This window comes from Cronobacter sp. 153480017-3 (genome assembly GCF_053627815.1).
The window spans coordinates 57672-109251 of sequence record NZ_JBSEYN010000010.1; the positions used below are offsets into that span (position 1 = coordinate 57672).

Annotated in this window: 42 protein-coding genes, 1 rRNA gene and 1 riboswitch; of the genes, 25 read left to right on the forward strand and 18 right to left on the reverse strand. The window is 57.3% G+C overall.

Features of this window, described 5'->3' with window-relative positions:
• The first annotated feature begins 368 nt into the window (after positions 1 to 368).
• On the forward strand, positions 369 to 989 hold the full coding sequence (gene sodA / locus ACUW6V_RS18430) for a superoxide dismutase [Mn] (protein WP_015387089.1): 621 nt from the start codon (positions 369 to 371) through the stop codon (positions 987 to 989).
• 70 nt (positions 990 to 1059) lie between these two features.
• Positions 1060 to 1737: a 6-hydroxyaminopurine reductase gene (yiiM, locus tag ACUW6V_RS18435; protein WP_007853667.1), complete on the forward strand. Its 678-nt coding sequence runs from the start codon at positions 1060 to 1062 to the stop codon at positions 1735 to 1737.
• A 162-nt stretch (positions 1738 to 1899) separates the two neighbouring features.
• Here yiiM and lldD read toward each other — a convergent pair whose 3' ends face one another.
• The 3 genes from lldD to lldP are packed head-to-tail and all read right to left on the reverse strand — an operon-like array spanning position 1900 to position 5542.
• Positions 1900 to 3105, reverse strand: coding sequence for an FMN-dependent L-lactate dehydrogenase LldD (gene lldD / locus ACUW6V_RS18440; protein WP_454038753.1), 1206 nt, complete (start codon positions 3103 to 3105; stop codon positions 1900 to 1902).
• Positions 3102 to 3890 carry a transcriptional regulator LldR gene (lldR, locus tag ACUW6V_RS18445; protein ID WP_063265834.1) on the reverse strand — a complete coding sequence of 263 codons (789 nt, stop codon included), beginning with the start codon at positions 3888 to 3890 and terminating at the stop codon, positions 3102 to 3104. The genes lldD and lldR overlap by 4 nt, the downstream gene beginning before the upstream one ends.
• Positions 3887 to 5542, reverse strand: coding sequence for an L-lactate permease (lldP, locus tag ACUW6V_RS18450; protein WP_015387088.1), 1656 nt, complete (start codon positions 5540 to 5542; stop codon positions 3887 to 3889). The genes lldR and lldP overlap by 4 nt, the downstream gene beginning before the upstream one ends.
• A gap of 403 nt (positions 5543 to 5945) precedes the next feature.
• Between lldP and ACUW6V_RS18455 the strand changes: the two genes are divergently transcribed.
• Positions 5946 to 6266, forward strand: a complete 321-nt coding sequence (locus ACUW6V_RS18455; protein ID WP_454038754.1) for a type II toxin-antitoxin system RelE/ParE family toxin — start codon at positions 5946 to 5948, stop codon at positions 6264 to 6266.
• Positions 6256 to 6540: a helix-turn-helix domain-containing protein gene (locus tag ACUW6V_RS18460; RefSeq protein WP_007853687.1), complete on the forward strand. Its 285-nt coding sequence runs from the start codon at positions 6256 to 6258 to the stop codon at positions 6538 to 6540. The genes ACUW6V_RS18455 and ACUW6V_RS18460 overlap by 11 nt, the downstream gene beginning before the upstream one ends.
• A 28-nt stretch (positions 6541 to 6568) precedes the next feature.
• Here ACUW6V_RS18460 and ACUW6V_RS18465 read toward each other — a convergent pair whose 3' ends face one another.
• The 3 genes from ACUW6V_RS18465 to ACUW6V_RS18475 form a co-directional block, all read right to left on the reverse strand.
• The gene (locus ACUW6V_RS18465; protein ID WP_004385739.1) at positions 6569 to 6931 is read right to left on the reverse strand and encodes a YibL family ribosome-associated protein; all 363 of its coding nucleotides are present in this window, start codon (positions 6929 to 6931) and stop codon (positions 6569 to 6571) included.
• Positions 6932 to 7060: 129 nt separating this feature from the next.
• On the reverse strand, positions 7061 to 8578 hold the full coding sequence (gene glpK / locus ACUW6V_RS18470; protein ID WP_454038755.1) for a glycerol kinase GlpK: 1518 nt from the start codon (positions 8576 to 8578) through the stop codon (positions 7061 to 7063).
• An 18-nt stretch (positions 8579 to 8596) separates the two neighbouring features.
• Positions 8597 to 9445: an MIP/aquaporin family protein gene (locus tag ACUW6V_RS18475; RefSeq protein WP_004385737.1), complete on the reverse strand. Its 849-nt coding sequence runs from the start codon at positions 9443 to 9445 to the stop codon at positions 8597 to 8599.
• Positions 9446 to 9880: 435 nt separating this feature from the next.
• On the opposite strand from ACUW6V_RS18475, the gene zapB reads away from it, so the two are divergent.
• Entirely contained in the window at positions 9881 to 10120 is a 240-nt protein-coding gene (gene zapB / locus ACUW6V_RS18480; RefSeq protein WP_007779254.1) for a septal ring assembly protein ZapB, read from the forward strand.
• A gap of 50 nt (positions 10121 to 10170) precedes the next feature.
• Here the strand turns inward: zapB and rraA are convergent, their stop codons facing one another.
• From rraA to priA, 7 genes are all read right to left on the reverse strand, one after another.
• Positions 10171 to 10656: a ribonuclease E activity regulator RraA gene (gene rraA / locus ACUW6V_RS18485; protein WP_004385735.1), complete on the reverse strand. Its 486-nt coding sequence runs from the start codon at positions 10654 to 10656 to the stop codon at positions 10171 to 10173.
• Between the two features lie 92 nt (positions 10657 to 10748).
• Positions 10749 to 11681 (reverse strand): 1,4-dihydroxy-2-naphthoate polyprenyltransferase, encoded by a 933-nt coding sequence (gene menA, locus ACUW6V_RS18490; protein ID WP_454038756.1) that lies wholly within the window; start codon positions 11679 to 11681, stop codon positions 10749 to 10751.
• 173 nt (positions 11682 to 11854) lie between these two features.
• Complete coding sequence (gene hslU, locus ACUW6V_RS18495) at positions 11855 to 13186, reverse strand: HslU--HslV peptidase ATPase subunit (protein ID WP_004385733.1); 1332 nt, start codon at positions 13184 to 13186, stop codon at positions 11855 to 11857.
• Between the two features lie 9 nt (positions 13187 to 13195).
• On the reverse strand, positions 13196 to 13726 hold the full coding sequence (gene hslV, locus ACUW6V_RS18500; protein ID WP_004385732.1) for an ATP-dependent protease subunit HslV: 531 nt from the start codon (positions 13724 to 13726) through the stop codon (positions 13196 to 13198).
• A 91-nt stretch (positions 13727 to 13817) separates the two neighbouring features.
• A complete protein-coding gene (ftsN, locus tag ACUW6V_RS18505; RefSeq protein WP_032988603.1) occupies positions 13818 to 14855 on the reverse strand; it encodes a cell division protein FtsN in 1038 nt (345 codons plus the stop codon).
• Between the two features lie 86 nt (positions 14856 to 14941).
• Positions 14942 to 15976, reverse strand: coding sequence for a DNA-binding transcriptional regulator CytR (cytR, locus tag ACUW6V_RS18510; RefSeq protein ID WP_069682305.1), 1035 nt, complete (start codon positions 15974 to 15976; stop codon positions 14942 to 14944).
• 157 nt (positions 15977 to 16133) lie between these two features.
• The gene (gene priA / locus ACUW6V_RS18515; protein WP_004385729.1) at positions 16134 to 18329 is read right to left on the reverse strand and encodes a primosomal protein N'; all 2196 of its coding nucleotides are present in this window, start codon (positions 18327 to 18329) and stop codon (positions 16134 to 16136) included.
• A gap of 203 nt (positions 18330 to 18532) precedes the next feature.
• Here priA and rpmE point away from each other — a divergent pair, with 203 nt between their 5' ends.
• Positions 18533 to 18745, forward strand: a complete 213-nt coding sequence (gene rpmE, locus ACUW6V_RS18520) for a 50S ribosomal protein L31 (RefSeq protein ID WP_004385728.1) — start codon at positions 18533 to 18535, stop codon at positions 18743 to 18745.
• 92 nt (positions 18746 to 18837) lie between these two features.
• Here rpmE and metJ read toward each other — a convergent pair whose 3' ends face one another.
• A complete protein-coding gene (metJ, locus tag ACUW6V_RS18525; protein WP_004385727.1) occupies positions 18838 to 19155 on the reverse strand; it encodes a met regulon transcriptional regulator MetJ in 318 nt (105 codons plus the stop codon).
• A gap of 280 nt (positions 19156 to 19435) precedes the next feature.
• Between metJ and metB the strand changes: the two genes are divergently transcribed.
• The 9 genes from metB (at position 19436) to ACUW6V_RS18570 (ending at position 33715) form a co-directional block, all read left to right on the forward strand.
• Positions 19436 to 20590 (forward strand): cystathionine gamma-synthase, encoded by a 1155-nt coding sequence (gene metB, locus ACUW6V_RS18530; RefSeq protein WP_007892472.1) that lies wholly within the window; start codon positions 19436 to 19438, stop codon positions 20588 to 20590.
• Between the two features lie 9 nt (positions 20591 to 20599).
• Positions 20600 to 23032, forward strand: coding sequence for a bifunctional aspartate kinase/homoserine dehydrogenase II (locus tag ACUW6V_RS18535; protein ID WP_105622757.1), 2433 nt, complete (start codon positions 20600 to 20602; stop codon positions 23030 to 23032).
• Positions 23033 to 23393: 361 nt separating this feature from the next.
• Positions 23394 to 24299 (forward strand): methylenetetrahydrofolate reductase, encoded by a 906-nt coding sequence (gene metF / locus ACUW6V_RS18540; protein WP_029039317.1) that lies wholly within the window; start codon positions 23394 to 23396, stop codon positions 24297 to 24299.
• A gap of 346 nt (positions 24300 to 24645) precedes the next feature.
• Positions 24646 to 25935 carry a methyl-accepting chemotaxis protein gene (locus ACUW6V_RS18545; RefSeq protein ID WP_029039318.1) on the forward strand — a complete coding sequence of 430 codons (1290 nt, stop codon included), beginning with the start codon at positions 24646 to 24648 and terminating at the stop codon, positions 25933 to 25935.
• A gap of 273 nt (positions 25936 to 26208) precedes the next feature.
• The gene (mqo, locus tag ACUW6V_RS18550) at positions 26209 to 27867 is read left to right on the forward strand and encodes a malate dehydrogenase (quinone) (protein ID WP_454038757.1); all 1659 of its coding nucleotides are present in this window, start codon (positions 26209 to 26211) and stop codon (positions 27865 to 27867) included.
• Between the two features lie 625 nt (positions 27868 to 28492).
• Complete coding sequence (locus ACUW6V_RS18555; RefSeq protein WP_007853740.1) at positions 28493 to 29050, forward strand: fimbrial protein; 558 nt, start codon at positions 28493 to 28495, stop codon at positions 29048 to 29050.
• Positions 29051 to 29104: 54 nt separating this feature from the next.
• Positions 29105 to 29800: a fimbrial biogenesis chaperone gene (locus tag ACUW6V_RS18560; RefSeq protein ID WP_014729834.1), complete on the forward strand. Its 696-nt coding sequence runs from the start codon at positions 29105 to 29107 to the stop codon at positions 29798 to 29800.
• A gap of 45 nt (positions 29801 to 29845) precedes the next feature.
• Positions 29846 to 32515, forward strand: a complete 2670-nt coding sequence (locus ACUW6V_RS18565) for a fimbria/pilus outer membrane usher protein (RefSeq protein ID WP_104671507.1) — start codon at positions 29846 to 29848, stop codon at positions 32513 to 32515.
• Between the two features lie 108 nt (positions 32516 to 32623).
• Positions 32624 to 33715: a fimbrial protein gene (locus tag ACUW6V_RS18570; protein ID WP_007892490.1), complete on the forward strand. Its 1092-nt coding sequence runs from the start codon at positions 32624 to 32626 to the stop codon at positions 33713 to 33715.
• Between the two features lie 67 nt (positions 33716 to 33782).
• On the opposite strand, the gene ppc is transcribed toward ACUW6V_RS18570, so the two are convergent.
• Both ppc and argE read right to left on the reverse strand, forming a co-directional pair.
• Positions 33783 to 36434 (reverse strand): phosphoenolpyruvate carboxylase, encoded by a 2652-nt coding sequence (gene ppc, locus ACUW6V_RS18575; RefSeq protein WP_454038758.1) that lies wholly within the window; start codon positions 36432 to 36434, stop codon positions 33783 to 33785.
• 567 nt (positions 36435 to 37001) lie between these two features.
• Positions 37002 to 38153, reverse strand: coding sequence for an acetylornithine deacetylase (gene argE / locus ACUW6V_RS18580; RefSeq protein WP_004386943.1), 1152 nt, complete (start codon positions 38151 to 38153; stop codon positions 37002 to 37004).
• A 180-nt stretch (positions 38154 to 38333) separates the two neighbouring features.
• On the opposite strand from argE, the gene argC reads away from it, so the two are divergent.
• From argC to oxyR, 5 genes are all read left to right on the forward strand, one after another.
• Entirely contained in the window at positions 38334 to 39338 is a 1005-nt protein-coding gene (argC, locus tag ACUW6V_RS18585) for an N-acetyl-gamma-glutamyl-phosphate reductase (RefSeq protein WP_014729831.1), read from the forward strand.
• Between the two features lie 14 nt (positions 39339 to 39352).
• A complete protein-coding gene (argB, locus tag ACUW6V_RS18590; protein WP_105580326.1) occupies positions 39353 to 40129 on the forward strand; it encodes an acetylglutamate kinase in 777 nt (258 codons plus the stop codon).
• Positions 40130 to 40156: 27 nt separating this feature from the next.
• Positions 40157 to 41374 carry an argininosuccinate synthase gene (locus tag ACUW6V_RS18595; RefSeq protein ID WP_004386940.1) on the forward strand — a complete coding sequence of 406 codons (1218 nt, stop codon included), beginning with the start codon at positions 40157 to 40159 and terminating at the stop codon, positions 41372 to 41374.
• Between the two features lie 251 nt (positions 41375 to 41625).
• Positions 41626 to 42999 carry an argininosuccinate lyase gene (gene argH, locus ACUW6V_RS18600; protein ID WP_007892504.1) on the forward strand — a complete coding sequence of 458 codons (1374 nt, stop codon included), beginning with the start codon at positions 41626 to 41628 and terminating at the stop codon, positions 42997 to 42999.
• 280 nt (positions 43000 to 43279) lie between these two features.
• A complete protein-coding gene (oxyR, locus tag ACUW6V_RS18605) occupies positions 43280 to 44197 on the forward strand; it encodes a DNA-binding transcriptional regulator OxyR (protein WP_004386937.1) in 918 nt (305 codons plus the stop codon).
• On the opposite strand, the gene sthA is transcribed toward oxyR, so the two are convergent.
• Positions 44180 to 45580, reverse strand: a complete 1401-nt coding sequence (sthA, locus tag ACUW6V_RS18610) for a Si-specific NAD(P)(+) transhydrogenase (protein ID WP_007779293.1) — start codon at positions 45578 to 45580, stop codon at positions 44180 to 44182. The two genes, oxyR and sthA, sit on opposite strands and share 18 nt — an antisense overlap.
• A gap of 193 nt (positions 45581 to 45773) precedes the next feature.
• Between sthA and fabR the strand changes: the two genes are divergently transcribed.
• Together fabR and ACUW6V_RS18620 are read left to right on the forward strand one after the other, a co-directional pair.
• Positions 45774 to 46412, forward strand: a complete 639-nt coding sequence (gene fabR, locus ACUW6V_RS18615; protein WP_007779290.1) for an HTH-type transcriptional repressor FabR — start codon at positions 45774 to 45776, stop codon at positions 46410 to 46412.
• Positions 46413 to 46422: 10 nt separating this feature from the next.
• Entirely contained in the window at positions 46423 to 46782 is a 360-nt protein-coding gene (locus tag ACUW6V_RS18620; protein WP_454038759.1) for a YijD family membrane protein, read from the forward strand.
• Between the two features lie 27 nt (positions 46783 to 46809).
• Here ACUW6V_RS18620 and trmA read toward each other — a convergent pair whose 3' ends face one another.
• Positions 46810 to 47910 (reverse strand): tRNA (uridine(54)-C5)-methyltransferase TrmA, encoded by a 1101-nt coding sequence (trmA, locus tag ACUW6V_RS18625; protein ID WP_032973505.1) that lies wholly within the window; start codon positions 47908 to 47910, stop codon positions 46810 to 46812.
• A 119-nt stretch (positions 47911 to 48029) separates the two neighbouring features.
• Positions 48030 to 48214: riboswitch (cobalamin riboswitch) on the forward strand.
• A gap of 70 nt (positions 48215 to 48284) precedes the next feature.
• Here trmA and btuB point away from each other — a divergent pair.
• From btuB to ACUW6V_RS18640, 3 genes are all read left to right on the forward strand, one after another.
• Positions 48285 to 50135, forward strand: a complete 1851-nt coding sequence (gene btuB, locus ACUW6V_RS18630) for a TonB-dependent vitamin B12 receptor BtuB (protein ID WP_041460752.1) — start codon at positions 48285 to 48287, stop codon at positions 50133 to 50135.
• Entirely contained in the window at positions 50080 to 50931 is an 852-nt protein-coding gene (murI, locus tag ACUW6V_RS18635; RefSeq protein WP_041460629.1) for a glutamate racemase, read from the forward strand. The genes btuB and murI overlap by 56 nt, the downstream gene beginning before the upstream one ends.
• Before the next feature lie 366 nt (positions 50932 to 51297).
• Positions 51298 to 51580 (forward strand): 16S ribosomal RNA (locus ACUW6V_RS18640); the annotation flags it as partial.

Consider the following 51580-nt stretch of genomic DNA (forward strand, 5'->3'; position numbering starts at 1 on the left):
TCGTCCTCGTTTCCGTCATAGCACCAGACAGGAGCGAAAGCCGCCCCCTAACCGAATCGAGTCTATTGAGGCGCTCACGCTTTCACCTTCGGGGCGCTGCCGCGAAGCGTTAACGGGTGGCAAAAAACAGCGAGTAAGCCGAACGGGGATCACACTTTATGGTGAATTCAGACGATGCCTAAGCGTTGGAAATATGTGCGAAAAACGGCGCAGGGTGCCCATTTTTGGCTAATATTGCGTTAAGTTATAACCATATAAAAACTGCGGCATTGATAAACATTTTCAATATCATTTAATTAACTATAATGAACCCACTGCTTACGCGGCGTTAACACCTATGCCGCCCGACAATAATGGAGATGATGAATATGAGTTACACACTGCCATCCCTGCCGTACGCATACGACGCCCTGGAACCGCATTTCGACAAGCAGACGATGGAAATCCATCACACCAAACACCACCAGACCTACGTCAATAACGCTAACGCGGCGCTGGAAAGCCTGCCGGAGCTGGCGAATCTGCCGGTTGAAGAGCTGATCACCAAACTGGATCAGGTTCCGGCGGACAAGAAAACCGTTCTGCGTAACAACGCGGGCGGCCACGCGAACCACAGCCTGTTCTGGAAAGGCCTGAAAAAAGGCACTACCCTGCAGGGCGACCTGAAAGCGGCTATCGAGCGCGATTTCGGCTCCGTTGAGAAATTCAAAGAAGAGTTCGAGAAAGCAGCAGCGACCCGTTTCGGCTCTGGCTGGGCGTGGCTGGTGCTGAAAGGCGACAAACTGGCTGTCGTTTCCACCGCAAACCAGGATTCCCCGCTGATGGGCGAAGCTATCTCCGGCGCTTCCGGCTACCCGATCCTGGGCCTGGACGTGTGGGAGCACGCGTACTACCTGAAATTCCAGAACCGTCGTCCGGACTACATCAAAGAGTTCTGGAACGTGGTGAACTGGGACGAAGCTGCAGCGCGTTTCGCTTCTCAGAAATAAGGTTGCAACCTGACCTGTAAAAAGCGAGCCTGATGGCTCGCTTTTTTTATATCCGCAAAAGGAGGCGCGTATGTATTTCCCGGTGCAGGTGTATCTCGGCAAAATCCGCGACTATGAAGGCAGCAGGCCCAGCGCCATCGGCAAAGTGCAGGTGGAGGGCGAGTTGTCACTTACCAGCCGCGGGCTGGTTGGCGATCAGCAGGCGGAGAAGAAAATTCACGGCGGGGCGGACCGCGCGCTGTGCCACTACCCGCGCGAGCATTACGCCGTCTGGGCGCGTGAATACCCGGAACAGGCGGAGTGGTTCGCGCCGCCCGCGTTTGGCGAGAATCTCTCAACGCTGGGGCTGACGGAAGAGAATGCGTTTATCGGCGATATCTTTCGCTGGGGCGAGGCGCTGATACAGATCACCCAGCCGCGTTCGCCGTGCTTTAAGGTTAATTTTCACTCGGGGATTAGCGAGCTTTCCGGGCGGATGCAGGATACCGCGCGCTGCGGCTGGCTCTACCGGGTGATCGGCGAAGGGAAGGTGTTTAGCGACGCGCCGCTGGAGTTGGTGTCGCGGGTGAGCGCCATTTCCGTGCGCGAGGCCGCTGCGATTGCGTGGCATACGCCGTTTGATGACGAGCAGTATCACCGGCTTCTGAGCGCAGGCGGGCTTTCCGCCAGTTGGGCGAAAACGCTGCAAAACCGGCGTCTTAGCGGGAAGATCGAGAGTTTTTCGCGCAGGTTGTGGGGTAGAGGGTAGTAGGCGGGTTATCCGAAAATCGTTGGTGGGTGCGCTTCGCTTACCCCCCCTACAGGAAACACTTCTCTATGGGGGGAGCGTGGTAGGGCGGGTAAGCGCAGCGCACCCGCCGCCGCCACTTACCCGTCACGACTTACCCCGCTATCCTCGCATCATCAACATTTACGCCGCGTCATCCTGCTTAGGTTTCGCGCTGGCGGCGGGCAGATCCGCTAAAACGGACGTAAATTCCGGCGACGGCACCAGCGATTCACGGGTGATCTCCTTAATCGACTTCGCGCCGGTCAGCGTCATCGCCACCCGCATTTCTTTCTCAATCAAATTCAGCAGGTTCGCCACGCCTTTCTCGCCGTGGGTCGCGAGCGCGTAAAGGTACGCGCGGCCCAGCAGCACGCTGTCGGCACCGAGCGCAATCATACGCACCACATCCAGCCCGTTGCGGATGCCGCTGTCGGCGAGGATGGTGATGTCACCCTTCACCGCATCGGCAATGGCGGGCAGTGCGCGGGCCGACGAGAGCACGCCGTCAAGCTGGCGGCCGCCGTGGTTGGAGACCACAATCCCGTCGGCGCCGAAGCGCACCGCGTCGCGGGCATCGTCCGGGTCGAGGATCCCTTTGATAACCATCGGGCCGTCCCAGAATTCGCGGATCCACTCCAGGTCTTTCCACGAGATAGACGGGTCGAAATTGTTCGCCAGCCAGCCGATGTAATCTTCAAGCCCGGTCGGCTTGCCAAGATACGCGGAAATATTGCCGAGATCGTGCGGACGGCCATTCAGGCCCACGTCCCACGCCCACTGCGGGTGCGTCACCGCCTGCCAGTAGCGGCGCATGGCGGCATTGGTGCCGCTCATACCGGAATGGGCGTCGCGGTAACGCGCGCCGGGTGTGGGCATATCAACGGTAAACACCAGCGTCGAGCAGCCCGCCGCTTTGGCGCGCTCCAGCGCGTTACGCATAAACCCGCGGTCGCGCAGCACGTAGAGCTGAAACCACATCGGGCGGTTCATCACTGGCGCGACTTCTTCGATCGGGCAGACGGACACCGTCGAGAGCGTAAACGGAATGCCTTTCGCCGAGGCCGCGCGCGCCGCCTGAACTTCGCCGCGACGCGCGTACATGCCGCACAGCCCGACCGGCCCCAGCGCGACGGGCATCGAGAGCGTTTCGTTAAACAGCGTCGTCTCAAGGCTCAAATCCGACATATTTTTCAGCACGCGCTGGCGCAGCGCCACCTGCGAGAGATCGTCCACGTTGCGCTTAAGGGTATATTCCGCGTAGGCCCCGCCGTCGATATAGTGAAACAGAAACGGCGGCAGGATACGCTGCGCCGCTGCGCGATAGTCGCTGGCTGCGGAAATAATCATTCTTTATTCTCCCTGGAAGGTTGCATTACGTCGTCGGGCAGGCGGGTGACACGCGCCTGGCGGGCGACATCTTCATCAAGCTGTTTAATCGTGGAATGGACAAAGCCGAGGTGGCGCAGCGTCGCGTTGCGCGCCCGCTCGGCATCGCCGGTTTCAATCGCCTCCAGCATCTCGCGGTGCTGGCCGGTGAGCTGCGCGAAAATCGGCTGTTGCAGATACATCCGCTGACGGCTCTCCATCACCGACGATTGCAGCAGATCGAAAAAGCCGCGCATGGTCTGGAGTAACACCACGTTGTGCGACGCCTCGGCAATCGCCAGGTGAAAGCGTACGTCGGCCTGCGAGGCGAGATCCGGGTCGTCGCGCTCGGTAAACTGCAACATCGCGTCGAAGCAGTAGCGCAGCTTTTCTTTATCCTGCGCGGTGGCGCGCAGCGCCGCATACCACGCGGTGCTGGCCTCAATGGCGTGGCGCGCTTCTAAAATGTCGTAGCGATAACCCGGATCGTCCGCCATCAGGTTCCGAATGGGCTGGACGATGCGCTGTTCCGACCACGGCTCCAGTTGATAGCGCACAAAGGTGCCGCCGCCGCGACGGCTTATCAGCAGCCCGTCGCGAATCAAAATCTGTAACGCTTCGCGCAGTGAATTACGCGAGACGCCAAGCTCCTGCGCGAGCTGTCGCTCAGAGGGCAGGCGCATTCCGGCTTCCAGCCCGCGCTCGGTGATGAGCGCACGAATGCGCTCCACCAGATGGTCGGCCAGTCGCCGGGTCATCAATGTCATGGGATCATCCAGGTAAAGTAATAAGCCTGAAGCAGCGTGATAAGCCCCACCATGCAGGTGAACGCCAGGCTGTGCTTCACGGTAAAGCGGAAAAGATCGGACTCTTTGCCCACCAGCCCCACCGCCGCGCAGGCGATAGCAATGGACTGCGGCGAAATCATCTTGCCGGTCACGCCACCGGTGGTGTTCGCCGCCACCATCAGAATATCTGAGACGCCGGTCTGCTGCGCCGCCGTGGCCTGGAGCGCCGCAAAGAGCGCGTTCGACGAGGTATCTGAGCCGGTCAGGAACACTCCAAGCCAGCCGAGGAACGGCGAGAAGAACGGAAACGCGCTGCCGGTGTGCGCGAGCGCGAGCGCCAGCGTCGAGGAGAGCCCCGAGTAGTTAGAGATAAACGCGAACGCCAGCACCATGCCGATGGAGTAAATCGGCAACGCCAGCTCTTTCATGGTCTGGCCGAAGGTTTCTACAGCGGCTTTCGGCTTCATGCGCAGCCAGATAATCGAAATGATGGCCGCCACGAAAATCGCGGTGCCGGTGGCGGAGAGCCAGTCGAATTTATAGACCGCGGCATAGGACGTGGCTTTTGCGACGACCGGCGGCATGCGGGCCACGAGACCATCGAGATACGGCACGGAGACGTTAAACACCAGGTCTGAGAGCGGGCCGCCTTTGGCGAACAGCGCTTTAAACGGCGGAATGCTCCAGAGCGTCACCGTGGCGGTCAGGAACAGGAACGGCGTCCAGGCGCGTACCACCTGGCCTGCGGTGTAATGCTTGCGCGCCAGCGTCTGATCGACCACCGAGGCGCCCATATCGCCGAAGCGGAAAATACGCACCGGCTGCCAGCGTTTAAGAAACAGCGTCAGGCAGACCAGCGACACCAGCGAGGAGATAATGTCCGGCAGCTCCGGCCCGATAAAGTTCGAGCTTAAATACTGGGCGATGGCGAACGAGCCGCCTGCCACCAGCACCGCGGGCCAGGTCTCTTTAATGCCGCGCCAGCCGTCCATAATCGCCATGATCCAGAACAGTACGATAATGGTCAGGAACGGCAACTGACGGCCGACCATCTGGCCAATCTGGAAGCTGTCGAGGCCGGTCACCTGGCCTGCCACCAGAATCGGAATGCCCATCGCGCCAAACGCTACCGGCGCGGTATTCACAATCAGGCACAGGCCCGCGGCGTAAAGGGGGTTAAAGCCCAGCCCCACCAGTAACGCGGCGGTGATCGCCACCGGCGCGCCGAAGCCTGCGGCCCCTTCCAGAAACGCGCCGAAGGAGAAACCGACAATCAGCATTTGCAGACGCTGGTCCGGCGTGATGGAGAGTATCGAGGAACGGATGATGTCAAACTGCCCGGTTTTCACCGAAATTTTATAAACGAACACCGCGGCGATGATAATCCACGCGATAGGCCACAGGCCGTAGAAGAAGCCGTAAATCACCGACGCGAACGCGCGCTCCGCCGGCATCTTGTAGAAAAAGAGCGCCACCAGCAGCGCGATGGCGACGGTAATGGTCGCCGCCATGTAGCCTTTCAGCTTGAGCTTAATCAGCGCGAAAAAGAAAAACAGGATCGGCAAAGCGGCAATCAGGCTCGAAAGCCAGAGATTCCCTGCCGGGTCATAATTCTGCTGCCAGAGGTGCATAGCGAATCTCCTGCGGGCCTTCATTCGTGCCGGAAGTCTGTGCTTCTGTTAGCACGGATTTGTAAAAGTGGCCCAACCAATGTGTTGTTGTAGGGTGAATGACAACAAAAGGTTAACTATTTGTTAGGTGTCAGCAACACACTGGTTGCGCTTTTTTAGGGTTTTGTGAGTGGGTGGTAAGTTTGCGAGGGGATTGGTAGGGCCAATTCAGGCGGTGTCTGGCGAATTATCATCACTCGCGCCGGGAAGCGAGAAAACGTGGAAGACGTCTCGCAATACCTACACATAAACCGCTTCGCTCTCGTTGATAACAGTAAAATCATCTTCGATTCCAGCGGCGGGAAGCCCGGAAGGTATGACAGAGAATGATGCCGGAGTGTGACTATGTGCAGGGAAGCGCGTCATGTTTGAATTAATTTTTCATCCGGTCGCGGCGGAAGAACTTTACGCGCTTGATCCCGTCATGCAGGCGAAAGTATTGAGAGGGCTGGAAAAGCTTGAACGAGAAGGCTTCCGGCTGCGTTATCCTGATTCGCGTGCGCTGAGCGGGGGCTTGTACGAACTACGGGTTGGCGGTAAAGATATTGCTCGTACGTTTTTTGCTTTTGCAGCCGGCCAGCGTATTTTTATTTTGCGTACTTTTATAAAAAAGACGCAAAAAACGCCGCTACGTGAATTCGAAATTGCACTCAAACGATTGGAGGAGCTCAGCCATGACGGTTAAAGGTATCACCTTTGCACAGGTGAAAGCGCGCGCCTTTGAAAACGCAGCGGTTCAGGCAGCTTACGAGCAACAAATACGTGAAGAAGAGCTAAGCGCCCTGCTTATTGCGATGCGTACACAGGCAGGCCTCACAAAAAACGATGTGGCTGAAAAAATGGGTGTTTCACTGCCGGAGGTCAGCCAGCTTGAAGATAATGCGCATGGGGCAAGCGTCGACACGCTTCGGAATTATGCGCAGGCTTGTGGCGTTACGTTAAAACTTTCTCCTGGTTAAACACGGCCGCCAGGTGGCGGCCCGCCGATCAAAACTCGCTTTTCGCAAAGCCGGTCATCTCTTTCAGGCCCATTTCACGGCCCAGCGCGGTCATCGGGTGAACGACCACCAGCCCGCGCACGCTTTTCTTCAGCTTGCCCATATCGGCCTGCTCTTTTTTGGTGATAGCGCGTTTAAACGGCATCGCCATCAGCTTCTGCGCTTCTTTGCTGAGCTTGTCGGTACGCACATCTTTCAGGCGCGCGATTTCCGCTTCCAGCGTGGCGATCTCCTGCTCCAGCTCCGCGTATTTATCGGCGGCTTCCGTCAGGGAAACGGCAGCCTGCTGATGACGCAGGGCATCAAGGCGGTCGCTCAGGCGTTTAATTTCAGCTTTTTCGATCTCTTTCATTCACACAAACCATCAGAAAAGGGGGTATTGCTGCAAAGGATACACTAATTGCGGGGGACGAATGAAAAAAGCGGGAAAAGTCTCCCGCCCGAAGGCGGGAGAAAAGGGAGATACCAATGAGGTTAACGCTTACTCTTTGTCGTGCTCTTCCCAGGCCATGGCGCGTTTAACCGCCTTGCGCCAGCCTTCGTAGCGGTAGTTACGCTCGGTGGTTTCAATACCGGGGCGGAATTCACGCTCAATCACCGCTTTTTCCTGCAGTTCGTCCAGATTCTGCCAGTAGCTGACCGCAAGACCCGCCAGGTAGGCCGCGCCCAGCGCGGTGACTTCACGGACTTCCGGGCGCTCCACGCGGGTGCCAAGAATGTCAGACTGGAACTGCATCAGGAAGTTGTTCGCCACCGCGCCGCCATCCACGCGCAGGGCGTGCAGACGAATGCCGGAGTCCGCCTGCATCGCTTCCAGCACGTCGCGGGTCTGGTAGGCGATGGATTCCAGCGTGGCGCGAATGATGTGATTCGAGTTCACGCCGCGGGTGAGGCCGAAAATCGCGCCGCGGGCATACGGGTCCCAGTACGGCGCGCCGAGGCCGGTAAACGCCGGTACCACATAGACGCCGTTGGTGTCTTTCACTTTGGTCGCGAAATATTCGGAGTCAAACGCGTCGCTGATGAGCTTCATCTCGTCGCGCAGCCACTGAATTGACGCGCCCGCCATAAACACCGCGCCTTCCAGTGCATAGTTCACTTCACCGCGCGGGCCGCAGGCGATGGTGGTCAGCAGACCGTGGGTGGAGGCTACCGCTTTTTCGCCGGTGTTCATCAGCATAAAGCAGCCGGTGCCGTAGGTGTTTTTCGCCATCCCTTCTTTCACGCAGAGCTGGCCAAACAGCGCCGCCTGCTGGTCGCCCGCGATACCGGCGATAGGAATACGGGTGCCGCCTTTACCGCCGATGTTGGTCTGGCCGTACACTTCAGACGATTTACGCACTTGCGGCAGCATGGCGCGCGGAATATCCAGCGCCTCCAGCATTCTGTCATCCCAGTCGAGGTCATGGATGTTGAACAGCATGGTGCGCGAGGCGTTGGTATAGTCGGTCACATGCACGCGGCCCTGGGTCATTTTCCAGATAAGCCAGGTATCGACGGTGCCGAACAGCAGTTCGCCGCGCTTCGCGCGTTCACGGGCACCGTCGACGTGGTCAAGGATCCACTTCACTTTGGTGCCGGAGAAGTACGGGTCAATGACGAGGCCGGTCGCCTGGCGCACGTAATCTTCCATGCCGTCGCGCTTCAGTTTCTCGCAAATCTCTGAGGTACGGCGGCACTGCCAGACAATCGCGTTATGAATCGGCTTGCCGGTTTCTCGCTCCCAGACCACCGCGGTTTCGCGCTGGTTGGTAATGCCGATAGCGGCAATTTGATCGGAACTGATATCCGCTTTCGCGAGGGCTTCCACCAGCGTGGAGCTCTGGGAGGCCCAGATTTCCATCGGGTCGTGTTCTACCCAGCCTGGACGCGGGTAGATTTGTTCAAATTCACGCTGGGAGACGCTGACGATGTTGGCGTCATGATCCAGCACGACAGCGCGGGAACTGGTCGTGCCCTGGTCGAGCGCAACGATATATTTTTTTTCTGTAGTCATCATTTTTATCCCGTAAATCGGTTACAGCGAAGCTTTCTGTTGTGCGCTGCTGGCAGAAGGTTTATCCGCTTCTGGCTCGCAGGTGTCGCACGGTAAATGGCGGCCAATCAGTTTGCGGTAGCCAAACGCGCCAAGCGCCGCGCCGACGACCGGGCCCAGGGCCGGCACCAGGAAGTAAGGAATGTCACGCCCGCCGGTAAAGGCCACGTTACCCCAGCCTGCGAGCCACGCGAACGCCTTCGGTCCTAAATCGCGCGCCGGGTTCATGGCGAAGCCGGTGAGCGGGCCCATTGACGCGCCAATAACCGCAATCAGCAGGCCAATCAGCAGCGGCGCCAGCGGACCACGCGGAATGCCGTTGCCGTCGTCGGTCAGCGCCAGGATAACGCCCATCAGAATGGCGGTAATGATCATTTCAACCGCAAACGCCTGAACCAGGTTGATATGCGGGTTTGGATAAGTCGAGAAAATACCGGCCAGATCGAGACTTTCGACGCTGCCGCGAACCATGTGGTGAGTCTGTTCGTAATCGAGGAAGAGATTGTAGTAAAGCCCGTAAACTAACGCCGCTGCGCAAAAGGCGCCGGCAAACTGAGAAATAATAAAAGGAACCACTTTGCGCCCGTCGAAACAGGCAAACAGCCACAACGCGATGGTTACCGCCGGGTTAAGATGCGCGCCGGAAACGCCTGCGGTCAGGTAGATGGCCATCGCCACGCCCAGACCCCAGATGATGCTGATTTCCCACTGACCGAAACTGGCTCCTGCCACTTTCAGCGCCGCCACGCAGCCCACACCGAAGAAAATCAACAACCCGGTACCGAGGAATTCGGCGATGCACTCGCCTTTTAAGGTTGATGTTTGACTCATAATCGGGTCCTGAAGGCTAATTGATGATTATTGTATGCATGGTGTCGAAGACGACCACGATGTCATGTAGACATGGTGTTAACTTATCGTTAACGAACAAAAACGAGAAATATCGAAATTAAAATGTGTGTGTCACGTCAAGAAAATGAGCGTTTTCGCGCTCGATAGCGTGTTTTTCGGACAGGATGAAGTGAGAGCTGAATCATTTCATTAACGCATATGTTAACAATTTACCGTAGCGTGTCGTGAATACACTCGGTTTAGACTGAAAAAGCGCGCAAACCGCAATCCGTGCGGGTTGTCGCTGGACAGGGGCACAAGGGCTTCATACAATCGGGACTAGTGTTGTGCGCACAGATTAATTTAAGGCGTCGCCGGGCACCGGGACGAGGATAGTTATCCATCAACGCCTTGCAATTCAGGAGAGGTAGGACGATGTCATTTGAAGTGTTTGAGAAACTGGAAGCCAAAGTTCAGCAGGCTGTTGATACTATCACCCTGCTGCAGATGGAAATCGAAGAGCTGAAAGACAAGAACAATCAACTTGCTCAGGAAGTTCAGAACGCCCAGGGCAGCCGCGAAGCGCTGGAGCATGAAAACCACCAGCTGCGCGAACAGCAGCATGTCTGGCAGGAGCGCCTGCAGGCGCTGCTGGGAAAAATGGAAGAAGTGTGATTACCGCACTTTGAACCAAAAAGAACGGGCGCTCAGGGCGCCCGTTTTTGTTACTCGATATCCAGCGGATCTTCAGAAAGGATAATACCGGTATTGTCGGCGTAAAGATGGTCGCCGGAGAAGAAGGTCACGCCGCCGAAATTGACGCGCACGTCGCTTTCGCCGATGCCTTCGCCCGCAGCGCCCACCGGGATCGCCGCCAGCGCCTGGATGCCGACATCCAGCTCCGCCAGATCGTCCACCTGACGCACCGCGCCGTAGACGACAAGCCCTTCCCATTCATTCTGCACCGCAAGGCGCGCCAGTTCCGCATCAATCAGGGCGCGGCGTACCGAACCGCCGCCATCTACCAGTAAAACGCGTCCGCGGCCATTTTCTTCGAGCAGCTCATACAGCAACCCGTTGTCCTCGAAACATTTCACCGTGATGATTTGCCCGCCAAAAGAAGAGCGACCGCCGAAGTTGGAGAACAGAGGCTCCACAACGTTGACCTCTTCCTGGTAGATGTCACAAAGCTCAGAAGTATCGTATTTCATAGGTTTAACGTTCAGTTGCTGCAAGAACTGTCAGTATATCGCTTAACGCGCGCTGTTGGCAAAATCATCAATTGTTAATTGATGCGGGTCAGTTAACGCAGCTGCTGGCTGACGATAAGCCCGATGATAAACAGCAGATTCACCAGCAGCGCCGCTTTCACGGTGCGCTCAAGCATTGGGCGCATCGCCGCAGGCTCGGTTTCGCGCAGCACAAAATGCGCCTGACGTGCCAGCAACGGGCTAGCGAGCAGGAACAGCCAGCCCCAGAGACTGTGCAGCCACAGCAGATTAAACACGGCGAGACAGACCAGCGCGCCCGCCAGCAGTGCCACGTGGTAACGGCGGGCGACGACGGGGCCGAGGCGCACCGCCAGCGTGTTTTTGCCGTTGCGGCGGTCACTGTCGATATCGCGCAGGTTGTTGATATTAAGCACTGCCGCGGCCAGCAGTCCGCAGGCGGTCGCAGGCAGCCAGACCGGCGTAATCAGCGTATGAGCCTGGAGATACCAGCTGCCGAGCACGCTCAGCCAGCCGAAGAAAATCAGCACAGAGACATCGCCAAGCCCCATATAACCGTAAGGGCGCGTACCGACGGTATAGGTAATGGCGGCGAGGATAGAGAGCGCGCCAAGCGCCAGAAAGCCGAGCACATCGGCCAGGCTGTGACAGGCGACATAGACCAGCGCCAGCCCGGACACGCAAATCAGCGCCACGGTGAGCTGAATGGCGCGCTTCATCTGCGGTGCGGTAATCGCGCCTTTCTGCATGCCGCGCAGCGGGCCGAGGCGGTCCGGCTGGTCGCTGCCTTTGACGGCGTCGCCATAATCGTTGGCCAGGTTGGAGAGAATTTGCAGCAGCCCGGCGGTCAGCAGCGCCAGCAGCGTAATCACGGGATCGAAATAGCCCTGCCAGCCGGCGAGCGCGCTGCCGACCAGAATGGCGGAAAACGCCAGCGGCAGCGTGCGTGGCCGCAGGCTTTCAAGCCAGGCCTGAGTGCGATTTACTGCGTGTGTCGATGTATTCATAAGCGGATCTGAGCCAATAAAAATGAGGGCTTGCCTGCCTGACGAAGCTGCGGATGGCTGGCGTCATCTGAATAACCCGGCGCAAACGCCGGGAACAGACTGACCGCCTTACCGCACCTCACATCGGCGGGCAAAAGCCCTCACCAAAAGTGATGAAAATGCGTTGAGCGCGATTATAAGATAAAACGGCTCAGATCTTCATCTGCGACCAGCGCATCCAGGTGTTTGCTCACATAATCCGCGTCGATAGTAATCGTCTGGCCGCCCAGATCGCTCGCGTCATAGGAGATATCTTCCATCAGACGCTCAAGCACCGTATGCAGACGGCGCGCGCCGATGTTTTCCGTGGTTTCGTTCACCTGCCACGCCGCCTGCGCGATGCGCTTAATGCCGTCGTCGGTGAATTCGATATGCACGCCTTCGGTTTCCATCAGCGCTTTGTACTGCACGGTGACAGAAGCGTTCGGCTCGGTCAGAATGCGTTCGAAATCTTCCGCGGTTAGCGCCTGCAGCTCAACGCGGATCGGCAGACGGCCCTGGAGTTCCGGGATCAGATCGGACGGGCTCGCCACCTGGAACGCGCCGGAGGCGATAAACAGGATGTGGTCGGTTTTCACCATGCCGTGTTTGGTAGAGACGGTGCAGCCTTCCACCAGCGGCAGCAGGTCGCGCTGTACACCTTCGCGGGAAACGTCCGGGCCGGAGACATTGCCGCGCTTACAGATTTTATCGATCTCATCGATAAACACGATGCCGTGCTGCTCAACGGCTTCGATAGCCTGCTCTTTCAGCTCCTCCGGGTTCACCAGTTTGGCGGCTTCTTCTTCCACCAGCAGTTTCATCGCATCTTTGATTTTCAGCTTGCGCGGTTTTTGCTTCTGGCCGCCCAGGTTCTGAAACATAGACTGCAACTGGCTGGTCATCTCTTCCATGCCCGGAGGCGCCATGATTTCAACGCCCATCGGCGCTGCGGCGAGATTGATTTCAATCTCTTTGTCGTCGAGCTCGCCTTCACGCAGTTTTTTACGGAACGCCTGACGCGCGGCGGACGGCTCCTGCTGCTGCTCCGGCTGGCCCCAGTTGTTTTTAGCCGGCGGGATAAGCACGTCGAGAATGCGCTCTTCGGCCATCTCTTCGGCGCGGTAGCGGTTTTTCTCGATCGACTGCATGCGCACCATTTTGATGGCGGAATCGGTCAGATCGCGGATGATGGAATCCACTTCTTTACCGACATAGCCCACTTCGGTAAATTTCGTCGCTTCCACTTTGATGAACGGCGCGTTGGCGAGTTTCGCCAGGCGACGGGCGATTTCGGTTTTACCGACGCCGGTCGGGCCAATCATCAGGATGTTTTTCGGGGTCACTTCATGACGCAGCTCTTCGTTCAGCTGCATACGGCGCCAGCGGTTACGCAGCGCGATAGCGACAGAACGCTTCGCCGCGTCCTGGCCGATAATGTGTTTGTCGAGTTCGCTGACAATCTCGCGTGGGGTCATTTCAGACATGTGAGGTCCTTACGCTTTGGAGTTCAATTCTTCGATAGTGAGGAAGTGGTTGGTGTAGATGCAGATATCGCCTGCAATCCCCAGCGACTTCTCGACGATGTCACGAGCGCCAAGCTCGGTGTTTTCCAGCAGCGCGCGTGCCGCAGCCTGCGCGTAAGGCCCGCCGGAGCCAATGGCGATAAGATCGTTTTCCGGCTGCACGACGTCACCGTTGCCGGTAATAATCAGCGAGGCGTTTTCGTCGGCTACCGCCAGCAGCGCTTCGAGGCGGCGCAGCATCCGGTCGGTACGCCAGTCTTTCGCCAGTTCCACGGCGGCTTTCACCAGATGGCCCTGGTGCATTTCGAGTTTACGTTCGAAGAGTTCGAAGAGGGTAAAGGCGTCGGCGGTGCCGCCCGCGAAGCCCGCGATAACTTTATCGTTATACAGACGGCGGACTTTTTTCACGTTGCCTTTCATTACGGTGTTGCCCAGGGTGGCCTGGCCGTCGCCACCGATCACTACCTGGCCGTTGCGGCGCACACTTACTATTGTTGTCACGAGCAAACCCCTTATTGCATAAGCTGAAGACAGCGCCCTGCGGGTGATGCAGGGCAGAATGCAATTATAGATGGGGGATGTTTCGGGGGTTTCAACCCCCGGAGGCGAGACGAATGCAGTTTGAGTGACCCGCCATCTTCAGGCGGTTGAGCGTGCCGTCGGCGTTGTCTTTGCCTTTGATAGGGCCAATGACCACGCGGTTCCAGCCATTGTTGGACGTAATGCGCGAGTCGAATCCTTCAAACGCCAGCTGCGCGCGCACGGTTTCGGCCTGCTCGGTGCCTTTAAACGAACCGCACTGCACCATCCAGCGGCGCTCGTCTTTCTTCTCGGCGGGCTTCGCGGCTTCCGCCTCGCGCGTTACCGGCGCGGTTTGCGCGGGCTTGCTCTGGGCGGTTTCACGCTGCGTGGTATGCGGCGGCGTCTGGAGCAGATCCTGATACGGCGCGTTGGTTGTCTGCTGCTGGCGCGGCGGTTGAGCAGGCTGCGTGGTGGTACGCGCGGGCTGCTGCGTCTGCACGGTGCGGGTCTGCGGCTGCTGATATCGCGTTTCTGTGCGCGGGGCTTCCGTGCGCGGCGTTTCCACACGTGGCGCGGTGCGTACCGGCTGCTGTGCGGTGTTATTCCACTGCTGCATCTGCTGCTGTTGCTGAAGCTGCTTCTGGCGTTGCAGCGTTTGCTGACGCTGCGCCGGGGTCTGTTCGTTCCACGGCACTTCGCTAAGCTGCGTCGGCTGACGGCGCATATCCGCCTGCATCTGGTCGAGCAACTGACGCTGTTCGTCGGTCAGTTGATCCTGATTCATGATTTCACCACCGGCGGAAGGTTCGGTCGGCTTCAGCACGCCTGGCTGGCGGCTTTCCAGCTCTTTGATATAGCGCCAGCGCTCTTCGGGCTTGGGCGGCAGACCGTTGCCGGTGACTTTATGGCCCGGCAGGGTTTCCGACTCTTCTTTTTTATGATGCGTAATAAAGTACAGACCGCCAATAAAGGCGACCAGCGCCGCCGCTGCGATAGCGACCATCGCCGGTGAAACAGCAGGCAGGTTACGTTGCTTTTTGCGGGTGTTGGTTTTCTTGCGCCGCGCGGGCGTCGGCTGTCCGCGGCGTACATAATCTCGTTGTGCCACTATCGTTTCGCTGTATCCATTCGTTAACAGCCCGCCATGTTACTTAAGGGACGGGCCTTTGACCAGATAAGGAGTCTTAAAGGCGGTTAATTTCGCGGCTTCGGCGCGCGCGTGGTGCCGCGTAGCACCAGTTCGCAGTCCAGCAGACGCGAGCCGCTGCTGACGGTGTGCCCGTTGAGCTGGCTGAGCAACAGCAGCATCGCCTCCCGACCAATATCAAAACGCGGCTGCGCCACGGTGGTGAGCGGCGGATCGCAAAACTCGGCTAACGCAATGTTATCAAAGCCAATAATGGAGAGATCGTCAGGCACGCGAAAGCCGCGGCGTTTCGCCATCGACAGCGCGCCGAGCGCCATCACGTCGCTGTGGCAGAAAATCGCCGTCGGCGGTTGCGGCAGGCTTAGCAACTGTTCCAGCGCATTCGCGCCCGCTTCATAGGTGAAATCGCCGCGGGCGATATAGTGCGGGTCTACCGTCATACCGCTGCGGCGCAGCGCCTGAACGTAGCCCTGCAGACGGTAATGGCACAGCGGCATCTCTTCCGGCCCGGCGATACAGGCGATGCGCTGATGCCCCAGTTCATGCAAATAATTGACGGCGTTGAAGGCGGCGGTGAGGTTGTCGATATGCACCGTCGGCAGCTCCAGTTCCGGCGCGAATTCGTTCGCCATGACCATGGGCGGCAGATTGCGCTGCTCTTCTTTGCTGGCGTCGAACGGCAGACGCGAGCCGAGCAGCAGCATGCCATCTATCTGTTTGGTGATAATGAGGTCGATGAAGGTTTTTTCCTGCTGGTTCTGGTGCGCGCAGTCGCCAATCAGCACCAGATAGCCCTGTTCCGCCGCAGTAACTTCAATGCCGCGAATGATTTCGCTGAAAAACGGATCGCAGATGTCCGGGACAATCACCAGAATGGTGCGCGATTCGTTGCGCTTCAGGTTGCGGTTGAGCGAACCGGGCAGATACCCCACGTCAATGGCGGCCTGCTCCACGCGGTTGCGGGTGGCCTGTGAGACTTTCTCGGGGTTCATTAACGCACGGGATACCGTCGCCGTTGAGACCCTGGCGCGAACGGCGACATCTTTCATGGTTGCGGCGGCAACCTGCTTTCTGGACTTCACTTCATCTCCTCGTAGCGGTCCGCGGGCGCAGACTCGTCCTGTAATCTGACACGCCTCACATTCTTATCAGATATTAGGCGTGTCGGTTACAAAAATTACATCCGAGATGTGACGGATATTAAATTTTACGATCCGTTTCGCAGAAGCGGGGCGCGGTTCAGCCTTCGGTCGGGTCGACGTCGAGCGTCCACTTCACTTTACGCGCGGCGGGCAGCGTACCTATCAGCGGCAGGCTGCCGGAGACAATACGCTGGAGCTGCAAACGCGACGGGTGTTGCAGCAGCAACTGCCAGCGATAGCGTCCGCCGCGTTTGGGCTGCAGCGCAGGCACCGGGCCGAGCAGCCAGAGTTTCTGATCCGCAAGCGGGCTTGCCTGGAGCAGATTGCGCAGTTGCTGGAGAAACGCGGGAGCGTCCTGGTTATGGTGATCTTCCGCGCGGATCAAAATATGGCTGCTGTAGGGCGGAAGCGAGACGCTGCCGCGCTCCGCGAGCGCCTGATCGGCAAAGGCGTCATAACCCTGATGCAGCAGCGTCTGCAATAAAGGATGTTCCGGGTGGTGCGTCTGGAGAACCACTTCGCCCTGTTTCCCTGCGCGCCCGGCGCGGCCCGCCACCTGCGTGTAGAGCTGGGCGAAACGCTCCGCCGAGCGGAAATCGGCGCAGAACAGCGCGCCGTCGACATCCAGCAGCGCCACCAGCGTGACATCCGGGAAGTGATGGCCTTTGGCGAGCATCTGGGTGCCGATAAGAATACGCGCGCCGCCACGGTGAACTTCCGCCAGTTGCTCTTCAAGCGCGCCTTTGCGGCTGGTGGTGTCGCGGTCGATACGCGACAGCGGCACGCCGGGGAACAGCGGCGCCAGGCTCTGTTCCAGCTGTTCGGTGCCAAGCCCTACCGGCACCAGATGCGTGGAACCACACTGCGGGCACTGGCGCGGCACGGGGCGCTGGCTGTCACAGTGGTGGCAGCGCAGCTGATGCTGTGACTGATGCAGCGTGTAGTAGTGATCGCAGCGGGGGCATTCGGCTATCCAGCCACAGTCGTGGCAGAGCAGCGCGGGCGCGAAGCCACGGCGGTTAAGAAACAGAATGACCTGATTATCCGCCTGCAAATGCTGGCGCATCCGGGCGACCAGCGCAGGCGCAAGGCCCGCCTGTAACGGCTGGCCTTTCAGATCCAGCACGTGCTGCTGCGCCGGGCGCGCGTTGCCCGCCCGGTGCGTCAGCTTCAGCACGCGGTATTTACGCTGGCGCACGTTGTGCAGCGTTTCGAGGGCGGGCGTCGCGGAGCCTAAGATAATCGGGATCTGCTCGCTGTGCGCCCGGTAGACTGCCAGATCGCGCGCGTGATAGCGCCAGCCTTCCTGCTGTTTATAAGAGCTGTCGTGCTCTTCATCGATAACAATCACGCCGAGATTTTTAAAGGGCGTGAACAGCGCCGAGCGCGTGCCGATGACAATCGCCGCCTCGCCGCTTTTGGCTTTCAGCCAGGCCGCCAGCCGTTCGCTGTCGTTCAGCGCGGAGTGCAGCACTTCGACGGGCGCGTTGAAACGCTCGCGAAAGCGGGCGATGGTCTGGGGTGTCAGGCCGATTTCCGGCACCAGCACCAGCGCCTGTTTGCCCTGCGCGAGCGTGTTTTCGAGCACGCTTAAATAGACTTCGGTTTTGCCGGAGCCGGTCACGCCCGCCAGCAGCCAGGCGCAGAAGTTATCGGCTTCGCCGCGAATGGCACCCACCGCCGTCGCCTGCTCGGTGTTAAGCCGCAGCCTGTCGCCGGATACCGAAAACTGACCGCGCCAGTCGGCGACCGGCGGCAGCTCGCTGCCCAGTTCGCACAGCCCTTTGGCGCGCAGCGCCTGCAGCGCGGCGTCATTAAACGCCATCTGCGCCACTTCATGCCGCCAGAGTCTGCCCTGGCGCAGCGCCGCCAGCGCCTGCTGCTGCTTTGGCGAACGCTTCAGGCTGTTGAGATCGACCGCCTGGCCCTCTTCGGTGGCGAACCAGTACCAGAGCGGCGCATGGCTTGCGGGTTTGCCCTGGCGCAACAGTACCGGCAGCGCGTGGAACAGCACTTCGCCAATCGGGTGATGATAATAATCGGCCGCCCACAGCAGCATACGCCAGAGCACAGGCGGGTAGAGCGATTCGCTGTCCAGCACCTCCACCACGCTTTTCAGCTCATCAAGCGGTAGCTCGCTCTCATTGCCTACCGCCACGACCACACCGACGCGCTGCTGACGACCGAACGGCACGCGCACGCGACAGCCTGCCGCCGCCGTCATGGCATCGGGCAGCAGATAGTCAAAGGTGCGGGCAAGCGGAACGGGCAGAGCGACGCGGGCGACAGGCATGAAGGCATCCGGGCTGATAAAAGTAGCGTGATAGTGTACACTGTGTGTTCATAAATTTGCGGATCAGTTTGCATGAGGCGGTTATTTTCTGTATGATTCGCCGCCTTTGATGCCCTTTAAAAGTATCAAACCGACTTTATCAACATCGCGTGGTGTCTGGCGTAAGGGCTGGAAGAGCGACGCGGCCTTAACTGAGGTTTCCCATGAAAAAAGATATTCACCCGAAATATGTTGAAATCACCGCTACCTGCTCTTGCGGTAACGTGATCAAAACTCGCTCCACCGTTGGCCACGACCTGAACCTGGACGTGTGCGGCAACTGCCACCCGTTCTTCACTGGTAAACAGCGTGTTGTTGATACCGGTGGTCGTGTTGAGCGTTTCAACAAACGCTTCAGCATCCCGGGCAGCAAATAAGTTTCCCGAAAAAAGGCGCCAGACGGCGCCTTTTTTGTTGCTCCCGAGCATAAAACAAAGGCGCCTGTGGGCGCCTTTGTCGTTGATGCGAATCAGTATTCCCAGGTATCCGGGTCGATACCCATTTCACGCATGATTACCTTGGCCTCTTCGGGGATCTCATCGCTGCGCTCTTTGCGCAGGTCATCGTCGTCCGGCAAGGGCTGGCCGGTAAAGGCGTGAAGGAAAGCCTCGCACAGCAGCTCGCTGTTAGTGGCATGGCGCAGGTTATTCACCTGACGACGGGTGCGTTCATCGGTGAGGATTTTTAACACCTTCAGAGGAATGGAAACCGTAATTTTTTTGACCTGTTCACTCTTCTTGCCGTGCTCAGCGTAGGGGCTGATATATTCGCCGTTCCATTCAGCCATGAGATACCTTTAATCCTCTCAGTCATTAGAAAAAGATTAAAACCGGATAGGTCTCACGGTCTTAACCCGATAGTCTGTTGTTCAGCAGCGTAGAATAATACCGTGACTTCCGTACCGATGCTGCATCACTACCCTATAAAACACATAATTTTAACGGCTAATCCTGTTTTGCTCAATCTATACGCAAAGAAGTTTAGATGTCCAGATGTATTGACGTCTATATTGGCAATGTTTACTCTGTCCCTCACTTTTCTCCGATAATGCCAGGAAACGACTCCTCATGACGCGTAAACAGGCCACCATCGCAGTGCGCAGCGGGCTCAATGACGACGAGCAGTACGGCTGCGTCGTTCCGCCGATTCACCTCTCCAGCACCTACAACTTCACCGGTTTTAATGAACCGCGCGCGCATGACTACTCCCGTCGAGGCAACCCGACGCGCGATGTGGTTCAGCGCGCACTGGCGGAGCTGGAAGGCGGCGCGGGCGCCGTGCTGACCAACACCGGCATGTCGGCAATCCATCTGGTGACGACCGTTTTCCTGAAGCCCGGCGATCTGCTGGTGGCCCCGCACGACTGCTACGGCGGTAGTTATCGCCTTTTTGACAGCCTCGCGAAGCGCGGCTGTTATCGCGTCAAATTTGTCGATCAGGGGGATGAGGCGGCGCTGAAAGCGGCGCTTGCCGAACAACCGAAACTGGTACTGGTGGAAAGCCCAAGCAATCCCTTGTTGCGCGTGGTGGATATTGCGAAAATTTGCGAACTTTCGCGCGCGGCCGGAGCCATAAGTGTGGTGGATAATACGTTCCTGAGCCCGGCGTTACAGAATCCGCTGGCGCTGGGGGCCGATCTGGTTCTGCACTCCTGCACCAAATACCTCAACGGGCACTCCGATGTGGTGGCGGGCGTGGTGATTGCGAAAGATCCTGACACCGTTACCGAGCTTGCCTGGTGGGCCAATAACATCGGTGTGACCGGCGGCGCGTTCGACAGCTACCTGCTGCTGCGCGGCCTGCGTACATTGAGCCCGCGTATGGAAGTGGCACAGCGTAACGCCAGCGCGATTGTCGATTTCCTTAAGCAGCAGCCGCGGGTGAAAAAGTTGTATCATCCGTCGCTGCCGGAGAATGCGGGGCATGAGATAGCCGCACGTCAGCAAAAGGGCTTCGGCGCGATGCTGAGTTTTGAACTGGATGGCGACGAACAGACGCTGCGCCGTTTCCTCGGCGCGCTGGAGCTGTTCACGCTGGCAGAATCGCTGGGCGGCGTGGAGAGCCTGATTTCTCACGCCGCGACGATGACCCACGCGGGCATGGCGCCGGAAGCGCGCGCCGCGGCGGGCATCTCCGAGACGCTGCTGCGTATTTCGACCGGTATTGAAGATAGCGAAGATTTAATTGCCGACCTGGAAAAAGCATTCCAGGCGGCGGGCTAAGGGGTAAGCATGAGTGTTACAGCGCCTGCAGGGACGAACGGTCGTCAGCTGCACAAATTTGGCGGCAGCAGTCTCGCCGACGTGAAATGTTACCTGCGCGTGGCGGGTATCATGGCCGACTATTCCCGCGCCGGGGATATGATGGTGGTGTCCGCGGCGGGCAGCACGACCAACCAGCTGATTAGCTGGCTGAAGTTAAGCCAGAGCGATCGTCTCTCCGCGCATCAGGTGCAACAGGCGCTGCGCCGTTATCAGAGCGAGCTTATCGCCGGGCTGCTGCCTGCCACGGTTGCCGACGGGCTTATCAGCGAATTTATTCACGATCTTGAGCGCCTGGCCGCGCTGCTGGACGGCACTATCACCGACGCGGTTTACGCCGAAGTGGTCGGCCACGGCGAAATCTGGTCCGCGCGCCTGATGGCCGCCGTGCTGAATCAGCAAGGCATTGACGCCGCCTGGCTCGACGCGCGTGATTTTCTGCGCGCAGAGCGCGCCGCGCAGCCGCAGGTAAACGAAGGCCTTTCTTTCCCGCTGTTGCAGCAGTTGCTGGTTCAGCACCCGAATAAACGTTTAGTCGTCACCGGGTTTATCTGCCGTAACGACGCGGGCGAAACCGTGCTGCTCGGCCGTAACGGCTCAGACTATTCAGCAACGCAAATCGGCGCGCTGGCGGGTGTCTCACGCGTCACCATCTGGAGCGACGTGGCGGGCGTTTACAGCGCCGACCCGCGCAAAGTCAAAGATGCCTGCCTGCTGCCGCTGCTGCGCCTTGACGAAGCGAGCGAGCTGGCGCGTCTGGCCGCGCCTGTGCTGCACGCCCGCACGTTGCAGCCGGTTTCCGGCAGCGATATCGATTTACAGCTGCGTTGCAGCTACAGCCCGGAGCAAGGCTCCACGCGCATTGAGCGCGTGCTGGCTTCCGGCACTGGCGCGCGTATCGTCACCAGCCATGACGACGTCTGCCTTATCGAATTTGAAGTGCCGTCGCACCAGGATTTCAAACTGGCGCATAAAGACGTTGATGCGCTCTTAAGACGCGCACAGCTTCGTCCGCTGTCGGTCGGCGTGCATCCTGACCGCCGCCTGCTGCAACTCTGCTATACCTCAGAAGTGGTTGGCAGCGCGCTCAAACTGCTGGAAGACGCCGCGCTGCCGGGCGAGTTGCGCCTGCGTGAAGGGCTGGCGCTCGTGGCGCTGGTAGGGGCGGGCGTGTGTCGCAACCCGCTGCACAGCCACCGTTTCTGGCAGCAACTCAAAGATCAGCCGGTAGAGTTTATCTGGCAGTCGGAAGAGGCCATTAGCCTGGTGGCGGTGCTGCGTACCGGCCCGACGGAGAGCCTGATCCAGGGGCTGCACCAGTCGCTGTTCCGCGCGGAAAAACGTATCGGGCTGATGCTGTTCGGTAAAGGGAATATCGGCTCGCGCTGGCTTGAGCTCTTCGCGCGCGAGCAGGAGACGCTCTCTGCCCGCACCGGCCTTGAGTTTGTGCTGGCGGGCGTGGTGGACAGCCGCCGCAGCCTGCTCAATTACGACGGTCTTGACGCGAGCCGCGCGCTGGCGTTCTTCAATGACGAAGCGGTGGAGCAGGATGAAGAGTCGCTGTTCCTGTGGATGCGCGCGCACCCGTATGACGATTTAGTGGTGCTGGACGTAACGGCAAGCCAGGATCTGGCGGACCAGTATCTCGATTTCGCCAGCTACGGTTTCCACGTCATCAGCGCCAATAAACTGGCGGGCGCGAGTAACAGCCAGAACTACCGCCAGATCCGCGACGCGTTTGCGAAAACGGGCCGTCACTGGCTCTATAACGCGACCGTTGGTGCCGGGCTGCCGGTCAACCACACGGTGCGCGATCTGCGCGACAGCGGCGATTCGATTCTCTCCATCAGCGGGATTTTCTCCGGCACGCTGTCATGGCTGTTTTTGCAGTTCGACGGGACAGTGCCGTTTACCGAGCTGGTGGACCAGGCGTGGCAGCAGGGGCTGACGGAGCCAGATCCGCGCGTGGATCTCTCCGGTAAGGATGTGATGCGCAAGTTAGTTATCCTGGCGCGTGAGGCGGGCTACGATATCGAGCCCGATCAGGTGCGCGTGGAGTCGCTGGTGCCGGCCGGGTGCGAAGAGGGTTCGGTGGATCATTTCTTTGAATATGGCGACGCGCTGAACGAGCAGATGGTGCAGCGTCTTGAGGCGGCGCGCGAGCTGGGCCTGGTGCTGCGTTATGTGGCGCGCTTTGACGCCAACGGCAAGGCGCGCGTCGGCGTCGAGGCGGTGCGTCCAGAGCATCCGCTGGCGTCATTGCTGCCGTGCGATAACGTGTTCGCCATTGAAAGCCGCTGGTATCGCGATAACCCGTTAGTTATCCGCGGGCCCGGTGCCGGGCGCGACGTGACCGCCGGGGCGATTCAGTCGGATCTTAACCGTCTGGCGCAGTTGCTCTGATTTCACCGTGGTGGGTGCGCTGCGCTTACCCACCCTACGGGCTGCTCTGCTTTTATTGTGATGGGTGCGCTTCGCTTACCCACCCTACGTAATGCTACCTAACTCATACGTTTTATTGTGTAGGGCGGGTAAGCGCAGCGCACCCGCCATGCCAGATAACCCCCCATGCCTTTCTTCCGCTGTACAACCTTTGCGCATTTCCCCGTCATGAAGCTTTTTCAACTTCGCTGAAAAATACTCACATCAAGTGATGATTTACCTGTTGACGCCATCCGGCTTTTCCGTCATTTTTACATCTGGACGTCTAAACGTATAGAAGTCAACACACGCGACCACGACACAGCGATTGATGAGGTAAGGTATGAGCTTTTTTCACGCCAACCAGCGGGAGGCCCTGAATCAGAGCCTCGCAGAAGTGCAGGGACAGATTAACGTCTCCTTTGAGTTTTTCCCGCCGCGCACCAGTGAAATGGAGCAGACCCTCTGGTCCTCTATCGATCGCTTAAGCAGCCTGAAGCCGAAATTTGTGTCGGTCACCTACGGCGCTAACTCTGGCGAGCGCGACCGCACCCACAGCATCATCAAAGGCATTAAAGACCGCACCGGCCTTGAAGCCGCGCCGCACCTCACTTGCATCGACGCGACGCCTGATGAGCTGCGTACCATCGCGCGCGACTACTGGAACAACGGCATTCGCCACATCGTCGCGCTGCGCGGCGACCTGCCTGCTGGCAGCGGCAAACCGGAAATGTACGCCAGCGATCTGGTGGCGTTGTTAAAAGAGGTCGCCGATTTCGATATCTCCGTCGCGGCGTACCCGGAAGTGCACCCGGAGGCGAAAAGCGCGCAGGCGGATCTGCTGAATCTGCGCCGTAAAATCGACGCGGGCGCTAACCGCGCCATCACACAGTTCTTCTTTGATGTCGAAAGCTATCTGCGCTTTCGCGACCGCTGCGCGGCGACAGGCATTGATGTGGAAATCATCCCTGGCATTCTGCCGGTCTCTAACTTTAAGCAGGCGAAAAAGTTTGCCGACATGACCAACGTGCGCATTCCGTCCTGGATGTCGCAGATGTTTGCCGGGCTTGATGACGACGCCGAAACCCGCAAACTGGTTGGCGCTAACATCGCGATGGACATGGTGAAGATTTTAAGCCGCGAAGGCGTGAAAGATTTCCACTTCTATACCCTTAACCGCGCGGAAATGAGCTACGCCATCTGTCACACGCTGGGCGTGCGTCCGGCGCTGGAACTGAAAACAGCGTAATGCTATTGCGAGGATGACAAGGAGGCGCGAGCCTCCTTTTTTGTCTGGCGCTAACCAGAGTGTTACAAAATATATATTTCAGGGTTTTTATAAACCTGTACAAGAGAAATATGCATTGTACAGGTTATTTTTTCTTAAGCTAAATCACCGTGCTTTTTACCTTTGCGGGCAGGCGTTTTAAACCCGTCACTGCTATTTATGACGCTTAGCCTGCATATTATTATTGCTGGTTTTTTATTATTAAAAATACCAGGGCTGGTAGCTATCGTAGCGATATAAAAATACACGTTATGCCTTATTCATTATTGCCGATATGCTGTGTAAGAAACCTTCCTGGACAGCAATAATGATTAGCAAGATAACCAATATTTTAAAAAACGACGCGGCGTTCTCAGCGATAAAAGCGCATATGGCGGTTATTCTTTTCCGCCCCGACGGCACGATTGTGGAAGCGAATCCAGCTTTCCAGGCGGCTATGGGATATTCGCTTAATGAACTGGTGGGTAAGCATCATCGTATGTTCTGCGCGCCGGAATATGCCGCCAGCCCTGAATATAAGCAGTTCTGGCAACGGCTTGGGCGCGGCGAAACCTTCAGCGATAAATTCCAGCGCTATAAAAAAGATGGCAGCGAAATGTGGCTGGAGGCGAATTATATTCCGGTCCTCGGTAAAAATAACAACGTAGAGTATGTTCTTAAACTGGCGCGTGATATCTCAGGAAGGATCCATGACGCGCTGAACAAAGACGCCATCCTCAAGGCGGCGCACCGCTCTATGGCAATCATTGAATTTACGCCGGACGGACATATTGTCTCGGCGAACGAGAATTTCTGTAAGGCTTCCGGATACACGCTGAACGAAATTATCGGCAAGCATCACCGTATCTTCTGCGAGCGCGACTACGCGATGAGCGCAGAGTATGCCGATTTCTGGCGCAAACTGAACCACGGGGAATTCGCCTCCGGGGATTTTCGCCGCGTCACTAAACATCGTCATGAACTCTGGCTGCGCGCCAGTTACAGCCCCGTTTTTGACGATAAAGGCCGCCTTTATCGCGTGGTGAAATTCGCCTATGACGTGACGGCGGAAGTACAGAAAAGCCGCGATGAGCGTCAGGCGACGGAAAGAGCGGAAGCGGTCTCCCGCGAGACGCTGACCAAAACGGTTGAGATCAGAAAGACCTTAGATGACTGCGTCACGGCAATGGAGAATATCCAAAGCAATATGGAGCAGGTTATCGGCATCGTCACCAACCTGAAAAACGACTCGGAAAGCATTATGGACCTGTCATCGGTGATTGCGCAGATAGCGACGCAGACCAAATTGCTGTCACTCAACGCCTCGGTGGAAGCGGCGCGCGCGGGCGATTCCGGTAAAGGTTTTTCTGTGGTCGCAACCGAAGTGAAATCACTGGCTGACCGTATCGATGACGCGACCGGGAAAATAACGCGCATCACTGAGAAAAACGATAACCTGACGAAAAGCGCGCTGGATTCTATCTGCCGCAGCGGTAAAGAGGTGGCGTCCACGACGGCTATTTCGCGCGAGGCGCTGATGCTGACCAAAGAGATTGAAGGCTACGCTAAAAATATTCTCGAAGCCGTTAACGCGATTGGCAAAGTCATTAACGCCTGACGCCAGCCCGCGTCGTCGCGCATAACCGTCATGTCTGTCGTGGCATAACGACTTATTTTGTCAGTGCGAATCGTCAACATCTCGGTTCCGTTTATCACCGGAACCGGTTGTTTATTTTAACGAAATGATTCGTCGCTATTTGTGTATTTTTCTGCGAAACGTCTGATATAACCGCACGCTTTTTGCGGTTGTTAATTTTTTGTTTTAATAATTTTAAAAGTTTAATTGATGCGTTAAAATAATCAGCTAAATTTTCAATGATAGTTGATTGTGATGTCTAAAATAACGCTCAGCAGAAAGCACGCACCGGCTTTCTCGCTTATTGCTTTACTTGTCAGTTCAGCCGTTTATGCGGAAAACACCACGGAAAAAACCGATGTCCTGCTGATTGGCGGCGGCATCATGAGCGCGTCGCTCGGTACGGTCCTTCAGGAGATCCAGCCAGACTGGAAACAACTGATGGTAGAAAAACTGGACGGCGTGGCGCTTGAATCCTCCAACGGCTGGAATAACGCAGGTACCGGCCACTCGGCAAACATGGAGCTGAACTACACGCCGGAGCGTGAAGACGGTTCGATTGACGTGACCAAAGCGCTGGAAATCAACGAAGCGTTTATGATTTCTCGTCAGTTCTGGTCTTCTCAGGTGAAGCGCGGTGTGCTTAATGATCCGCATTCCTTTATTAACTCCACGCCGCACATGAGCTTTGTCTGGGGCGATAAAAATGTGGAGTACCTGACCAAACGTTACCAGGCGTTGCAGCAGACCACGCTGTTCCAGGGAATGCAGTTCTCTACCGATCAGCAGCAAATCAAAAAATGGGCACCGCTGATTATTGAAGGCCGCGATCCGAAGCAGAAAGTCGCTGCGACCTGGACGCCGGTCGGCACCGACGTGAACTACGGCGAAATCACCCGTCAGCTGGTGGGCAGCCTGAAAAAAACCAGCAACTTCAAGCTGGAAACTTCCTCTGAAGTTACCGATTTTAAACGCAACGCCGATAACTCCTGGCATGTCATGATAACCGACGTGAAGAGCGGGAAAGAGCACGCCGTGGACGCGAAATATGTGTTCATCGGCGCAGGCGGCGGCGCGCTGAAGCTGCTGCAAAAAACCGGCATTCCTGAAGCGGATAACTACGCAGGCTTCCCGGTTGGCGGCTCGTTCCTGGTGTCTGAGAACCCGGAAATCGCCCGCCAGCATGGCGAAAAAGTCTATGGTCAGGCATCCGTTGGCGCGCCGCCGATGTCTGTGCCGCACCTTGACGCCCGTTTCCTGGACGGCAAACGCGTGGTGCTGTTCGGGCCATTCGCGACGTTCTCCACCAAATTCCTGAAAAACGGTTCGTTCTTCGATCTGCTGAGCACCACCACCACCAGCAACTTTATGCCGATGACCGATGTGGGCCTCGATAATTTCGATCTGGTGAAATACCTGATTGGTCAGGTCATGCTGAGCGATGAAGACCGCTTTGAAGCGCTGAAAGAGTACTACCCGACGGCGCGTAAAGAGGACTGGAAGCTTATCCAGGCGGGTCAGCGCGTTCAGATCATCAAAAAAGATCCGGAGAAAGGCGGTGTGCTGAAGCTGGGCACCGAAATCGTCACCGACCAGCAGAAAACGCTGGCGGCGCTGCTTGGCGCATCGCCTGGCGCGTCCACGGCGGCCCCTATCTCTATTAACGTTATCAAGCAGCTCTTCCCGGAGCAGTTCAAATCTGAAGCCTGGCAGAGCAAACTGCGAGAGATCGTGCCGAGCTATGGTCAGAAGCTGAACGGCAACGTGGCGCTGACCCAGCAGGTATGGGACGAGACGGCAGCGACGCTGCAGCTCACCAAACCGCCGGTTATCCAGATGAAAGATGCGAAGCCCGCCACACCGGAAGCCAAACCGGCGCAGGCATCCAGCCCGCAGCACGATATGGCGCTATAACCCTAAGCGTGTAATGCAAAAAAGGAGGCCACGGGCCTCCTTTTTTATGGTGCGCATGTTATTAGGGATTGTTGTTAGATAAACAACGAAAAGATTAACCCGCTATGCCTGGATTTTCTCATTTCTCGTTCTGACTTCTATTCAGAATAAAAATAATATGCTTTTGCTGGTGCGTTAATATTTTTAAATTTGTGCGTTATTGCCCGTGCATTCAGTGTTAATTCTGCTGTGTTTTATTTTTTTATGATTAATAAGGGTTGTGATTTCCTGGTATTTAGGAAATTGGCTCGGTATTTTTCATGCCGTTATTTTTAAAGATCTTTTTTAGCGTGACTGTATCTAATCATCGAACCTGTTATAGGTTCGTCTATTGTTGTTGGAAGTGGGCTTTTTATAATGCCACCATCATCGTAACGCGGTTAATAACGTTGCTTATTAGCATTGCCCTGACGCTCTAATGATAACGAATCCATTAACCGTCCAGGGCGGAATTTTATAGCAGATGATCACCAGCTTTGTCCTGATACGCAGGGCGCATTCGGGGCGAAAATTATATTCACAGGCTGTGAATATAGTCCGGCTATTTTGATAAATAGCTTAACTTTTAATGTAATTAGGATGATATATGAAAAAGTTAGCACTTGGCCTTTCTTTAGCTGCGGCAATGGGATTTGCCGTGACCGCGCAGGCTGCTTCCACCGGCACAATTACCTTTGAAGGAGAGCTGACCGCAACTTCATGCGACGTAAATGTTGACGGCCAGGGTTCTGATGCGACCATTACACTGCCAACCATGGGGATTAATCAGCTTGATGCGGCCGGTAAAACGGCGGGCCGCACCAATTTTGTGATGGATCTGACTAACTGTGCGGGCACGCTGAAAACCGTGGCGGCCTACTTTGAAGCGGGCGCGTCTGTCGATCCGGTCACGGGTCGTCTGAAAAACGCCACGGGTGCAGACAATGCCACCAAAGTCAGCCTCCAGCTGCGCGACGGCTCCAGCACTTCCTACGACGTGATTAAAGCGGGCGACGCCAGCCAGTCCACCAAAACCACCTTTGTCACGTATGACGCCACTGAAGGCACCGCCACGCTGCCTTACGCAGTGGAATATTACGCAGAAGACGCCACCACGGCCGGTAAGGTTAACAGCAGCGTCGTTTATTCACTGATGTATAAGTAAAAAATGCGACAGGAGGGGGCATCCCTCCTGTATTTCTTCAAGGGAGTGAATCACATGGCGAATACCCTTTCCTGGAAAAGCGCATTCTTAATACTGGTGATGGGGTTTGCCTGCCCGGCGGCCATCGCCAGTATCGTTATTACCGGTACCCGCGTGATTTATCCGAGCGATGCGCCAGAGGTCAGCGTAAAACTCGATAATAAAGGCACCTCGCCCGTATTGATTCAAAGCTGGATCGATAACGGCAATGCCGACGCCGCGCCGGAAACCATACAGGTGCCGTTTATTTTAACCCCACCGATTAACCGGGTTGAGCCAGATAAAGGCCAGACGCTGCGTATTACGTTTACCGGTAAATTATTGCCCGCCGATCGCGAATCGGTTTACTGGCTTAACGTGCTGGAAATTCCTGCTAAAAAAGCGACGCTCAGCGATAACTATTTACAGGTCGCGTTTCGCTCGCGCATTAAATTATTCCTTCGCCCTGCAGGGCTTGAAGGCAATGCCAATGACGCTGTTAACCATGTCACCTGGCGCGCCAATGGACAGACTATCGAAGCGGCAAACCCCACGCCCTATTTCATTTCCCTGGTCAATCTGACAGTGAACGGGAAAACCCTCGATGCCGACATGATTGCGCCGAAATCGACCATGACAATAAAACTGCCCGGCAGTCCGGGAAATAAACTCGCAGGCGTCTTTGTGAATGATTATGGCGCGCTGAATGAATTCGAGGCGACGCTGAAATAAGCCGTCGCTCTGTTTATTCAACTATCACCGTAAAAGAGAAGCGCGATGAAAAACAGGTTTCGCCAGGGAGAGGCAGCGACGTTCTCTCCAGGCATAATGGCTGTGATTATTTGTCTGCTGGCGACGCCGGGGAAGGCACAGGAGTTGCCGGGAAAGTCTGAACAAGAACCAGTCGATATCGCTGAGCATGTCGAATTCGATAATATCTTCCTCAACCTGGAAAATAAAAATTCGGTAGATTTAAGCCGTTTCGCTAATGGCGCGGCGGCGCTGCCGGGCCGCTATCGTGCGCTGGTTTATATCAACGGCCAGGCGACGCTCACCAGTGAAATCGATGTCGTGGCGCAGCCGGATAAAACCAGCCGGGTGTGCCTGACATCTGACCTCATTAAAACGATCCCGTTTAATTATGAAAAGCTGCCTAAGGATTTCCTGACGCCGTTTCAGCAGGGTGAACAGTGCCTTGATCTGGAGAAAAAGCTTCCGCATTCGGAAATCGCCTTTGATACCAGCGAACAGCGGCTCGATATTTCCGTGCCGCAAATCTACCTGCTGCATAACGCGCGCGGAAGCGTTAACCCGGAGCTATGGGACAGCGGTATTCCTGCGCTGATGCTCGGGTATAACATGAATGGTTATTCCAGCCACGCGAATGGCAAAACGCTCAATTCCTTTTATTCAAGCCTTGAAGGCGGCCTGAACGTCGGTGCCTGGTATCTTCGTCATAACGGCTATTACAGCTATATGGAAGAGGGTGAGCGGCAATACAGCAGCATCAGCACCTATTTGCAACGCGATATTCCGGTTATCAAAGGGCGCGCGTTGATCGGGGAAACCAGCACCCAGGGCCAGGTGTTTGACACGCTGCCTTTCAAAGGCGTGCAGGTCGCGAGCGACGAGCGCATGCTGCCGGAATCGCAGCGCGGTTACGCGCCGGATATCCGCGGCGTCGCCCGTACTAACGCCCGCGTGACGGTGCGTCAGAGCGGGCAGACCATTTATGAAACCACCGTCGCGCCCGGCGAATTCGCGATTAACGATCTCTACCCGACCGGCTACGGCGGCAATCTTGACGTAACGGTTTATGAAGCCGACGGCAGCGAACAACATTTCCAGGTGCCTTATGCCTCGGTGGCGCAGCAGTTACGCCCCGGCGCGCTGCGTTATTCCGTGGTCGCAGGCGAATATCGCAACGATTCGCTGCGCACCAAACCGGCGCTGTATCAGGCCACTTACCAGTACGGGATCTCCAACCGCCTGACGAGTTACGGCGGCGTGCAGGTGAGCCAGGGCTATTACGCGCTGCTGTTCGGCATGGCTTTCGGTACGCCCATCGGCTCGCTGGCGCTGGATGTCACGCAGGCGCGCACGCATCTGGATAACGGCACCTCTTTCCTGGGCCAGCGTCGGGCCGACAGCCTGAGCGGGCAGAGCTATAAAATCAGCTTCAGCAAAGATATCACGGAGACGCGCAGCAACATTTCGCTGGCGGCGTATCGCTTCGCGACCAGTCAGTATATGGATTTTCAGACCGCCATGCTGACGCGCGACGCGGTCGATCGCGGCGAGTCGCCAGACAATATCCTGCGCATGAAAAATCAGTTCGTGGCAACGGTCAGCCAGGGGCTCGATGACGGCTGGGGACAGTTTTATCTCAGCGGCTCGTTACAGGATTACTGGAATAAAGCGGGCTCCGATAAACAGTTCCAGGTCGGTTACAACAACAACTATAAAAGCCTGACGTACGGCGTGACGGTGAGCCGCACCTACAGCAAAGAGAACGAAGGGCAGACGAACTATTTGCTGACGATGAGCTTCCCGCTGGGCGAGGGCTTCGAACAGCATACGCCACACGCGCATATCGATTTGACGCGCGACAGCAACGGCCACGACGGGCAGCAGGTCGGCGTTTCCGGTTCGCTTGGCGATTATAACCAGATGAACTACAGCGTGACCGCGATGAACGGCGATCAGGGACAAGGCACCAGCGGTTCGTTTAACGCCGATTACCGCAGCCAGGTTACCTCAGTGAGCGGCGGCTACAGCGTGGGCGATCACTACAGTAGCGTGTCGCTTGGCGCGACCGGCACCATTCTTGGTCATTCCGGTGGGCTGACATTTACGCCCTATACCTCGGACACTTTCGCGCTGGTTGAGGCGAAAGGCGCGCGCGGCGCGGCGGTGTCGTCCTATCCTGGCGTGTTTGTGGATGGGCGTGGCTATGCCGCCGTGCCATATCTCGACCCGTACCAGTTCAACGACATTACGGTCGATCCGAAAACCGCGCCGGTGAATGTGGAGCTGGAGAACACCTCGCAGAAAGTAGCGCCGTATCTTGGGGCAGTGGTGAAGCTCACCTACAAAACCAATACCGGCACACCGGTACTTATCGCGTCGAACTATCAGGGCGAACCGGTGCCGTTCGGCGCGGTGGTGTTTGATGCCGAAGGCAATCAGGTGGGCTCGGCAGGACAGGGCGGGCTGGTTTATGCCCGCGTTGGCAACAACCAGGGCCAGCTTACGGTTAAGTGGGGCGAGAGCGTAGGGATGCAGTGCCTTATCAGCTACTTGCTGATGCCGCAGGCGGAGGGGCAGCGCCAGTCGATTCAGCGTTTCGAGACGCCGTGTCTGCCGCCCTCAGGCGTGGCGTCGTCTTCATCGCCGCTGCAACTCTCCACCGACCGGCGTCGACAGGCTGCGCTCACGGCCGGATAACGTCGGCCTGACGGGCCGGCCAATCACCTATTTCCTGTGACGGGAATGATGCACTGTAAAGAGGGAATTATGGCTGTAAGGAAAACCGTTTTATCTCTCGGAGCCGGGATGCTTCTGCTGCTGCTATTCAGCAGAGACGCGCTGGCTTCTACCTCCTGTTCTTATCACACCGGATCGCACGCGGTGAACGTGACGCTGCCGATTAACGGGACGATTTCCGTCGGCTCTGACGCCTCTGACGGGCGCACGCTCTACCGGTTGCATTACATGCCCAGCGCGCCGGTCAAGATTGACTGTCTCTCGACCGACAGCATTCCGTACGACGTTTCGTATGATTATCACTGGACCAGCACGCCGCACGCGCTCTCACCGTGGAGCGGCTCGCCGTTCCCCAACAAAGTCTGGGACACTAACCTGCCGGGCGTGGGGGTCGCGGTATGGGCGCAGGGTGACAAAAACATCGCTATTCCGGGAACCTATTACATCGATACCATTCGACCTGAACCCAATCAGAACGTGAACCATACGGTAAACAGTGAGTTCTGGCTCTATCTCATCAAAACCGGCCCTATTCAGCCGGGATATGTGAACGGCCAGGATCTGCCGTCGATGGCGATTGACTTCATCGCGTCAGGCGCCGCTGGCAGTCCGCTTAACGCGCTGAAAATCAATTTTACTGGTTCGGTCAATATCGCCGCGCTCTCCTGTACCACGCCGGATGTGAATGTGAAGCTTGGCACCTGGAGCGCGGAGAATGATTTCAGCGGCGTAGGAAGCGGGACAGAGTGGCGCGATGCGTCGATTACCCTGACCAACTGCCCGCGCGCCTGGGGTATTCGTACCAATATTGACGCGAATGATAGCGGCATCACGACGATGGGTAACGCCTCGCCAAACCCGGTGTGGATCACGATGAAGCCTTCCACGACGGTGATTGATGCGAACAACGGTATCTTCTCCGTGACGCCTGGCAGCGACAGCGCCAGCGGGATCGGGATTCAGATAGCCAAAGGCAATGTGTCGGATGCGACGCATGAGCCAATGGCGCTGAATACCTATACCAATAACTACTGGAATCTGAGCACGGATGATGTCAACACGCACCGCATTCCGTTTGTGGCGCGTTATGTCCAAACGGAAGACCGTATGCGCCCTGGCAAAGCAAACGGCGCGATTACGTTTACGGTGCTCTATTACTGACGCTGACCGTTGCGCCCATAAAAAAAGCCCCGGCATGCCGGGGCTTTTTATCCTCTGAGGCGCGACATCAGCCCGTGTTGCGCATCCCTGCCGCGACGCCTGCGATGGTGACCATTAGCGCCTGTTCAACGCACGGATCGGCGGGTTTGCCTTCTTCTTCCGCCAGACGTGAACGGTGCAACAGCTCTGCCTGAAGCACGTTCAGCGGGTCGGTGTAGATATTACGCAGCTGGATGGACTCGGCAATCCACGGCAGGTCCGCCATCAGATGCGAGTCGTTGGCGATATCCAGCACCACTTTGATGTCGGCTTCCAGCAACTGACGCAGCTCACGGCCGAGCGGCCAGAGTTCCTTTTTCACCAGACGCTGATCGTAATATTCCGCCAGCCACAGATCCGCTTTGGCGAAGACCATCTCCAGCATGCCGAGGCGCGTGGAGAAGAACGGCCAGTCGCTGCACATGGTTTCCAGCTCGTCCTGTTTGCCATCTTCCACCACTTTTTGCAGCGCGGCGCCCGCGCCAAGCCAGGCGGGCAGCATCAGACGGTTTTGCGTCCAGGCGAAAATCCACGGAATGGCGCGCAGCGATTCCACGCCGCCGGTCGGGCGACGCTTGGCCGGACGTGAACCGAGCGGCAGTTTGCCAAGTTCTTGTTCTGGCGTTGCCGAGCGGAAGTACGGCACGAAATCGTTGTTTTCACGCACATAGCCGCGGTACATGGTGCAGGAGATGTCAGAAAGCTCATCCATGATGTGACGCCAGGCGGCTTTCGGCTCCGGCGGCGGCAGCAGGTTGGCCTCCAGAATGGCGCTGGTGTAAAGCGACAGGCTGCTGATGGTGACTTCCGGCAGACCATATTTAAAGCGGATCATCTCGCCCTGTTCGGTCACGCGCAGGCCGCCTTTCAGGCTGCCCGGCGGCTGGGAGAGCAGGGCAGCGTGCGCCGGCGCGCCGCCGCGGCCAATAGAGCCGCCGCGACCGTGGAACAGCGTCAGCGCGATGCCTGCTTTCTCGCAGGTTTTGATCAGCGCGTCCTGCGCCTGGTACTGCGCCCAGGAGGCGGCCATCACGCCCGCGTCTTTCGCGGAGTCGGAATAGCCAATCATCACCATCTGTTTGCCCTGAATAAAGCCGCGATACCAGTCGATATTCAGCAACTGGGTCATCACGTCGTTGGCGTTGTTCAGGTCGTCGAGCGTTTCAAACAGCGGAGCCACCGGCAGCGCAAAGCCAATGCCCGCTTCTTTCAGCAGCAGGTGAACGGCCAGCACGTCGGATGGCGTTTTCGCCATGGAAATCACATAAGCGGCGATCGAGCCTTTCGGCGCTTCGGCGATCACTTTGCAGGTTTCCAGCACTTCGCGGGTGTTGTCGCTCGGCTCCCACTGGCGCGGCAGCAGCGGACGTTTGGAGTTCAGTTCGCGAACCAGGAACGCCTGTTTATCGGCTTCCGACCAGCTTTCGTAGTCGCCAATGCCGAGATAACGGGTCAGCTCGCCCAGCGCTTCGGTGTGGCGGGTGCTCTCCTGACGGATGTCGATACGCACCAGCGGCACGCCGAAGGCTTTCACGCGGCGCAGCGTGTCGAGCAGTTCGCCGTTGGCGATGATCCCAAGACCACAGGCGACGAGCGATTCATAACAGGCGTAGAGCGGCTCCCAGAGCTGTTCGTTCTGCGTCAGCAGGCCCTGCGGCTTCGGCAGTTTCTGGCCTTTCAGGCGCGCTTCGAGCCAGGCCTGGGTAGCGAGCAGCTGCGCGCGCAGCCCTTTCAGCAGGTAACGGTAAGGCTCCTGTGCGCCCTCGGTGCCAACATATTCGCGCAGCGCGTCGCTGCACTCGACCATCGAGAGCTCGGAAATCAGCACCTGAATATCTTTCAGGAACAGGTCGGTCGCTTTCCAGCGGCTCAGCAGAAGGACGTGACGGGTGATATCCGCGGTGACGTTCGGGTTGCCGTCGCGGTCGCCGCCCATCCAGGAGGTGAAACGCACCGGCACAAAATCCACCGGCAGTTTGTAATCGAGATGCGCTTCCAGCTGTTCGTTCAGCTCGCGCAGATAATTCGGCACGCCTTCCCAGAGGCTGTTTTCCACCACGGCGAAGCCCCATTTGGCTTCGTCCACCGGGCTCGGACGGTTTTTGCGAATTTCATCGGTGTGCCAGGACTGCGCGATAAGCTGGCGCAGGCGGCGCATGATCTGGTTGCGCTCGTAATCAGCGATATCTTTGTGGTCGAGCTGTTTTAAGCAGTTATTCACTTCGACCATTTTGTGAATAAGCGTGCGGCGGGTGATCTCGGTCGGGTGCGCGGTCAGCACCAGTTCCAGCGACAGCGATTCCACGGCCTGACGGATGGCGGTTTCGTTGATGTCGGGCTGATCTTTGAGCTTACGCAGGGTGCGGGCGATAATTTCCGGGTTGCTGGCGGCTTCGCCTTTCGGCGAGATGCTGTGGTATTGCTCGGCGGTGTTGGCCAGGTTCAGGAACTGGCTGAACGCGCGGGCCACCGGCAGCAGTTCATCGTTGGAAAGGTTTTGCAGCGTGGTTAACAGCGCCTGGCGGTCTGCTTCATTGCCAGCACGGGACGACTTCGACAACTTGCGGATTGTTTCTACGCGGTCAAGGATGTTTTCTCCCAGCGCATCCTTGATGGTATCCCCGAGCAACTTGCCGAGCATACTGACATTGCTTCGCAAAGCGGAATATTGTTCGTTCATATAACCCCAGACACCCCATCTCACTTGTAAATGTCCTGTATCTTTCAAGCCGCAGCTGTGTTGGCTGCACTCGCCCACCCAGGTCACTTACTTATGTAAGCTCCCTGGGATGGGCTCGTTTGCCGCCTTGCTGCAACTTGAAATCTTTCGGACATAGCTCTTTGTCGTCTTTTATAAAGCCACGTGAAATCCCGTTCGTCAATTGCTGCGAAATCGCTTCAGCAGGTGAATAAAGTGCGGCAATTTATGAAAGTTAATTCACGTTATTGCAGATAAGTAACGCTTATGAAGATAGCGTGCAGGCGAGCGGCGCGATGTGCAGTCACACGCGCTGCGGCAGGGCGTAAAAGCAGTGAAATGGGCTGCATGTGACGAGCGGACTGGCGGGTGCGCATGGCTTACCCGCCCTACGGTGAAACGGTGGTGTTACAACGGCGGGTGCGCTTTGCTTACCCGCCCTACGGTGAAAGGGCGGTGTTACAACGGCGGGTACCCGCCCTGGGGGATGAGATATGGATTTTCGTAGGGTGGATAAGCGCAGCGCATCCACCGTGATATTCAGGGCATTCAGTGCCAGCAGAAGTGATGCACCACCTGCGAAATCAGCTCACGGGTTGGCTTGATAAACCGCGTTTCCAGATATTCATCCGGCTGGTGAGCCTGATTAATCGAGCCGGGGCCTAACACCAGCGTCGGGCAAATCGTCTGAATAAACGGCGCTTCGGTACAGTAGTTCACCACATCGGTTTGCGCGCCGAGCAGATTTTCCACTACCTGCACCAGTTTATGATCCGGCGGACATTCGTAGCCAGGGATTGGCGGATGCAGATCAAACACCGTCAGACGGCCCGGCCAGCGCAGGCTTACCGGCTCCAGCGCCTCGTTCAGAAGCCCGCTTAAATCGTCAAGCGTCATGCCCGGCAGCGGACGAATATCCATATGCAGCTCGCAGCAGGCGCAAATGCGGTTCGACGCATCACCGCCATGAATGTGGCCGAGGTTAAGCGTCGGATAAGGCACCGTAAACGCGTCATAGTGATAGCGTTCTTTAAGCGAGTCGCGCAGCTGCATAATGCGCCCGATGGCGTCATGCATCAGCTCGATGGCATTCACGCCGCGCTCCGGGTCGCTGGAGTGGCCGGATTGCCCCTGCACGCGAATGGCGCTGGAGATATGGCCTTTATGGGCGCGGATGGGCTGGAGCGACGTCGGCTCGCCGATGATGGCGCAGTCTGGTCGCAACGCGGTCGTTTCAGCGAAATAGCGCGCCCCCGCCATGCTTGTCTCTTCATCCGCGGTCGCCAGGATGTAGAGCGGTTTTTTCAGCTGCGTCACATCCACGTCACGCAGCGCATCAAGAATAAACGCGAAAAAGCCTTTCATGTCGGCGGTGCCGAGGCCGAACAGTTTATTGTCATGCTCGGTCAGCGTGAAAGGGTCGCGCGTCCAGCGTCCGTCGTCGAAAGGCACGGTATCGGTATGTCCGGCCAGCAACAGGCCGCCTGCGCCGCTGCCGGTGCTCGCCAGCATATTGAATTTATTGCGCGTACCGGGAACCGGCTGCACTTCGACCTGGAAGCCGAGACTGCCAAACCAGTCCGCCAACAAATTGATTAAAGTCGCATTACTCTGATCGAGCGCGCTGTCGGTGGCGCTGATGGAAGGTGTGGCGATAAGCGCGCGGTAAATCTCGATAAATGGCGGTAATTTCATTTTCACTGTTGACAGACCTCAGGTCGTGATAGTATCAATATTCATGCAGTATTTATGAATAAAAATACATTAACGTTGAGCGTAAGGGAACCGCCGGGTTCCGGTGAAGACGATACGCTCGCGGACGCGGCAACGGCCCGGAGGCCCGCGCCTGAAATACATGACGGTAGAAGGTATCCAGCCCCGATGTTGAACACGCTGATTGTTGGCGCCAGTGGTTATGCCGGCGCAGAGCTTGCGACCTACGTGAATCGCCATCCGCATATGAACATAACCGCATTGACGGTCTCAGCGCAAAGCAATGATGCGGGAAAGTTAATCTCCGATCTGCATCCGCAGCTGAAAGGCGTGCTTGACCTGCCGCTGCAGCCGATGAGCGACATTCGCGAGTTCACCGACGGCGTGGATGTGGTGTTTCTCGCTACCGCCCATGAAGTCAGCCACGATCTCGCGCCGCAGTTTCTTGATGCGGGCTGCGTGGTGTTTGACCTTTCCGGCGCCTTTCGCGTTAACGACGCCGCGTTCTACGACAAATTTTACGGATTCACGCACCAGCACCCGGAGCTGCTGGCGCAGGCGGTGTATGGCCTGGCGGAGTGGAACCGCGATGCGCTGAAGGAAGCGACGCTGGTGGCGGTGCCGGGATGCTACCCGACCGCGGCGCAGCTTTCGCTGAAACCGCTGATTGACGCCGGTTTGCTGGATCTCAACCAGTGGCCGGTGATTAACGCTACCAGCGGCGTGAGCGGCGCGGGGCGGAAAGCGGCTATCTCTAACAGCTTCTGTGAAGTGAGCCTTCAGCCTTACGGCATTTTTACGCATCGCCATCAGCCGGAAATCGCGAGCCATCTGGGCGCGGAGGTGATCTTCACGCCGCACCTCGGCAGCTTCCCGCGCGGCATTCTGGAAACCATCACCTGTCGCCTGAAGCCGGGGGTGAGCGCGCAGCAAGTCGCCGCCACCTTCCAGGACGCTTACGGCGACAAACCGCTGGTGCGGCTGTATGACAAAGGCGTGCCCGCGCTGAAAAACGTGGTGGGTCTGCCGTTTTGCGATATCGGCTTCGCCGTGCAGGGCGAACATCTGATCGTGGTCGCCACGGAAGATAACCTGCTGAAAGGCGCCGCCGCGCAGGCGGTGCAGTGTATGAATATTCGTTTTGGCTTTGCCGAAACGCAGTCACTTATTTAACCGAGTCAGGTGTGATGATGAACCCGTTAATCATTAAGTTAGGCGGTGTGTTGCTCGACAGCGAAGAGGCGCTAGAGCGTCTTTTTACCGCCCTCGTTAACTACCGCAAGGAGCATCAGCGCCCGCTGGTCATCGTTCACGGCGGCGGCTGCCTCGTTGACGACCTGATGAAGCAGCTCAACCTGCCGGTGAAAAAGAAAGACGGCCTGCGCGTCACGCCTGCCGATCAAATCGACATTATTACCGGCGCGCTGGCGGGCACCGCCAACAAGACGCTCCTCGCCTGGGCGAAAAAACATGGTATTGCCTCCGTCGGCCTGTTTCTGGGCGACGGCGACAGCGTCAGCGTGACGCCGCTTGATGAAGAACTGGGCCATGTGGGCCAGGCGCATCCGGGGTCGCCGAAGCTGATTAACACGCTGCTGGAAAACGGCTTTATGCCGGTGATTAGCTCGATTGGCGTCACCGATAACGGCGACCTGATGAACGTGAACGCCGACCAGGCGGCCACGGCGCTTGCGGCGACGCTTGGCGCGGATCTGATTCTGCTCTCTGACGTGAGCGGCATTCTGGACGGCAAAGGCCAGCGCATCGCTGAGATGACCTCTGCGAAAGCCGAGCAGCTTATCGCCCAGGGCATCATCACCGACGGGATGATCGTTAAAGTGCATGCGGCGCTGGACGCCGCCCGCACGCTGGGCCGCCCGGTGGACATCGCCTCCTGGCGCTACGCGGAGCAGTTGCCCGCCCTGTTTAATGGCGTGTCCATCGGCACGCGCATTTTGGCCTGATTACAAATTTTTTAAAGGAAAAAGACAATGCAAAATCACGGCATCAAAAAAGTGGTTCTCGCTTACTCCGGCGGCCTCGACACCTCTGCCATCATTCCGTGGCTGAAAGAAAACTATGAAGGCTGCGACGTGGTCGCCTGCGTGGTCGATATCGGCCAGGATCGTGACGATCTGAAAGGCGTTGAGCAGAAAGCGCTGCGCTCCGGCGCGTCCGAGTGCTATGTGGTCGATGCGCGTGAAGAGTTCATCAAAGATTACGTGTACCCGGTGCTGCAAACCGGCGCGCTGTATGAAGGCAGCTATCTGCTGGGCACCTCAATGGCGCGTCCGCTGATCGCCAAAGCGCTGGTGGACGTGGCGAAAAAAGTGGGCGCCGACGCGCTGTGTCACGGCGCGACGGGTAAAGGCAACGACCAGGTGCGTTTTGAATCCGCCTGGGCGGCGCTGGCCCCGCACCTGAAAGTTATCGCCCCGTGGCGTGAGTGGAACCTGCGTTCCCGTGAAGCGCTGCTGGATTATCTGAAAGCGCGCGATATCCCGACCACCGCGTCGCTTGAGAAAATCTACAGCCGTGACGAGAACGCCTGGCATATCTCCACCGAAGGCGGCGTGCTGGAAAGCCCGTGGAATGCCCCGAACCAGGATTGCTGGGTCTGGACCGTCGATCCTAAAGACGCGCCGGATGAGGCGGAGCAGGTGACCGTGACCGTTGAGAAAGGCAACGTGGTTGCGGTTAACGGCGAGCATCTGACCCCGTTTGGCTGCCTGGAAGTGCTGAACAAAATCGGCGCGAAGCATGGCGTGGGCCGTATCGATATCGTGGAAAACCGTCTGGTGGGTATTAAATCCCGCGGCTGCTACGAAACCCCGGGGGGCACCATTATGATGGCGGCGCTGCGCGGCGTTGAGCAGCTGGTGCTGGATCGCGACAGCTTCAAATGGCGTGAGCAGGTAGGCCTTGAGATGTCTTACGTGGTGTACGACGGCCGCTGGTTTGCCCCGCTGCGTCAGTCCCTGCAGGCGGCGGCGCAGTCGCTGGCTGAGCAGGTGAGCGGCGAAGTGGTGCTGGAGCTCTATAAAGGCCGTGTGACCGCGATTCAGAAGAAATCGACCAACAGCCTGTATAACGAAGAGTTCGCGACCTTCGGCGAAGACGAAGTGTATGACCACAGCCATGCGGGCGGCTTTATCCGTCTGTTCTCGCTCTCTTCACGCATCCGTGCGCTGAATGAGCTGAAGAAGTAATCTGCTGTTGCGTGGATGGCGGGTGCGCTGACGCTTACCCGCCCTACGCGCGGTAAGGGGAGCACGGGTAAGCGAAGCGCCCCGTCGCATAAAAGCAGCACAACATTTGTAGGGCGGGCAAGCGAAACGCCCCGTCGTAGTTTGTAGGGCGGGTAAGCGCAGCGCACCCGCATTTAAGAGATAACCAGAACAGTCGTAGTGCGGGGAAGCAAAGCACCCCCGCCATTGCAAGACAGATAACGGAGCGGATTATGGCACTTTGGGGCGGACGTTTTACTCAGGCGGCAGACGGGCGGTTTAAACAATTTAATGACTCTCTGCGCTTTGATTACCGACTCGCCGAGCAGGACATTATCGGCTCCGTAGCCTGGTCTAAAGCGCTGGTTACGGTCGGCGTACTGACCGCGCAGGAGCAGAGCCAGCTTGAAGGCGCGCTCAATACGCTGCTGGAAGAGGTGCTGGAAAACCCGCACGCGATTCTGGAAAGCGACGCGGAGGATATTCACAGCTGGGTGGAAGGCAAGCTTATCGATAAAGTCGGGCCGCTCGGCAAAAAACTGCATACCGGACGCAGCCGTAACGACCAGGTCGCCACTGACCTGAAGCTCTGGTGCAAAACCCAGGTGCATGCGCTGCTGAGCGCCACGCGTCAGCTCCAGCAGGCGCTGGTGGTCACCGCCGAGGAAAACCAGGATGCGGTGATGCCGGGTTACACCCATCTGCAACGCGCCCAGCCGGTGACGTTTGCGCACTGGTGCCTGGCGTATGTCGAAATGCTGGCGCGCGATGAAAGCCGCCTGAAAGATACGCTGAAACGTCTGGACGTCAGCCCGCTTGGCAGTGGCGCGCTCGCCGGTACGGCGTATGAGATAGACCGTGAACAACTGGCGGGCTGGCTCGGCTTCGCAAGCGCCACGCGCAACAGCCTGGACAGCGTTTCCGATCGCGACCATGTGCTGGAGCTGCTGTCGGACGCCGCCATCAGCATGGTGCATCTGTCGCGTTTCGCCGAAGACCTGATTTTCTTTAACTCCGGCGAAGCGGGGTTTGTCGAGCTGTCCGATCGCGTGACGTCCGGTTCCTCGTTAATGCCGCAGAAGAAAAACCCGGACGCGCTGGAGCTTATTCGCGGCAAGTGCGGCCGCGTTCAGGGCGCGCTCACCGGCATGATGATGACGCTGAAAGGCCTGCCGCTCGCGTACAACAAAGACATGCAGGAAGATAAAGAAGGGCTGTTCGACGCGCTCGACACCTGGCTTGATTGCCTGCATATGGCGGCGCTGGTGCTGGACGGCATTCAGGTGAAACGTCCGCGCTGCCAGGAAGCCGCGCAGCAGGGCTACGCTAACGCCACGGAACTGGCGGATTATCTGGTCGCTAAAGGCGTGCCGTTCCGCGAAGCGCACCACATTGTGGGCGAGGCGGTGGTAGAGGCGATTCGTCAGGGCAAACCGCTGGAAGATCTGGCGCTCGGCGACCTGCAAAAATTCAGCCCGGTAATCAGTGACGATGTGTACCCGGTGCTGTCGCTCCAGTCGTGTCTTGATAAGCGCGCGGCGCAGGGCGGCGTGTCGCCGGTACAGGTGGCGCAGGCCATTAGCGCGGCGAAAGCGCGACTGGCATAATAGCGAATGGCAGAAGAAAGCCCGGCGGATGTCGGGCTTTTTTTATGCGTCCCGAAAAGCAGGCAAAAAAAAAGCGGACTTACTGTCCGCTAAATAGTTCACGTTGGCTTTAGTTATACGGCTAACAGAGAGACTCTGTGTGCGGGTTATCACTCAGTGAGGGTAACGAGTGATGTTCTCCGCGGCTGAGGCTATTATTCACTTTCGTGCTTGATAGGGATAATCGTTGGTTGCTATGCTATCTATCGCCATGAACTATCATGGCGGCGGAGGATGAAGAATGAATATTCGTGATCTTGAATACCTGGTGGCCCTTGCCGAACATCGCCATTTCCGGCGTGCGGCGGACGCCTGCCACGTGAGTCAGCCAACCCTGAGCGGTCAAATCCGTAAGCTTGAAGATGAACTCGGCGTGATGCTGCTGGAACGCACCAGCCGCAAAGTGCTGTTCACGCAGGCGGGGCTGCTGCTGGTAGACCAGGCGCGTACCGTTTTACGTGAAGTCAAAGTGCTGAAGGAGATGGCGAGCCAGCAGGGCGAAACCATGTCAGGCCCGCTGCATATAGGCCTTATTCCGACCATCAGCCCTTATCTGCTGCCGCAAATCATCCCGATGCTGCACCAGACCTTCCCCAAACTCGAAATGTATCTGCATGAAGCGCAGACGCATCAACTGCTGGCCCAGCTCGACAGCGGCAAGCTCGACTGCGCTATTCTTGCGCTGGTCAAAGAGAGCGAAGCCTTTATCGAAGTGCCGCTGTTTGATGAGCCGATGCTGCTGGCGGTCTATGAAGATCACCCGTGGGCGGGACGCGACCGCGTGCCGATGGGCGAACTGGCGGGCGAAAAACTGCTGATGCTGGAAGACGGCCACTGCCTGCGCGATCAGGCGATGGGCTTTTGCTTCGAAGCGGGCGCGGATGAAGACACGCATTTCCGCGCGACCAGCCTTGAAACGCTGCGCAATATGGTGGCGGCAGGCAGCGGCATTACGCTTTTGCCTGCGCTCGCCGTACCGCCGGAACGTCATCGCGACGGCGTCGTTTATCTGCCTTGCGTGAAGCCGGAACCGCGACGCACCATTGGTCTGGTGTATCGTCCTGGCTCGCCGCTGCGCAGCCGCTATGAGCAGCTCGCAGAGGCCATCCGCAAACAGATGGATGGCCGTTTCGACAGCGCGTTAAAACAGGCGGTTTAAGCCGTTCAGCGCGGCGACCCGATAGGCTTCCGCCATGGTCGGGTAGTTAAAGGTGGTGTTAACGAAGTACTCAATGGTGTTACCGCCACCTTTCTGCTCCATAATCGCCTGGCCGATATGAATAATCTCGGCCGCGCGCTCCCCAAAGCAGTGAATTCCCAGAATCTCTTTGGTTTCGCGGTGGAACAAAATCTTCAGCGTGCCCACGTTCATACCCACAATTTGCGCGCGCGCCAGGTGTTTAAACTGCGCGCGACCCACTTCGTAAGGCACTTTCATGGCGGTGAGCTGCTGTTCGGTTTTGCCGACGGAGCTGATTTCCGGAATGGTGTAGATGCCGGTTGGAATATCTTCCACCAGGTGCGCCGACGCTACGCCCTGCACCAGCGCCTGCGCGGCGATGCGGCCCTGATCGTAGGCGGCGGAGGCCAGGCTCGGATAACCGATCACATCGCCCACGGCGTAAATGTGTGGCAACGCGGTCTGGTACATGCTGTTCACTTTCAGTAGCCCGCGGCCATCGGCCTCCAGCCCGATATTCTCCAGCGCCAGCGAATCGGTGTTGCCGGTGCGTCCGTTGGCATAGAGCAGGCAGTCAGCTTTCACTTTCTTGCCTGATTTCAGGTGCACAATCACGCCGTCATCCACGCCCTCGATACGCTCATACTCTTCGTTGTGGCGAATCACCACGCCACTGTTCCAGAAGTGGTATGAGAGCGAATCGGACATCTCCTGATCGAGAAACGCCAGCAGGCGGTCGCGGGTGTTGATGAGATCCACCTTGACGTTCATCCCGCGAAAAATCGACGCATATTCACAGCCGATGACGCCCGCACCGTAAATAATCACGTGGCGCGGCTCATGGTGCATGCTGAGGATGGAGTCGCTGTCGTAGATGCGCGAGTGGGTGAAATCCACATCGTCCGGGTGATAGGGACGCGAACCGCAGGCAATCACGAATTTTTCTGCGGTCAGGGTCTCTATCGAGCCGTCGTGACAGGTCAGCTCAATCGTATGCTCGTCAATAAAACGCGCGTCGCCTTGCAGGATCTGGCAGCGGTTGCGCTCATAAAAGCCCTGGCGCATGTTGGTCTGCTGATTGATCACGTTGTCGGCGTGGTTGAGGATGTCGGCGAAAGAGGAACGGAGAGGACGGGAGTGGGCGCTGTATAACGGGTTCTGGTTAAATTCAATGATACGGCTGACGGCGTGGCGTAGCGCTTTCGACGGGATGGTGCCCCAGTGGGTGCAACCGCCGCCGACATTATGGTAGCGCTCAATTACGGCTACCGTGGCGCCCTGTTTCACCAGGCCCATTGCAGCGCCTTCGCCGCCAGGGCCAGAGCCAATCACTATTACATCATAATCGTAGGTTTGTGGCATGGTAAGGCTTACCTTGTTCTTATACATAAAAGCAACAGAATAGTAACATCACCCAAAGAATAACCCAATTCTCCCTGTGCGTTTTGCCATCTCTGGTAGCCTCCGCTTCGTAAACAATCATTCACAATCCGTTATAAACCCGGTAGTTTTAAAACTGGTATAGTGCCGTTTCAACAGGAAGGAATCAGGCAACGTGATGGGCGTCAGAGCGCAACAAAAAGAACGGACCCGGCGATCGCTGGTGGAAGCCGCGTTTAGTCAGCTAAGCGCGGAAAGAAGTTTTGCCAGCCTGAGCCTGCGCGAAGTGGCGCGCGAGGCCGGTATCGCGCCGACTTCGTTTTACCGGCATTTCCGCGATGTGGATGAGCTGGGTCTGACGATGGTGGATGAAAGCGGGCTGATGCTGCGCCAGCTGATGCGCCAGGCGCGCCAGCGTATCGCTAAAGGCGGCAGCGTGATCCGCACGTCGGTTTCCACCTTTATGGAGTTTATCGGCAATAACCCGAACGCCTTCCGGCTGCTGCTGCGCGAGCGCTCCGGCACGTCTGCGGCGTTTCGCGCCGCCGTGGCGCGTGAAATCCAGCATTTCATCGCGGAACTTGCCGATTATCTGGAACTCGAAAATCATATGCCGCGCGCGTTTACCGAGGCCCAGGCGGAGGCGATGGTGACCATTGTCTTTAGCGCTGGCGCTGAGGCGCTGGATGTGAGCCCGGAACAGCGCGGGCAATTAGAAGAGCGACTGGTCTTGCAGCTGCGCATGATTTCCAAAGGCGCTTACTACTGGTACCGTCGCGAACAAGAAAAGATGGCGCAAAATTCCGATAAGTGAAGGGCAAGCAATGAGAAACACGACACAAGAAAAGGGTACGCTGCTGCTGGCGCTGTTAGCCGGCCTGTCAATTAACGGCACCTGCGCGGCGCTGTTTAGCTCCATCGTGCCTTTCTCGATTTTCCCGATTATTTCCCTGGCGCTGACGGTGTACTGTCTGCATCAGCGTTACCTTAACCGCACGATGCCGGTGGGCCTGCCGGGCATTGCCGCAGCCTGCTTTATTCTGGGCGTGCTGCTGTACAGCGCCGTGGTGCGCGCCGAATACCCGGCGATTGGTTCTAACTTCCTGCCGTCGGTGTTATCGGTGGTGGTGCTGTTCTGGATTGGTTTTCGCCTGCGTCAGCGCAAGGCGCGCTACGAAGAGTAAAGAAAGGGCGCCGCGGCGCCCTTTTTATTAGCGGCGCGTTAACAGCACGCCACATTCCATGTGGTGGGTGTAAGGGAACTGATCGAACAGCGCGAGACGCTCGACGCGGTGCGTCTGGCTTAGCGTGTCGAGGTTTTCGCAAAGTGTTTGCGGGTTGCAGGAGATATAAAGGATACGCGGATACGCCTGCACCATTTTGACCGTCTCCTGATCCAGCCCGCTGCGCGGCGGATCGACAAAGATCGTCTCGCACTGATAGCTTTTCAGGTCGATCCCCTGCAGACGGTTAAATTCACGCACGCCGTTCATCGCCTGGGTAAATTCTTCCGCCGCCATGCGGATAATCTGTACGTTGTCGATGTGGTTGGCCGCAATGTTGTATTGCGCGGCGGCGACGGACGGCTTGGCGATTTCTGTCGCCAGCACGCGGTTAAAGTTGCGCGCCAGCGCCAGCGAGAAGTTGCCGTTACCGCAGTAAAGCTCCAGCAGATCGCCCTTTGAACCCTGCGTGACATCCAGCGCCCATTCCAGCATATGAATGTTCATCGCCGCGTTCGGCTGGGTAAAGCTGTTCTCCACCTGGCGGTAAATCATCTCTGTGCCCGCGACCGGCAGGCGCTCGTCGATGTAATCCTGATCGAGCATGATTTTGGTTTTCGTCGCGCGGCCAATGAAATGCACGTCGAAGCCGTCGGCGCGCAGCGCGTCGCGAAGACGCGTCGCCTCTTCACGCCAGGCGTCATCCAGCGCGCGGTGATAGAGCAGCGAGACGACCGCCTGCTGGCTGCGGGTGGTCAGGTAGTCAATCTGGAACAGCTTATGGCGCAGCGTGCGGTTGTCGCGAATGCCCGCGATCATGCGCGGCATCAGGGCGTTAATCAGCTCGCTCGCCGCCGGGAAACTGTCGACGCGAATACGGCTGCGCGTCTCCTGATCGAAAATGATGTGATAAAGGTCGTCGCCGTCATGCCAGAGGCGGAACTCGGCGCGCATGCGGTAGTGGCTTACCGGCGAGCGGAACACCTCCGGCGCTGGCGCGGCGAAAGGCGCCATCATGCTTTGCAGGCGCTCTGTTTTTTCGGCCAGCTGTGCGTCGTATTGATCGATAGGGAGATGTTCAGGGGTCATCATGCGTCCTGGGGTGATAAAAATTTACGCCGGGATTGTAGGGAATGCGGGCGTGATGTCCAGCGTTGATTGTTTTTGCATCATCACAGATGGAAGTCTGGACTTCTGTCTGGCGCTCCATGTAGCATGCCGTTTCCGGTCTCCTGTGAGTGAAAAGGGAATCCAGTGCGAATCTGGAGCTGACGCGCAGCGGTAAAGACAGGTGGGATGAACGCGTTCGCAGACACTGCCGGCCCGCCGGTGGGAAGTCCTCATCCGTAACACACCTCCAAGCCCGAAGACCTGCCGGAGTCACGTCGCATCTCGCGCGCTTATCGCGTTCTATTAAGTGCGCCTGCGGCATCCTATACGTTAAGCGGATGCTTATATTAATGATGATAAAAAAAATCTCGCTGCTGACGGCGCTTTCCGTCACGGCGTTTTCTGGCTGGGCGCAGGATAGCGGCTCAGATTCTCTGGTGGTGACCGCCAACCGTTTTCAGCAACCGGTCAATACAGTGCTGGCGCCGACGTCAGTGGTGACGCGGGAAGATATCGAACGCTGGCAGGCAAACACAGTAATTGATGTTATGCGTCGCCTGCCGGGCGTGGATACTGCCCAAAGCGGCGGAATGGGGCAGCTTTCCTCCCTGTTTATTCGGGGAACGAACTCCAGTCATGTTCTTATTCTTGTCGATGGCATCCGTCTGAACCAGGCGGGGGTAACAGGGTCGTCCGATCTTAGCCAGTTCCCGCTAGCTCTGGTGCAGCGCATTGAATATATTCGCGGACCACGCTCTGCGGTCTATGGATCTGATGCGATTGGTGGAGTAGTGAACATTATCACGACCCGTGCGAAGGATGGCACGACGTTGAACGCGGGGATAGGTTCGCATAGCTACCAAAATTATGGCGGCAGTACCCAGCAGACTCTGGGAGACAATACACGCGTGACGCTGGCGGGTGATTATACCTATACCAGAGGCTTTGACGTGGTTGCTGAGGGTAACAACGGTGGTCTTGCTCAGCCCGATCGTGATGGCTTTATGAATAAAACGCTCTACGGCGCGCTCGAGCATGCTTTTTCTGACCAGTGGACTGGTTTTGTTCGCGGCTATGGCTACAGCAATCGTACGGCCTATGATGGCTATTACAATTCCTTTACGCCTGACGTTTTGGTTGATACCCGTCAACTCTATAGCCAGACCTGGGATGCGGGGCTGCGCTTCAATAACGACCTCTTCCACTCACAGTTACTTTCCAGCTACAGCCACAGCAAAGATTATAATTACGATCCGCATCTGGGGCGTTATGACTCCACGGCTACGCTTGATGAGATCAAACAGTACAACGTTCAGTGGACCAACGCCGTTGATGTTGGCCACGGCAATATCGGCGCAGGTGTTGACTGGCAGAAGCAGAGCACCGAACCGGGTACAAGCTATGTCACGAACGGTTATGACCTGCGTAACACCGGCGTTTATCTGACGGCGTTGCAGAAGTTTGGCGATGTTACGCTTGAAGGAGCAGTCCGTAGCGACGATAACTCCCAGTTTGGCCGTCATGGTACCTGGCAGAGCAGCGCGGCCTGGGAGTTTATTGAAGGGTATCGATTCATTGCCTCTTATGGCACGGCCTATAAAGCGCCTAATCTTGGACAGCTTTACGGTTTCTATGGCAATGACCATCTCGATCCTGAAGAGAGTAAACAGTGGGAAGGCGCGTTTGAAGGTCTTACCGCTGGCGTAAACTGGCGTGTATCCGCGTATCGCAATGACGTTGATAACCTGATCGACTTTAATAACAACCTGCAGGAATATTACAACGTAGGTAAAGCGCGTATTAAAGGCGTAGAAGCCACGGCATCCTTTGATACTGGCCCGCTGACTCATACACTCGGTTACGACTATGTGGATGCTCGCAATGCGGCAACAAACGCATTGTTGGTGCGCCGGGCTAAGCAGCAGGTTAAATATCAGCTGGATACGCAGCTTTATGATTTCGACTGGAGTCTTACATACCATTACCTGGGCACACGCTACGACACTGACTTTAGCACTTATCCGACTCAAAACGTGAAGCTCGGCGGCGTCAGCCTTTGGGATGTCGCGGTTTCGTATCCGGTCACCTCTCACCTTACAGTTCGTGGTAAAATAGCTAATCTGTTCGATAAAGATTACGAGACGGCTTATGGCTACGCGACTGCAGGACGAGAATACACGTTGTCAGGCAGCTACACCTTCTGAGGCCCGCCCAACCATTCTGGTTTTTGATTCCGGCGTGGGTGGGCTTTCTGTTTATGATGAGATCCGGCATCTCCTGCCGGATCTGCATTACATCTACGCTTTCGATAACGTTGCATTCCCCTATGGCGAGAAAAGCGAAGCGTTTATCGTTGAGCGTGTGGTCGAAATTGTGACTGCCGTTCAGGCGCGCTACCCCCTGGCGCTCGCCGTTATCGCCTGCAACTCTGCCAGTACGGTATCTCTCCCTGCCTTGCGTGAAAAATTCGCGTTTCCTGTGGTGGGCGTAGTGCCTGCTATCAAACCGGCTGCGCGTCTGACGGCGAACGGTATGGTAGGGCTGCTCGCGACCCGTGGCACCGTTAAGCGTCCTTATACGCATGAGCTGATTGCGCGCTTCGCCAATGAATGCCAGATAGAAATGCTGGGCTCGGCGGAGCTGGTGGAAATTGCTGAGGCGAAACTGCACGGCGAACCGGTCTCTCTGGAGGCGCTGCGCCGCGTGCTGCGCCCGTGGCTGCGTATGCCGGAGCCGCCGGATACCGTTGTGCTCGGTTGTACGCACTTCCCGCTACTGGCTGAAGAACTGTTGCAGGTGCTGCCGGAAGGCACACGGCTGGTGGACTCGGGCGCGGCGATTGCCAGACGCACCGCGTGGCTGCTGGAGCATGAAGCACCGGATGCGTGTTCTTCTGATGAGAATATTGCTTATTGTATGGCATTAACGCCGGAAGTTGCGCAGTTAATGTCCGTTTTGCAGCGTTATGGGTTCAATAAGCTCGAAAAACTGCCACTCTAAAGGAGTTTTGCACAAAAAAGAGACGGTTGAAAAGTTTTTTGAAATTAGGGGTTGTCAGGCGGAAAGAACTCCCTATAATGCGCCTCCACTGACACGGCACAACGGCAAACGAGCCGGCCCGTCAGGCAGACGAAAGCGAAAATAAACGCTTGACTCTGAAAGAGGAAAGCGTAATATACGCCACCTCGCGACAGCAGGCTGAACGCCGCGTCGCACCGCTCTTTAACAATTTATCAGACAATCTGTGTGGGCACTCGGGGCACTGATATCTTAACGTCTACGGACGATAAACGAATATCAAGTCTCAAGTGAACAACAGTTAATTCATTACGAACTAACAGTTTAATTCTTTGAGCATCAGACTTTTAATTGAAGAGTTTGATCATGGCTCAGATTGAACGCTGGCGGCAGGCCTAACACATGCAAGTCGAACGGTAACAGGGAGCAGCTTGCTGCTCTGCTGACGAGTGGCGGACGGGTGAGTAATGTCTGGGAAACTGCCTGATGGAGGGGGATAACTACTGGAAACGGTAGCTAATACCGCATAACGTCTACGGACCAAAGTGGGGGACCTTCGGGCCTCATGCCATCAGATGTGCCCAGATGGGATTAGCTAGTAGGTGGGGTAACGGCTCACCTAGGCGACGAT

Excerpts from the sequence above, each read along its gene's own strand:
- ACUW6V_RS18545 (WP_029039318.1), top strand. The coding sequence starts at position 24,646 with ATGATTAGCAAGATAACCAATATTTTAAAAAACGACGCGGCGTTCTCA.
- zapB (WP_007779254.1), top strand. The coding sequence starts at position 9,881 with ATGTCATTTGAAGTGTTTGAGAAACTGGAAGCCAAAGTTCAGCAGGCT.
- metB (WP_007892472.1), top strand. The coding sequence starts at position 19,436 with ATGACGCGTAAACAGGCCACCATCGCAGTGCGCAGCGGGCTCAATGAC.
- argC (WP_014729831.1), top strand. The coding sequence starts at position 38,334 with ATGTTGAACACGCTGATTGTTGGCGCCAGTGGTTATGCCGGCGCAGAG.
- hslU (WP_004385733.1), bottom strand. The coding sequence starts at position 13,186 with ATGTCTGAAATGACCCCACGCGAGATTGTCAGCGAACTCGACAAACAC.
- ACUW6V_RS18565 (WP_104671507.1), top strand. The coding sequence starts at position 29,846 with ATGAAAAACAGGTTTCGCCAGGGAGAGGCAGCGACGTTCTCTCCAGGC.
- argB (WP_105580326.1), top strand. The coding sequence starts at position 39,353 with ATGATGAACCCGTTAATCATTAAGTTAGGCGGTGTGTTGCTCGACAGC.
- ACUW6V_RS18620 (WP_454038759.1), top strand. The coding sequence starts at position 46,423 with ATGAGAAACACGACACAAGAAAAGGGTACGCTGCTGCTGGCGCTGTTA.
- sodA (WP_015387089.1), top strand. The coding sequence starts at position 369 with ATGAGTTACACACTGCCATCCCTGCCGTACGCATACGACGCCCTGGAA.
- ACUW6V_RS18570 (WP_007892490.1), top strand. The coding sequence starts at position 32,624 with ATGCTTCTGCTGCTGCTATTCAGCAGAGACGCGCTGGCTTCTACCTCC.
- yiiM (WP_007853667.1), top strand. The coding sequence starts at position 1,060 with ATGTATTTCCCGGTGCAGGTGTATCTCGGCAAAATCCGCGACTATGAA.
- mqo (WP_454038757.1), top strand. The coding sequence starts at position 26,209 with ATGTCTAAAATAACGCTCAGCAGAAAGCACGCACCGGCTTTCTCGCTT.
- ACUW6V_RS18595 (WP_004386940.1), top strand. The coding sequence starts at position 40,157 with ATGCAAAATCACGGCATCAAAAAAGTGGTTCTCGCTTACTCCGGCGGC.
- ppc (WP_454038758.1), bottom strand. The coding sequence starts at position 36,434 with ATGAACGAACAATATTCCGCTTTGCGAAGCAATGTCAGTATGCTCGGC.
- ACUW6V_RS18535 (WP_105622757.1), top strand. The coding sequence starts at position 20,600 with ATGAGTGTTACAGCGCCTGCAGGGACGAACGGTCGTCAGCTGCACAAA.
- trmA (WP_032973505.1), bottom strand. The coding sequence starts at position 47,910 with ATGACCCCTGAACATCTCCCTATCGATCAATACGACGCACAGCTGGCC.
- menA (WP_454038756.1), bottom strand. The coding sequence starts at position 11,681 with ATGAATACATCGACACACGCAGTAAATCGCACTCAGGCCTGGCTTGAA.
- ACUW6V_RS18560 (WP_014729834.1), top strand. The coding sequence starts at position 29,105 with ATGGCGAATACCCTTTCCTGGAAAAGCGCATTCTTAATACTGGTGATG.
- priA (WP_004385729.1), bottom strand. The coding sequence starts at position 18,329 with ATGCCTGTCGCCCGCGTCGCTCTGCCCGTTCCGCTTGCCCGCACCTTT.
- btuB (WP_041460752.1), top strand. The coding sequence starts at position 48,285 with ATGATAAAAAAAATCTCGCTGCTGACGGCGCTTTCCGTCACGGCGTTT.
- ACUW6V_RS18555 (WP_007853740.1), top strand. The coding sequence starts at position 28,493 with ATGAAAAAGTTAGCACTTGGCCTTTCTTTAGCTGCGGCAATGGGATTT.
- lldR (WP_063265834.1), bottom strand. The coding sequence starts at position 3,890 with ATGACATTGATGACCCGGCGACTGGCCGACCATCTGGTGGAGCGCATT.
- lldP (WP_015387088.1), bottom strand. The coding sequence starts at position 5,542 with ATGCACCTCTGGCAGCAGAATTATGACCCGGCAGGGAATCTCTGGCTT.
- ACUW6V_RS18465 (WP_004385739.1), bottom strand. The coding sequence starts at position 6,931 with ATGAAAGAGATCGAAAAAGCTGAAATTAAACGCCTGAGCGACCGCCTT.
- ACUW6V_RS18475 (WP_004385737.1), bottom strand. The coding sequence starts at position 9,445 with ATGAGTCAAACATCAACCTTAAAAGGCGAGTGCATCGCCGAATTCCTC.
- sthA (WP_007779293.1), bottom strand. The coding sequence starts at position 45,580 with ATGCCACAAACCTACGATTATGATGTAATAGTGATTGGCTCTGGCCCT.
- rraA (WP_004385735.1), bottom strand. The coding sequence starts at position 10,656 with ATGAAATACGATACTTCTGAGCTTTGTGACATCTACCAGGAAGAGGTC.
- argH (WP_007892504.1), top strand. The coding sequence starts at position 41,626 with ATGGCACTTTGGGGCGGACGTTTTACTCAGGCGGCAGACGGGCGGTTT.
- lldD (WP_454038753.1), bottom strand. The coding sequence starts at position 3,105 with ATGATTATTTCCGCAGCCAGCGACTATCGCGCAGCGGCGCAGCGTATC.
- oxyR (WP_004386937.1), top strand. The coding sequence starts at position 43,280 with ATGAATATTCGTGATCTTGAATACCTGGTGGCCCTTGCCGAACATCGC.
- glpK (WP_454038755.1), bottom strand. The coding sequence starts at position 8,578 with ATGATGACTACAGAAAAAAAATATATCGTTGCGCTCGACCAGGGCACG.
- metF (WP_029039317.1), top strand. The coding sequence starts at position 23,394 with ATGAGCTTTTTTCACGCCAACCAGCGGGAGGCCCTGAATCAGAGCCTC.
- ACUW6V_RS18455 (WP_454038754.1), top strand. The coding sequence starts at position 5,946 with ATGTTTGAATTAATTTTTCATCCGGTCGCGGCGGAAGAACTTTACGCG.
- rpmE (WP_004385728.1), top strand. The coding sequence starts at position 18,533 with ATGAAAAAAGATATTCACCCGAAATATGTTGAAATCACCGCTACCTGC.
- metJ (WP_004385727.1), bottom strand. The coding sequence starts at position 19,155 with ATGGCTGAATGGAACGGCGAATATATCAGCCCCTACGCTGAGCACGGC.
- murI (WP_041460629.1), top strand. The coding sequence starts at position 50,080 with ATGGCTACGCGACTGCAGGACGAGAATACACGTTGTCAGGCAGCTACA.
- ACUW6V_RS18460 (WP_007853687.1), top strand. The coding sequence starts at position 6,256 with ATGACGGTTAAAGGTATCACCTTTGCACAGGTGAAAGCGCGCGCCTTT.